Below are 57,671 nucleotides of genomic sequence, written 5' to 3' on the forward strand. Positions count from 1 at the left end.
GAGCAATCGTTGCGCTAGTTGCTGCACGCAAGATAATGGAATGCAGCGATTGGAAGTGATCGTGCGATCACGAATAATTTTTATTATGTCTTCCTGTTAATCAACATATTTGCAGAACATTTTCAAGATCCTGCATTCAATAATACATAGAAAAATCTTTTCGGACGACAAAATAGTGAAATGAAAATTCCTATTTGGATTTCTAAATCTCAAGTTCTACATCCCCGATGGGCTCGGCTTGGCAGGCCAAGATATAGCCCTCCTTTCTTTCGGCGTCGCCTAGAGCGTCTTGCGTTGACATCCGGACCTCTCCGGCCCGGAGCCTCACAATACAGGTGCCGCACGTCCCAGAGCGGCAGGCACTGTCGATGCGGACCTTCGCCTCGCCCGCCACGTCAAGGAGGGTTTCTCGCTCCCGTGCCAGAGCCGTCTTTCCGGAGACTACGAACGCAACCTTGCCGACGGCCTTGCCAGATTTGCCGACTTTCGAGGCCGGATTTCTTAGGTCCGTGCCGAACGCTTCTGTTCTTACCTGACCGGCCGGCACGCCCAAGTCGCGCAAAGCCGCTCTTACTGCATCCATCATCGGCGTCGGCCCACAGACGTGTACCCTGTGGAGCGCGATGTCTGGGACGGCACCTCTGATAAAGCGGGCATCGATGCGGCCGCTGTTCAGCCTCCAACTTGTTTGTCCAGGATCGGTCATCGTGACCGACACTTTCAACCTGGGGTGCCGCTTTTTCAGCGACTCGATCTCATCCTTGAAAATGTAATCCTGCGGCGTCCTGAAGCTCAGGAGGAGGTAGATCGTGCCCGGCCAGTCTGTTTCGGTCAGGTAACGCACGCTGCTCATCATGGGCGTGATCCCGACCCCACCGCCGACAAGTACGATCGTGGGCCACTCCATGCCGGAGAACACGAAGCCGCCATTCGGGGCCTCGACCTTGATGCGGTCCCCGATTTTCATCTCGTCGTGCAGCCAGCAGGAGACCGTGCCGTGCTCCTCGCGCTTGACGGTGATCTCGACTCGGTCGCGCCACGTCGGCGGAGAAGCGATGGTGTATGAGCGGCGGGTCGGGATCCCCTGGCGCAAAGCCTCAAGCGTCAGGTATTGCCCGGCCACATGCTCGAACGGGATCTCAGCTCCCTTCGGCTCGACGAAGCGGAACGTCGTGACGTTGGGAGTGACTTGCACGACCTCTCTCAACTCCAACTCGCCGAACCACCGGACTCTCCCGGTCGTCTGATCGTTCCTCTGGTAGGGTAGTATGGCAGGCCGAAGCAGCGAGTTTTCCGGTAGGATCTCGACCTCCTTGCGCCGAATCTCCGGTGCTGGAAAACATTTCCCGAAGGCGAGGAGAAGCCTCGGATCTCCTACTACGCGTATCTTCCGCCTTGCGAGCGCCCAGACCAAGCTCCGTTCCTTGGCGAGGAACCCAAGCCAAGTCCTGGAGTCGGCTGTCACCCGTAGATTGGGCTTATCGATTAAGCCGTCACGCACGGCGATCTTGCCGTCTCGGACGGTCACGGTCGCCTCGCGCCTCTCGGCGCCGGTGAACGTGAAGTGGTAGACGGCATCGAGGTCCCTTGCCTGAGCCGGCTGGAAGACGATGGGCATGAAGGTCAGGAGACCCGAGATGGTGCGTGGCGTCATGCCGTTGCCGACCGGCTTGACCGTCTTGTTCTTCCACTTGCGCCGGGCGACATCCTCGGCGTCGGTGCCGGCGACGACGTAGACCGGCTCCGATCGATCCTGGAGCGGCTTTAGGACCTCGCGTCGATGCGCGCCCTTGTCCCTCAAGTAAGAGCCGATAACGTCCTCGCCCGCCGGGCAAACCGCTATGCAGTAGGCAGACTTGTAATTCGCCCCGTAGGTCAGGCTTTGCCACATAGAGGCTGTTTCAGGCTCGTTCACCCGTCTGCGGTAGTCAATCGCATCGCGAGATTCGGCGATCTGCTCCACCCAGTCGGTAAATCCTCCCATAAACTCACGGTAGTTGTGGGTGAAGCAGGCCTGAAAATCGAACTCGCCGTCGGTTTTAATGGCGCCTACCGGGCAGGCTGCGACACAAAGCTTGCACTCAAGGCATGGATTGTAGTCGATGGGTTGGTCGGCGACGTCGATGTCCCGATCAACCAGGACGGTGCCGAGAAGGATAAAGTTGCCGAACTTGGGGTGGATGACGTTGCGGTGGATGCCCATCCGCCCGAGGCCAGCCGCGACCGCCACCGGCTTGTGGGCGACGATCCAGATCGCGTTTCCGGGATTCTGGTTCATTTCCATCGGGAACCCCATGGCGGGGTTCACGGCACGGATACCCCGGTCCTGAAGACGGGCCACGATCTTGGCGCAGATCGCGTTGGTGTCATGGCCGGCACGATGGAATTCAAGGTTCGCGACGGAACGAGGCGTCCCGCGCACGGGAGCTATCGCCATCTTGACGACGATGCTGACTAGAGAGCGCGTCCAGGGGTAATGACGAAGGATCTCGTCCCGCTGCGGTTCAAGCTCATCGCGGCCGATCTCGACGAAACCCACGTCGTCGGCCCCACATCCGAGGGCTAAGCTCCTCAGCTCCTCGGCGCTGAACGGACTTACCGCATCCGCCGTCTCGCCCAGAAGGCCGGCCTCTCGGATGCGCCTTACGGTCGGGTGATCGTCGAGCTTGATCAATGAATGTCTCCATCGCTCGCCGTGCTGGATCTCAGGAGCTTGCCCAAAGGGATCGACCGCGCCCGCCGGAGTGATCCCAAGCGCAAAATAGATTACCATCAAAATCTATAATTGCTGTGATGTCAAACCGTGATCAGGGTACCGGACGGTGCATCCGGCAACTTTGCCTGCACGTGGCGGGGGCCTTTCCCGACAGATGTGGCTGCCGATGGCCGCACATGTGGTCCGCGGCACTAACTCACGGGGCCGAGGCTCTTTCTCGGAGCGGCGGTCATCGCCCCTTGAAGGCAGGCTGCCGCCCTTCGGCCTCGGCCTTCCGGCCTTCGAGGAAATCCTCGGTGCCGTAAAGGGCGCGGTACTGCTGGCCGAGGTTGGAGAATGCTAGGGCCTCCGATTGGCCGACCGCGACGCGGGCCGAGGCAAGCGTCGCCTTGATGCCTAGCGGGCCGCAACGGGCGATCCTGGCCGCCATGTCCAGTGCGAGGTTCAGGGCGGCACGCGGGTCCGGGGCGATCTCCTGCACCAGGCCCATGCGTCGGGCGTCCTCGGCTCCCCAATGATCGCCGGTCAGCATGAAGCGCATCGCGTTGCCCCACCCGGCCTCGCGCGGAAAACGCACGGTTGAGCCTCCGCCGGGAAAGCGACCGTGGGTGTTCTCGTCCTGGGCGAAGCGCGTGTCGGCAGATGCGACGCGGATGTCGGCGACCAGGAAAAGCTCGTGACCCATGTTCCAGGTGTCACCATGCACGACGACGACAAGCGGCTTGCTCAAAAGGCGACCTCGACCCAACGGATCGATCCCATCCGCATCGGGGGCGCGCGCCTTTCCCGTCCGCAGGACCTCCGCGAAGGCGTCGACGTCGATCCCGCGCGAGAAGTTGTCGCCGTGGCCGAAGAGCACCGCCGCGCGAAGTCCGTCGTCGGCATCGTAGGCGGCGTAGGCGCGCGCCAGGGCGCTGAAAGCCTCGGGATCGACCCGGTTGTGGACCCCGGGCCTGTTGAGGCCGATCAGACAGACCTCGCCGCGCCGCTCGACGGTGACCTTGCGGCCGGGGGGCGGAAGGTCCGGGCCATCGGTCCTTCGGTCAGTGGCTTGCGAGCTCTCGACCGGCCTGACCTGGGCGATTAGGCCCGACGTCCCCCCAACCAGGGACGACATGACCACCGCGCGGCGCGACGGCTGGGATTTCAGAACTGACATCGGCAACACCCTGAGCTTCGAGGACCACTGATCGTTCCTGGCCTGCCTGCCCGGTCCGGGATGCGACCCGATTTTCCCCGTTGGCTCCGCTCGGCGCGTGAGAAGACCATTGACGATAGATGACGATCATAATAGATTATGGACGTCATATCAAACCGTCGATGGCCCAAAAAGGGGGGGGGGGAACTGGCGATGGATGCGAGACTGGTCATTGTACTCACCGGCTTGGCCGTCTCGGCCTGTTCGCCGGCCCAGACGGCGGTGACGCCGGAGCCGCCCTTGGTCCAGGTCACCGAGGTCGCGCCCGCCGTGGGGTCCGTCGCGCGCTACACCGGGGTGATCCGGGCGCGCACCGAGAGCAATCTCGGCTTCCGGGTCGGCGGCAAGATATTCGAGCGCCTCGTCGACCCGGGCGACCACGTGCGCCTCGGCCAGCCCTTGATGCGGCTCGACCGGACCGACTTCACCCTGGCGCTCAACGCGGCCCGCGCCTCTGTCGAGGCGGCCCGCGCGCAGATGATCAAGGCCAGGGCCGACGAGGAGCGCAGCCGCAAGCTCGTCGGAGACGGCTGGACCTCGAAGCAGACCTACGACCAGAACAAGGCGGCCGCCGACGCCGCCATCGCCCAGTTCGCCAACGCCGAGGCGCAGGCGAGCCAGATCGCCAACCAGGCCGGCTATTCCGAGCTCCAGGCCGATGCCGACGGGGTCGTGATGGAGGTGCCGACCGAGCCGGGCCAGGTCGTCGCCGCCGGGCAGACGGTGGTGAAGCTCGCCCGCGACGGGGCGCGCGAGGCGGAGGTGTTCCTGCCGGAGGGGAACCGGCAGCTGGCGAAGGGGGCGGCGTCCGCGACCCTCTACGCCGAGGGCGAGACGACCTACCCGGCCAAGCTCCGGGAATTGTCGGCCACGGCCGACCCGGCGACCCGCACCTACCGCGCCCGCTACATCCTGTCGGGCGGGGGCGAGGCCGCGCCCCTCGGTGCCACCGTCACCCTACAGTTGAAGCCTTTGCAGGCCCAGGCGACGGCTTCCGTGTCGGTACCGCTGGGGGCCCTGTTCGACCAGGGCAGCGGCTCGGCCGTCTGGCGCTATGATGCGGACACGCAGACCGTCGCGGCGCAGCCCGTCACCGTGTCGCGCCTGTCGGAGGAGAGCGCCGAGATCGCCGCCGGCCTGAACCCCGGCGACCGCATCGTCTCCCTCGGCGCCCATCTGCTCAAGGCCGGCGAGAAGGTCCGCCAAGCGAGCGCGAGCGTCGCGGAGGCCGGTCGATGAACGCCTCCGGCTTCAACCTCTCGGCCCTGGCGGTGCGCGAGCGCGCCGTCACGCTGTTCCTCCTGATCGCGCTCGTCGGCGCCGGTTTCTTCGCCTTCGAGAAGCTCGGGCGCGCCGAGGACCCGACCTTCGCGGTGAAGACGATGACCGTGTCGGCCGCGTGGCCCGGCGCGACCACCGACGAGATGCAGCGGCAGGTCGCAGACCCGCTGGAGAAGCGGCTGCAGGAGCTCGTCTACTACGACCGCGTCGAGACGACCGTCCGTCCCGGCATCATGCTGATGAAGGTCTTCTTCAAGGACTCGATGCCGCCGGCCAAGCTCCCGTCGGAGTTCTACCAGACCCGGAAGAAGCTCTCCGACCAGGCCGCCAGCCTGCCGCGGGGCGTGCTCGGGCCGCTGTTCAACGATGAGTTCTCGGACGTCTACTTCGCCCTCTACGCGCTCCAGGCGCAGGGTCTGCCGCACCGGGCGCTCGTGCTGCGCGCCGAGGAGCTGCGCCAGCGGCTGCTGCGCGTGCCCGGCGTCGAGAAGATCAACATCCTCGGCGAGCAGGCGCAGAAGATCTTCGTCGAGGTCTCCTACCAGCGCCTCGCGACCCTGGGCATCACCGGCCAGCAGCTCCTGGCGGCGCTCGCCAACCAGAACGACGTGACGCCGGCCGGCTTCGTCGAGGCCGACGGCCCGCGGGTGTACCTGCGCCTCGACGGCGCCATCGACAGCCTCGACGCGATCCGCGACCTCCCGGTGGCGGCCGGCGACCGCAGCCTCAAGCTCGGCGACATCGCCGAGGTGAAGCGCGGCTACGAGGATCCGAAGACCTTCGCGATCCGCAACGACGGCGCGCCGGCCCTGGTGCTGGGCCTCGTGATGAAGCCGGGCTTCAACGGACTCAGCCTGGGCGAGGCGCTGAACGCCGAGGAGGTGGCGATCCACCACGAGCTCCCGACCGGCATCACCTTCACGAAGATCACCGACCAGGCGAAGGTGATCGACGACGCCATCCACGAGTTCATGGTGAAGTTCTTCACCGCGCTCTCGGTGGTGATCTTCGTCAGCCTCGTGGCGCTCGGCTTCCGGGTCGGCATCGTGGTGGCGCTGGCGGTGCCGCTCACCCTCTCGGCCGTGTTCGTGGTGATGATGATCACCGGCCGCGACTTCGACCGCATCACGCTCGGCGCCCTGATCATCTCGCTCGGCCTCCTCGTCGACGACGCCATCATCGCCATCGAGATGATGGTGGTGCGCATGGAAGAGGGCTACGACCGGGTGGAGGCGGCGACCTATGCCTGGAGCTCCACCGCCGCGCCGATGCTGACCGGCACCATCGTCACCATCGCAGGCTTCCTGCCGGTGGGCTTCGCCGCCTCCACGGCGGGCGAGTACGCGGGCAACATCTTCTGGGTGGTGGCCTTCTCGCTGATCGTCTCGTGGATCGTGGCCGTGACCTTCACGCCCTACCTCGGCGTCAAGCTCCTGCCGAACATCGAGACGGTCGAGGGCGGGCACGCCGCGATCTACGCCACGCGGAACTACCAGCGCCTGCGCCGGGTCGTGCGCCTATCCGTCGATCACAAGTGGATGGCCGCCGGCATCACCGTGGTGCTGTTTGCGGCGGCCGTGGTCGGCATGGGCAAGGTCGAGAAGCAGTTCTTCCCGAACTCGGAGCGGCCCGAACTCATCGTCGAGGTGACGCTGCCGACCGGGTCCGCCTTCGCGGCCACCGAGGCCAGCGTGAAGAAGATCGAGGCGGCCGTGCGCGCGCTGCCCGAGGCGGGCGAGATAACGAGCTATATCGGCCAGGGCATGCCGCGCTTCGTGCTCTCGTTCGACCCGGAGCTGCCGGACCCCGCCTTCGCGCAGATCGTCGTCCAGACCGCCGATTCCCACGCCCGCGACGCGCTTCGGGTCAAGGTGCGCAAGCTCGTCGACGAGGGCCGCTTCCCCGAAGCGCGGGTGCGGGTGCTGCAGATCGTGTTCGGACCGCCGGTGCGCTTCCCCGTCGCCTTCCGGGTGGTCGGGCCCGATCTCAACGTCATCCGCGGCATCGCCGCGGAGGTGCGCGACGTCATGATGGCCAACCCCAACATGCGCCTCGTCCATCTCGACTGGGGCAACAAGACCCCGACCCTCCACCTCGCCCTCGACCAGGAGCGTCTGCGCCTGATCGGCCTGACACCGAAGGAGGCCGGCCAGCAGTTGCAGAGCTACCTCAACGGCACCCCGGCGACCCAGGTGCGCGAGAACCTGCGCTCCGTCGATGTCGTCCTCCGCAGCCCCGGCCCGGAGCGCCGCTCGCTCGGCGACATCGGCGACCTGACGCTGACCACCCATGACGGGCGGCAGGTCCCGGTCTCGCAGGTGGCGCATCTGGAGAGCCGCAACGAGGACGCGGTGCTCAAGCGCTACAACCGCGAGAGCTATATCCGCGTGCAGGGCGACGTGCTCGACGGCCTTCAGCCGCCGGACGTCCATGCGCAGATCTTTCCGCTGCTCGACGCGATCAAGGCGAAGCTGCCCCCGGGCTACCGGATCGACACGGCCGGCTCGGTGGAGGAGAGCGCGAAGGCGATGAGCGCGCTCGTGAAGGTGTTCCCGATCATGCTGATCGTGACGCTGACGGTCATCATGCTGCAGGTCCGCTCGTTCACCACGATGTTCATGGTGTTCGCGACCGCGCCGCTCGGCCTCGTCGGGGCGGTCCCGACGCTGCTCGTCTTCCACCAGCCCTTCGGCTTCAACGCGATCCTCGGCCTGATCGCGCTGTCCGGCATCCTGATGCGCAACACACTGATCTTGGTGGACGAAATCCATCACGACCAGGCGGCGGGCCTGAAGGATTACGACGCCATCGTCGAGTCGACGGTGCGACGGGCCCGTCCGGTGATCCTGACGGCGGCCGCCGCGATGCTCGCCTTCATCCCGCTGACCCACTCGGTGTTCTGGGGCGCGCTGGCCTACGTGCTCATCGGTGGCGTGGGCGTGGGGACGCTGATGACCCTGCTGTTCCTGCCGGCGCTCTACGCCCTCTGGTTCCGCGTGGCGCGGGAGCCGCGTGACAGGAAGAGCGCGTCCGGAGCCGCCACCTTGTCGGTGCCGGCCAAGACCTGATGCTTGAATGCCATCGGCGTCCCGTCCGCGGGACGCCCCGAGATCGCGCGCCTCTCATCCGAGCGCGCGGTGCCTCGACCGGCCTGCGATCCGCCCCCTCACGCAGGCCGGTCGACTGCCCAGCCCTAGCGCCGGGGGACGATCGGGACCAGCGCTGCGTCCGGTACCCGAGCAACGCTTATATAAATTATGGTCAGACTTTAAGCTGATCACAGGGACGCGAAGGATCGTAGGATGCCGAAGGTCTCGCAAGAACAAGCCAAGCTCAACCGCCAGCGGGTCGTGGAGGTCGCATCCTCCCTGTTCCGAGAGCGAGGACTCCACGGCGTCGGCGTCGCCGACATCATGGCCGCCGCAAGGCTCACCCACGGTGGGTTCTACGGGCAGTTCGCCAGCAAGGACGCGTTGGCGGTCGAGGCATTCGATGCGGCCCTCGCGGAAGAGCATCGCGGCAAGCTGGACGCCCTCATCGCGAACTACCTTTCCCTCGGGCACATCGACGCTCCGGGGAGGGGCTGCCCGCTGGCCGCCCTCGCCAACGACGTCGCGCGTGAGCCGCCCGGCAGCCCGATTAGAACCCACTTCTCGCAAGGGGTGGAGCGTCTCGTCGAACTCCTCGCCGAATTGATTCCTCGGACGTCCAACGTTCGCCGGAGGCAGAAATCGCTGGCGAACCTCGCGACCCTGGTCGGCGGGGTCGTGCTGGCCAGGGCGGTCGACGATTCTTCCCTTGCTCGCGAATTGATCCAGGCGGCCAGGGCCTCCGTCCAGGTCAAGGGCGTAGGCGCCCACGGATGAGCGCTCGCGGCCCTCGTCGGACGGAGCCGGGGTTTCAGCGCGTGGGCCGAATGAACCCGCGTCTTCCCGGCCTGCACCCTCACAATCGTATGGAGAAGGCCGATGCGTGACCCCATCGTGGTCACCGGGATGGGAGTCGTTTCTCCGCTGGGCTGCAGCGTCGAGGGGATGTGGCAACGCCTCGTCACCTCGCAGTCTGGCCTCGGGCGACTGCCGGAGGACATCGTCCCGGATATCGACGCCAAGGTGGCGGGCATCGTCGCGTCCCGGGAGGAGAGCCCGGACGGGTTCGACACGGATGACCTCATCCCGGTCAAAGACCGCCGGAAGATGGACAGGTTCATCCAGTTCGCGCTCGTCGCCGCGGACCAGGCTCTGAAACAGTCCGGATGGTTGCCTACGGGCGAGGCCGAACGCGACCGGACCGCCACCATCATCGCCTCCGGCATCGGTGGTTTCCAAACGATCATCGACGCCTTGGAAACGGTGCGCATGCGAGGCGCCCCGCGCCTGTCGCCGTTCACCGTGCCGGCCTTTCTCGTCAACCTGGCGGCCGGGCACGTCTCGATCCGATACGGCTTCAAGGGGCCGCTCGGTGCGCCGGTCACGGCCTGCGCCGCGAGCGTGCAGGCCATCGGCGACGGGATGCGCCTCATCCGAAGTGGCGAGGCCGACGTCGTCGTCTGTGGTGGAGCCGAGGCCTGCATCACCCGGGTCGCGCTCGGCGGCTTCGCGGCCGCCCGCAGCCTGTCGACCGGCTTCAACGACACGCCGTCGGCCGCCTCCCGGCCCTTCGACCGACGTCGCGACGGCTTCGTCATGGGAGAGGGCGCGGGAATCCTCGTGCTGGAGACCCTGGCGCACGCCGAGGCCCGCGGCGCGGCCCCGCTCGCGGAGGTCGTCGGATACGGCACCAGCGCCGATGCCTTTCACCTGACCGCGGGTCCTCCGGACGGCGGCGGCGCGCGCCGAGCGATCGTCGCCGCCCTGGCGATGGCGGGGCTCGAGCCCTCGGACATCGGCTACGTGAACGCTCATGCCACCGCGACCACGGTCGGCGATGCCGGCGAACTCGCCGCCCTGAGGTCGGTCTTCGGCGAGAAGGGCCCCGCGGTCTCCTCGACGAAGTCCGCGACCGGGCACCTGCTTGGAGCCGCCGGCGCTCTGGAGGCGATCATCACCATACTGGCGCTTCGCGAGGGCATCCTGCCTCCGACCCTCAATCTCACCGAGCCTGACGAGGCGGCCTTGGGGATGGACCTCATCGGCCCTGAGGCTCGCCGAACCTCCGTCGAGTACGGGTTGTCGAATGGTTTTGGGTTTGGCGGCGTCAACGCCAGCATCGTCCTGAGGCGGGGCCCTTCGAACTGAGCCCGGCGGTACGCCTTCAGGATCGGCGTCCGGAAGTCGGGCGCTTTCGTAGAGGCTGCGGACGATGACATCGTCGGGACGCAAGCCCTTCCAGTTCTCGTTCGACCGGATCTCCCCGTGCCCGAGGGCGGGTTCCCGTAGCCGACGGGCCCGTTCCGTCCGATCCCTGGCCCGTCGGCCTGACTGATCCCCGGCAGTTTGCGAAGCGGAGTGGTTCGATATGACTCGTTCGGTTCCGGGCGCGATGCCCCACTTCGTCATGAAGCGGGGACACCGGGGACGTTACCGGTTCACGTTCATGAGCGGGGACGCGACGCTCTCCGGCGAGGTCCAGACAGATCCGGCCCTGATGGACAGGGCGCAAGCCGATCTGCTGGTCCGCCGAAAGATCCTTGAGATCGCCGGCGTCTTCGCACTGTGGATGGAGAAGGACGTCGCCGGCGAACACGACGACGCGCGTTCCTTCCTGAGACGTGCGGCCGAGACGCTTTGAGCATCGTCGTACTCTTGGAGGGCCACATATTGGTGCGCCGCTCAAACCGTAGGCACATGCCACGTATATGTGGCTTTTATATCCGATCAAGGAAGTGACACGAAATTAGACAATGCTCTCGGCATCCAGTTAGCTATATATCTCACCCGAGCTTTGATCGAAGGTAGCTTCCGTCTCGAATCTCGCCGGATCGAGCAGCAGACGCAATGTCCGACAGAAGCAGTTCTGCTGCGGCCTACGATGCCGTGCGCCGGTTCTATTGGGAAGGAATACAGTGATGTCGAAGAGATGGCTCGCCGCAACCGCGGTGATGATGTCCGTCGGTCTGGCTGCGACCGGCGCCTCCGCGCAGACCACGACCGTTCCGGGCGAGCAGGTCGGCTTGGCCGCCGGCGCACCTCTGCCGGAAGGCATCTATGCGATCAACACCTTCACCTTCCGGCGCACGGACCAACGGTTCTCGCCCGACACGTCGGTCAACGTGCCGCTTCTCGTCTGGTCCACGCCCTGGAAGGTGTTCGACGCCCGGGCCGAATTCCTGCTGGCCGCCCCGACGGTCTTCGCCTTCACGCGCAACCCTGCGGGCCAGGGCAACAAGGACATCTCGATCAACGTCGGCACCTTCATCGCCGGCGTCCTTGCCTGGGATCTGGGCAGCAACTTCGGCGTCAGCCTGCTCGGCGGCGTGTACCTGAACGACCTCAACGGCGACCGCGGATCACTCTACACGGGCGGCTTCGCCCCGAACGCGGCCTCACCTTACGGCATCAGTCCCGTCGGCACGCCAGTCCTGCCCCAGCTCTCCTCCAACACCTATCGCTTCGGCGTAGCCGGCAGCTACACGGGCGACGGCTGGGACATCACGGCCAACCTGACCGCCAACATCTACGATTCGCCCGGCCGCTTCCCCGGCCAGGTGGGCGCCGCCATCGGGCCGCTCCGCCTTTCCGACGCGCTGAACTTCGATCTCACCGCGACGAAAAAGTTCGGCAAGTTCGAGATCGGCCCGGTCGCCTATGGAACCTACAACTTCGATATCAGCCAGTTCAGCGCGGCGGCAGGCAATCGCGGCCGCTTCGCGATCGGCGGCCTGATCGGCTACGACTTCGGGCCATTCATCGCCCAGGTCTACGTCGCGCGCGACGTGGTCACCGGCGCAACCTACACCAACGCCCTGGGCCGTACCCGGGACAACTATTCGACGGACGGCTGGTTCAGGATCATCGCGCCGCTGTACACGGCCGCACCTGCCGCGCCCATCCCGTCACCGCTCGTCCGGAAATACTAGGATCGGACCGCCGATCCCAACGACAAGGGAGGTCGCGCGCCCATCCCGGATGGGCGCGCGGGGCCGCATTCTCTGACGCATCACGCCGAAGTCGAGAGCCATGTCCAACCACGCCACAAACAGGCTCGAAAACTCTGCCCGCACCTGCATCATGATCGACCGCTTTCGGGCGAACGGGATAACCGAACCGGGGAGGCTCGCCGACGCCTTGAACGCGGCGGGACTTAGGACGAACCGCGGTGCACCCTGGTCACCGATCGAAATCCTTCGCTTCCAGGCGAGGCCGCGCCCGGCGAAGCAGATCGAAGCGGTGCTGCAGCTGATGAGGTACAAGCTGATTTGATCCGCCTGAGCCCGGCCCTTCACCGGGAAACCTCTCTGGGCGTCACGTTGGGCGCATAGGGCCCGCGGGGTCGACATCCGTGCGACGTCGCTGATCCCACGTTGAACCCTCGTCGGATCGTCCACTGGTCCCCGGCGTATCCCTTCATATATGATGCTAGGCATATATATTGGGGACTTAGACGTCGAGGAAGCGGGTCATGCCCAGGGTTTCCCAGGAACAAGCCAAGCTCAACCGGGAGCGCGTGGTCGAGGTCGCGTCTTCCCTGTTCCGGGAACGTGGCCTGAACGGGATCGGCGTCGTGGATATCATGGCGGCGGCCGGCCTGACCCATGGCGGCTTCTACGGGCAGTTCGCCAGCAAGGACGCCCTCACGGCCGAGGCGTTCGACGCCGCGATCCGCGACGAATACGAGGCGAACCTCGACGCCTTCGTCGAGAACTACCTGTCCATCGGTCACGTGCGCGCGCCCGGAAGGGGATGCCCCGTGGCGGCACTGGCGAACGACATCGCGCGAGAGCCCGCCGGGAGCGTCCTTCGCTCGCGGTTCACGCACGCCGTGAAGGGGCTCGCCGGCCTCATCGCCGACCGCCTGCCCAAGTCCTCGAAGGAACGGCGCAGACAGAAATCGCTGATCGCCTTGTCGACCATGGTCGGTGCGGTGGTGCTTTCCCGCGGCGTCGACGACGAGGCCTTGGCCGACGAGCTGCTGAAGGCGGCACGCAGCACCATCGCCGGCTGAGACGTTCCGTCATCGTGCCTTTCGTCTAAAATCGTTCGACCGCGGCAGGATTGTCGTTGACCGCATCACCTTGCCTAAATAAATTACAAGCATAATTTTTATTGGCCGATGCCGATTTGGGTTCGACGCTCGAACGACGGGCCATGCACGAGGAGCGGGCCATGGAAACTTCACGTCGCTCACTGCGTGGCGGCAATCGCCTCCACCGCGCGGTGAGGCTTTCGCTGGCAATCGCCACCTTCGGCTTCCCGGCTCTCGCCTCCGACGGGTCGACGAGCGTGCGGCTGCCAGACAGCAGCCGTTTCCCGGAGAGCGTGACGTCGGACGCGAATGGCGCGCTCTTCGTGAGCAGCATCGCGGATGGCGGCGTCCTGAAGGTCGATGGCGACGGGGCCGTCGTGTCCCAGTTCCTGAAGCCCGGTGACCACGGAACTCGGTCGACTTTCGGCCTGCTGGCCGATCCCAAGAGAGGCGTGCTGTGGGTTGCCTCGAACGACGCGACGGCCCTCGGGGTCAAGGGGCCGACCGCCACGGAGGGGACTTGGGTCAAGGCTTTCGACGTCGCGACCGGTGCCATGAAGACCAGCGTCAGGCTGCCGGGCGGCAAGGCGCTCGCGAACGACATGGCTCTCGACGGCGACGGCTCGCTCTACGTCACGAACACCTTCGCCCCTCAGATCCTTCGGCTCAAACCCGGCGCCACGGAGTTCGAGGTCCTCGTCGAGAACGAGGCGCTCGGCAAGGGGCTCGACGGCATCGCCTTCGGCAGCGACGGCAACCTCTACGTCAACACCTTCATGGGCGGCGAGCTGTTCCGGATCGGAATGAATCGAGGTGTCGCCGGTGGGGTAAGCAAACTCGAAACGACGCGCCCCCTGAAGTTTCCGGACGGGCTCAAGGCCTACAAGGACGGGTTCCTGATGGTCGAGGGGAGCGGTGCCCTGAGCCGCGTCACGGTCTCCGGGAACGGTGCGAAGATCGAGCCTATCAGGCAGTTCGCCGGGCCTACCGGCGTGACGGTCGCCGGCGACAGGATCTGGGTCTCCGAGGGCCAGCTAGGACTCCTGTCCAAGCAATCCGAGGCCGGACGAGAGGGCCCGGCCTTCCACTTGCGCTCCGTGGGCATCGAATAGCCGGTCGCCGACGAGGTCACGGACGAGGAAACCCTCATGGACATCAGGACCCGCCGACTTCTCACGGCCCCTCTCGTGCCGACGTTGGCCCGGATGGCCGTGCCCAACATTCTCGTGATGGTGGTCCAGACCTCCATCGGCCTGATCGAGACCTACTTCGTCGCCGAACTTGGCACCGACGCCCTCGCCGGGATGGCGCTCGTCTTCCCGCTGGTCATGCTCGTCCAGATGCTGTCCGCGGGCGGCATGGGCGGCGGCATCCAGTCCGCGGTGTCGCGCACGCTCGGAGCCGGTCGACAGGACGCAGCGGGTCTCCTCGCGTGGCACGCTGCCGCCATCGGCCTCGGCCTCGGCATCGTGACCAGCCTACTCGCCTTGCCCTTGGGACCGCGCCTCTACGCCGCGATGGGCGGTACGGGGGCCTCGCTTCAGGCCGCGATGGCCTACGCGACCGTCGTGTTCGGTGCAGCCATCCTGATCTGGCTGTTCAACGCGCTGGCGGCGGTGATCCGCGGGACAGGCAACATGGCGCTCCCGGCCGGCGTCACCTGCGCCGGGGCCGTCGTGTTGATCCCGCTCTCGCCCGCGCTGATCTTCGGCTGGGGCCCGTTTCCCCGTCTCGGTGTCGTGGGCGGAGGCGTCGCCTTCGCGGCCTACTACGCCGTCGGCACCGCGGTCTTCGCCTTCTACATCTGGTCCGGCCGGGGTGTCCTGCGCCCGAGCCGGCGTCCGCCGAGACTGACCTGGGCGCCGTCCCGCGAGATCCTGCGCGTCGGCCTGCTCTCCGGCATCGCCAGCATGACCTCCAACGTCATCGTCATCGCCGCAACCGGCTTCGTCGGGACGGCGGGACCGGCGGCGGTGGCGGGGTACGGCACCGGCGCGAGGCTGGAGTACCTGTTGGTGCCCCTGGTGTTCGGGCTCGGCTCGCCGATCGCCGCCCTCGTCGGGACCGCCCTCGGAGCCGGGATGCATGTGCGCGCCCGCCAGGCTGCGCTGACCGGCGCCCTCGTGGCGGGTGTCCTGACGGAAGCCATCGGCCTCACGGCCGCTCTCCATCCCGCCGCATGGCTCGGCCTGTTCGGCGACGATCCGGCGATGCTCGCCACCGGCTCGACCTACCTGCGCGTGGTCGGACCGTTCTACGGGTTCTTCGGGGCCGGCCTAGCCCTCTACTTCGCGGCCCAGGGGGCCGGCCGCGTCGGCTGGCCGCTCGCCGCGAGCGTCCTTCGGATGGCCGTGGCCCTGGGCGGAGCCTGGATCGCGGCGAGGCTCGGGCTCGGCTTGGCCGGGATGTTCATCGCCCTCTCGGCCGGCTTCGTCGTCATGGGCCTCGTCAATGCGGTCGCCTTCGCGACCGGCCGGATGTTCCTGGCGGGACCCGCACCGAGCACATCACCCGTTCCGCAGAGCCTCACGGCTGCCGCTGGTTCGACACGCTGAGACGAGTTCTGCGACGCGGATATGACCGATCGGGCCTGACGCCTCCGAGGCGAACTGCGTCCGCACCCCTGTCCGAGGAATGCACGGAGGAAAAGCGATGGCGGGCACGATCTTGGTGACCGGTGGCGGCGGCGCGGTCGGCTCTGCCGTCTGCGAGCTCTTGGCGGATCGGGGATGCAAGGTCAGGGCGATGGTCCGCCAGGAAGATGACCGGTCCGACAGGCTCGCGGACCGGGGCGTAGAGATCGCGGTCGGCGACCTGTGCGACCTTCATGCCGCGCAACGCGCGATGGAAGGCTGCGACCGCGTCTACTTCGGAATGAGCGTGTCGCCCGCCTATCTTGAGGCGACGATCAACACGGCCGCCGTCGCCAAACAGCATCAAGTCAAGGCATTCGTGAACATTTCACAGATGACCGTGTCGCAGATGGGAATAATTTCGACGACGGACAGCCCACAACAGAAGCTGCATTGGCTTGCGGAGCAGGCCCTGGATTGGTCCGGGTTACCGGTCGTGACCGTCCGTCCGACCGCTTTTCTCAATACGTTCTTTCTTCGACTGTCGATGCAATCGATCCGTCAGCATCGACAGATCCGTCTCCCGTTCGGGGGCGGCAAGGTCTCACCGATCGCGAGCGACGATGTCGCGCGGGTCATCGCGACCGTGCTGGAAGCACCCGAGGGGCATGTCGGCGAGATCTATGAGCTGACCGGCCCACGCTCGCAGCCCATGACGGAGATCGCCGGCGAATTTTCCGAGGCCCTGCACCAGGCAATCACCTACGTGGACGTGCCGTTCGAGCCTTGGCGGAAGGCGTTGGCGGATAGCGGTGCGTTTAGCCCGCACGTGCTCTCTCACTTGGCGACGATGGCGCTCCTCATACGCGAGAACCGCTATGACCGGCTGACGTCGGATGTGGAGCGGGTCACCGGCTCTCCAGCTCTCGGCATCGTCGAGTTTGTCAGGCGGCACGCCCAGGCGTACCGCCCGGCATTGTGAGCGTCTCACGCGGCGGCCCTGCCAAGCTCAAGCCGACAGGGCTGCTGCGGCCGCCCGGAAGGCTTCCTGATCGAGGTCGGGGAGTTGCCGGGCCACGTCGTCCTGGACGCGCTGCCACAGCGGATATGCTTCGGAAAGGAGCTCGCGGCCATCCTCGCTGAGCGTGACCCGACGGACGCGCGCATCCGATGCGTCGCTCTGAACGGTCACGAACCCACGTCGCTCCAGCGGCTTTATGTTGGCCGTGATGGTGGTGCGATCCGTGGCCAGATGCTGCGCCAGCGTGCCGATGGTCGGCGGCTCCTCGCGCAGCAGCATCATGAGCAGCGTGAACTGCCAGTTCGAAAGCCCCGTCGGCCGAAGGGCCGCGTCGTAGCGGCGCCCTAGGGTGCGGGCAGCCCTCTGCGCCGCGAAGCTGAGGCACGTCCGTTCCACCGATGCGGCCATCGCGGGTGTAAGGGGGCGGTTTCCAGTCATCGTCAAACCTGCAGGAAGGTTGATACCAACTCTATACGGTAAGCTGGCGATCAGGCCCAGCGGCCCGGCACATCGTCCATGGCGCCGAATGACAGTTGATATCAACTCATGTGCGCCTCCGCACATGACACCCAACGATACGTTGATATCAATGTTTCTAGGCGGACTGAAGTGCCGGCCGAGAAGGATCGGCCGAGCCAACCGCCCCCGTGATGAGGAGAATTGTCATGACCATTCGTTCGATCGTCACCGCCGCCGCGTTCGTCGTCGGCCTCGCTACCCCCGTCGTCGCTCAGGAGGGCCACGCCTTCGAAAGGTCGGGGCGAGCATTCGATGTCCCTTCTGCCCGGTCGCAAGTCTCTTCGCCCGCCGCCTATCGGCAGCGAGTGGTTCGTTCGAACGCCCCTCGGCGTGCGTATGTGTCAGACAACACCGGACGCGCTGCGGGATCTGAGGCCGTCGCGTCGGTCGAGCCCCCCCGGATGATCAACGTTTGGGGCGCGCGCTTGCAGGCGCCTTCCTACTGATCTCGACCAGGATGCGATCCGGGCATCGCCGGAAGCGGGAAGCCGCGAGCGCCCAGTTGGCGGCTTCCTGAGATCCAGCTTGCCATTAAACATTATGATAGTAATTTATTATGAGTCGCGGCGGACGTTGTGCCGCTCGGACGGGAGGGCGACATGAGCAAGGGCAGCATCAAGACCGCAGTGGTCACCGGGGCATCGTCCGGCATCGGGCTTGCGACCGCGAAGGCCCTGCTGGCAGCAGGCTATCGAGTGTTCGGAACCAGCCGGAAGGTTTCGCCGGCCGTGGACGGCGGCATGTCCACCATCGTCTGCGATGTGACCGATGAGAGATCGGTCACTGCGATGGTCGAGACCGTCTTCGGCGAGACGGGGAGGATCGACCTCCTCGTGAACAACGCCGGCTTCGGCATCAACGGCGCGGCCGAGGAATCGTCGGTCTCGCAGGCGCAGGCCATGTTCGACGTGAACCTGTTCGGCGTCATCCGGACGACCCGCGCCGTGCTGCCCCTGATGCGCGCGCAGAAAGGCGGCCGGATCGTCAACGTCAGCTCTGTCCAGGGCCTGATCCCGGCTCCCTACATGGCGCTCTACGGCGCCAGCAAGCACGCCGTCGAAGGCTACTCCGAGTCGCTGGACCACGAGGTTCGTGGGCAAGGGATCCGGATCGTGCTCGTCGAGCCCGCCTTCACCCGGACGGCCTTCGACCGGAACCTCGTGCGCCCCGACGCGCCGCTCGGCATCTACGAGGCGGAGCGCGCCGGTCGGGACCGGTTCCTGAGCGAGGTCATGAAGTCCGCCGACGCGCCCGAGGTCGTGGCGAAGGTCATCGTCGAAGCCGCCACGGCGACGAGCCCGAAGCGCCGTTACACAGCGGGCCCCAAGGCGAGACAGGTCAGCCTGCTGCGCCGCTTCGTGCCGGCCACCGCCTTCGACAAGAGCTTCCGCAAGGAGATGCGCCTCCCGCAGGTCCCGTGATCGACGGACTCGATGGGATCGTCGGCTCGGCGCAGGATGGAGATCGCGGGTCGAGATCCGTCCTGCGCCCCGTTGTCGGTCCTGCCCACCCACGCATCGTTACGCGACGGACGGCATCCGTATCGCCGAGGGGATCTCACTTCCATGTCCATTGACGTCGCCGAGACCGCCGCACCGCTTCGTCGCCGTGTGGTGGAATGGTCCGATCCCGCGCAGGTGGCGGAGGCGGGTCGAGGCCTCGACGGCCTCGCCTACCTGCGGGCGCTCAGGACCGGAATGGTCCCGCCTCCGCCGCTGGTCGCCCTGCTGGGCATCGAGCTCGTCTCAGCCGACCACGGTCGGGTGACGATGCGGATGATGCCGGAGGAGTTCCACTACAATCCCCTCGGGTCCGTCCACGGCGGGGCGATCGCGTCGCTGCTGGACAGCGTGATGGGATGCGCCGCGCATTCCACGCTGCCCAAGGGCAGCGGCTACACCACGCTGGAGATCAAGGTGAACTACCTCCGCGCGGTGACAACCTCGTCCGGGCCCCTCACCGCGGTGGGCGAGATCGTGCATGTCGGGCGGCGGCAGGCCGTGGTCGAGGCGAGGCTCACCGATGGGATGGATCGCCTGTGCGCCATCGCCAGCACGACCTGCCTGCTCCTCGACCCGTCCACTCGGGACGGAGACCGCTCGTCACGCCCTCATCCGATTTTGGAGGCCTGGACAAGTATCGCCTAACCAACTTTTTAGAAGCGTGAATGATCGATGTCCGATTTCCTTGGTCGAACACCGATCTTTCATTGAAACAGATGAGCGCATCTTCACCATAGTGGAGACTGAAAATTCGTCTGCTTTCGGGAAATTAGCGGCCGCGCTTGAGCGACTGCGTTACGTCGCTTTCGGACCCGCCGCTTGGGGTGGATTACCGCCGGTCCGCTTCCGCTTGAAAAGAAGCGGAAGCGGACGTGCGAGGGTTGATGTCAGGCCGCGCGAACGGTGGCGAGGAAGCGTCCGACCTCGGCCGTCAGGTGTTCGGACTGGCGCGAGAGTTCCGACGCTGCCCCAAGCACTTGGCTCGCTGCCGCACCGGTGTCCTCCGCCGCGCTCGCCACGCCGGCGATGTTGCCGGTCACTTCGCCGGTTCCAGCCGCCGCCTGGGCGACGTTGCGCACGATCTCCTGCGTGGCTGCGCCCTGCTGCTCCACCGCCGCGGCGATCGAGGTGGCGGTGGCGCTGATGTCGCGGATCCGCTGCGTGATGCCGCCGATCGCCGACACGGCCTGGTCGGTCGACGCCTGGATCCGCCCGATCTGACCCGAGATCTCCTGGGTCGCCCGAGCCGTCTGGCCAGCCAGTTCCTTCACCTCGGACGCCACGACGGCGAAGCCCTTGCCGGCCTCGCCGGCGCGCGCCGCCTCGATGGTAGCGTTGAGGGCCAGCAGGTTGGTCTGGCCGGCTATCGAGGAGATCAGCCCGACCACGTCGCCGATCCGCTCGACGGCTCCGCTCAGTTCGAGCACCAGGGCACCCGTCTGGTCGGCCTCGGCCACAGCCTGCCGCGCGATGGCCGCCGAGCCGTCCACCTGCCGGCCGATCTCTTGGACGGAGGAACCGAGTTCCTCGGCCGCCGCCGCGACCGTGCCGACATTGCTGGCCGCTTCCTCCGCAGCGGCGGCGACGGCTGTCGACTGTGCGGCCGTCTCGGCCGCAGTGCCGCTCATCGCGCCGGCCGTGGCCTGAAGCTCCGTCGCCGATGACGATACCGTGCCGATGATGCCACCGACCGCGGCCTCGAAGCTGTCTGCCATCTGCCGCATGCCGGCCTTGCGCTGCTCCTCGGCGGCCAAGCGCGCTTGTGCGGTCTCCGCCTCAAGCTGCCGGGTGCGGATCAGGTTGTCCTTGAACACCTGCACGGCCGCCGCCATCGCACCGACCTCGTCGCGGCGCGCGCGGTATGGAACCTCGCCGCCCGTGTCGCCCGCGGCCAGGCCGGTCATCACGCCCGTCATCGCCTGGATCGGACGCGAGACGCGCAGCAGCACGAAAGCGGCCGCGCCGCAGGCCGCGAGCACGCTCAGCGCGATGAAGAGATAGGCCGTCAGGGTCGCGGACTCGGTCGCCGCCATGGCGCTGTCGGCATCCACGTGCGCGCCGCGCTCGTTCAGGGCGACGTCCTGGGCCAGCTTGTCGCGGGCCGCATTGTAGAGATCGATGTTGGCCGGTTCGGCCATGAGCCGGACACCCTCGGCGCTCTGGCCCGCCTCCGCCAAGCGGGCTGCCTCGCGGCCGACGGTCTGGTAGCGCTCCCAGGTGGCGCCGAACGCGGCGTACAGCGCCCGCTCCTCGGCCGAGGAGATCAGCGGCTCGTAGGCCTTCCGGGCGGCGGCGAGCGCCACGACGGCCTCGTCGATCTGCCGCGCATTCTCAATCCGCTGCTCGGGACTGCCGGACAGGGTCAGCGTGCGCAACTGCTTGATGCGCACCTCCGAGGCGGCGGCGCGGATGTTGGTGATCGCCACGACGGAGGGGAGCCAGTTCGTGGCGACGCCCGTGACATCGGCTCGGATGCCTGAGAGCGTGAGGGTCATGAGAACAGCCTGACCGGCGCAGAGAAGCGCGAGGAGGCCAAAGGCGGAGAGGAGCGACGCTTTGACGGTTAGGTGAAGGCGCATGATCTGGTCCCAGGCGGGGCACCCCGCGCGTCCGCCACGGCGCCTGCCGGAGGGCAGGCGGTCAGGCGGCCGCACGGGCACGAAGGGGATGAGCCTGGACCGGCTTCCCGCCCTCACCGGCAGCCCACCAAGCAGCCTACTCTTTGCCAGGAAAGTCTTAATATTTATTTCCAGGCCGACTTTAGATGACCTTGTCTGCGGTCAAATAAAGGTGATTGGCTATTTATTCGAGGCGCTCTAGCCAACAATCGATTTGTTCTTGCGGCTGTCCCTGACTTGCCCTGTCCTGCGCTAGGGGAGGCGTGGCGCTAGAGCAGTGGGAGAAGGGCGAGCGCGCTGGAGGCGCCGACGCAGAGCGCAAGGATGACGTCTACCCAGGATAGAGATGGGGCGGGCTCACCGTCGTTCATGGGCCAGCGAACGCCCTGAGGCCAAGCAGGTTTCCAGCAGAAGCGCCACGTCAACGGCGGTGTTGTAGAACGGCATCATTCATCGGTTTGATAAGTAACTCGGACCGGATTGCTCGTGCCGCTGCTGTCGTCGCGTAACCGGGGCGGTGCTGCGACTAGTGTCTATTTGGTGTCCGCTATTGGGAACGGGAGATGGTCTCTCGCACGTCTCTCGTGGGTCGCTATCAGAAAGTCGGCTTGGGGTGGATTTCTGCCTGTCCGCTGTCGGGCACAGAGCCGGAGAATGCGGAAGTCCGGCAGTTGGCCGAGTTTGGCCGAAAGCGATTCATCTGCTGGCGAGAAGCGTCAGCGGAAGATCAGATCATTCATTTTGCAGCAAGACGGTCGTCCGCCAACTCTACAGATCTGATACGCGACCCATCAGTTTCGTCGCCATGTCACCGCGACAAAACTGAGTAGCGGTCGACCTCACGGTTCGATAAGGCCGAGCCTGACACAGGCAATGGTCGCCTGCATCCGGGTCACGACCCGAAGTTTGCGCATCACCCGATCAACGTGGAAATTTACGGTGCGCTCGCTGATCGCAACGATGCCGGCGATGTCGGCCGACGACTTGCCCCGGGCGATCCAGGTGAAGATCTCTCGCTCGCGCTCTGTGAGCACTGGTGCGGAAGCCTTATCCAGAGCGACCGGGCCACTCCGCTGGAGCACATTGCGCAGAACGGCGACGAGGAGATCGAAGTCGATCGGCTTCGGCACGAAGTCGTCGCAGCCGAGCTGTCTGGCCTCGATCTGGTTCTCCCGGCCGGAGAAGGCGGTCAGCACAACGAAGGGCGTCCGCGAACCGCAGGTACGCAGGGCCCGCAGCAGATCGAGCCCGCTGCAGCCCGGTAGGTCGAGGTCGCAGAGTACGGCATCGTACCCGCCCCCGAAGCGCTCCAGTCCCGCGGGCCCGGTGGCGACCCAGTCGACCCGGAAACCCGCCTCGATCAGTTCCTCCTCGATCAGCTCGGCGATGGCCGCATCGTCCTCGACGCAGAGAATCCGCGGGCTCACGCTGCGGCCCCCGGCAGATGGAGCCGCACCGCCGTCCCGCGTTCAGGTCCGCTGTCGATCTCCAGTTCACCGCCATGCGCCGTGACGTAGCGGTGGACCAGATGCAACCCAAGCCCCGCCCCCGGGATGCCGGCGCTGTTGCGCGCGCGGTAATAGGGCTCCATCACCCGGTCGATCTCCTCTTCGGGAATGCCCGGACCGCAATCGGTCACAGTGATCACCGTGCCATCGATCCGATCCGATCGCGCGACGCTCACCGTCACGAGGGCGGGCGCCGGCGAGTACTTCACCGCGTTGGCGACGAGGTTTGAGACCGCTTGGTAGATGAGGTCACCGTCGGCGTAGAGGGCGGGCTCGGGCACGCGCACGTCGAGCCTGACGCTGGCCATCTCGTAGACGGAGGCGAAGGGCTCTAGCAGCGCCGCGGCATCGACGGCTCCGCGGCTGAGCTCGAGTTCGCCCTGGCCCACTTCCGAGGCGAGGCGAATGCGTCCGACGAAGGCGTCGAGACGGGCGGCCGCATGGCGGATCTTGTCGGTGCGCGCCACAATATCCTGGGGCGTCACCGTCCGGGCGAGCTTGGCGAGGCGGTAGCTCTGGCCATCGATGGATGTCAGCGCCGTCGCGATCTCGTGGGTGAGGATCCGAACGAAGCGCTGGCCGGTCTCGGCCTTACGCGTCTCCTCCTTCAGGTGGGCCTCTGTGACGAGGCGTCCGCGCCGGCGCTGCTCAATGACGTGGGCGACGAGCCATTGCGCGCCGACGGCGATGACCCGGTTGGCGACGAAGCTCGCCTCGATACCTCCCGTCGGCGGGCGGACGAACGATCCGGCGAGGGAGGCCAGGGAGGACAGGGCCGCCAGCCGGTAGGCGCTGCCGGGGCCGGCATAGACGGCGAGCAGGATCGGCAGGGTGTAGGCGAAGCAGATCGAGACGTTGTCGGAGGGCTCGATCAGGTCGGCGACGAACACGGTTCCGATCAGCAGAACGGCGAGGCCTGCGGCCCGCCGGCCACCCAGCCGATGCCGGCTTGGGTTCCGTTCTGATGTCTCCATGGCGAGGCCTGTCCGGCGCGTGGTGCCAGCGTATCGCACCGCAGCCCTCAAGCCTCAACCTGTCAGACCTGACAGTTGGCCCGCCCGCGATGCCCGCTTACCGCGGGCTCGGACATCGCAACTCCGCCGTCGGCGCCCCAGGGCGGTTCGCGCGGGTTCGACCGCGCGATGTCAAGGGGGGCACGACTGGCATGAGGGGTTTGGCGCCGGGCCATCGCGGATGGCCACCTACGAGGATCGCCCCGGCCTGTATGGCGCGGGCGCTCAGGTGGGGCGGCGCGATCGCGGCTTGCCTGCCGCCCCTGCTTCTCGCCGGACCGGCCGAGGCGGAGAACGCCGCCTCTCCCGGTTCCGCCGCGACGATCACCCTCAACGCGCGTCAGGTCGGCGCCATCGAGATCGGAACGGTCGGTACCGCCCGGTTCATCGACGAGGTCCCGGCGGTCGGCAACATCGACTTCAACCAGAACATGCTCGTTCAAGTCTTCACACCCTATCAGGGCCGGATCATCGCGGCTTACCCGAATGTCGGCGACGCCGTGAAGAAAGGGCAGGTGCTGTTCACGATCGACAGCCCGGACCTGCTCACGGCGGAATCCGCCCTCATCGCCGCCGACGGCGTGTTGCGTCTGCAGACCATCACCCTGAAGCGCCAGCAGGCGATGAAGAGCTTCGGCGGTGCCTCGCAGGCGGCCGTGGACCAGTCGACCTCGGATCAGCAGACGGCGGAAGCCGCCCTGAAGGCGGCGCGGGACGCCGTGCGCATCTTCGGCAAGACCGATGCCGAGATCGACAGGATCGTCTCCGACCGCCGGGCCGACCCGGTTCTCATCGTCAGGAGCCCCATCGACGGCTTCGTCACCACGCGCACCGCCTCGCCCGGCCTGCTGGTGCAGCCGGGCAGCGCCCCGCCGGTCTACACCGTGGCGGACCTGTCCACGATGTGGATGTTCGCCAACGTCGTCGAGGACGACGCGCCCAAGATGGCGCTCGGCGAGACGGTCCGCGCCTCGGTGGACGCCTTCCCTGGGAAAGTGTTCACCGGGCGGGTGCTGGTGCTGGGCCAGAGCATCGACCCCAACACCCGCCGCCTCCCGGTGCGCACCGATGTGGAGGACCCCGACCACCAGTTGCGCGCCGGAATGCTCGCCACCCTCACCGTGCAGGTTGGCCCGCCGCGCCGGTCCCCCGCCGTCCCCGCCGACGCGATCGTGCGCGAGGGCGACGGGACTATGACGGCCTGGGTGACCACGGACCGGCTTACCTTCACCCGCCGCACCGTAACGGTGGGCGCAAGCAAGGGGGGCTTCACCGAGATTCGTTCCGGCCTGCGGGAAGGCGAGCAGGTCATCGTCAAGAACGCGGTCTTCGTGAGCAACAAATACGACCTCGCCGCGAACATGACTGACTGACCGCCCCCCTTTGGCCGCCCTCCTTGCCGGGCCGCCCCCTCGCACAGACCCACCGAGACCGGAAGCGAGACTGTGTTGAAGTCCCTCATCGCGTACGGCCTCAGCCGCCGGGCCGTCGTGCTCCTGGGCACGGTGGCGTTCCTGGTGATGGGAGTGTTCGCCTTCACGCGGCTCAACATCGAGGCCTATCCCAACCCGGCCCCGGTCATTCTGGAGATCACGGCGCAGGCCCCGGGCCTCTCCGCCGAGGAGATGGAGAAGTACTACACGATCCCGATGGAGGTCGGACTCTATCCGACGCCCGGTGTCGAGAACATCCGCTCGACGTCCTTCTACGGGCTCAGCTTCGTGCGCGTGACGTTCAAGTACGGGGTGGACTATTACACGGCCGTCCAGCAGGCCAACCTCAACCTGCAGCAGAACACGAACCTGCCGGGCAACCAGACCCCGCAGATCCAGCAGAGTTCGCTCGTCGGTGAGGTCTACCGCTACCAGATCGTCGGGCCGGGCCACACGGGGCTCACCAACCTCCGTACGATCCAGGACTACATCATCGCCCGCCGGCTCTACACCGTGCCGGGCGTCGTGCAGATCAACAGCTGGGGTGGGACGACCAAGCAGTTCAACGTCGAAGTCGATCCCGCCAAGCTGGAAGCGTTCGGCGTCACGATCCCGCAGGTGATCACCGCGCTCGGCAATGCCAACAACAACGTCGGCGGCCGCGAGATCGAGATCGGTCAGCAATCGGTCAACATCCGCGGCATCGGCCTGTTCAACGACGGCGGCAACGACGACCTGCTGAAGGGCGACCGGATCAAGGACATCGAGGATACGGTGATCGGCCAGACCAATGCCGTGCCGACCCGGATCCGGGACGTCGCCAAGGTCACGGTCGGGACCATGCCCCGCCTCGGGATCGCCGGGCGCGACCGGGACGACGACGTCGCCCTTGCCATCGTGGTGATGCACCGGCTTCAGCACACCAACGACGTCGTGCCCCGGATCGAGGCGGAGGTGGCAAGGATCAACGGCGACGGCACCCTGCCGCCGGGAGTGAAGATCGTCCCCTACTACGACCGCCTGTCCCTGGTGGAGGTCACGACCCACACCGTACTGCACAACCTGCTGTTCGGGTGTGCGCTGGTCTTCGTGATCCAGTGGCTGTTCCTCGGCGATCTGCGCTCGGCGATCATCGTCGCGGCCAACATCCCCATGGCCCTGTTCTTCGCCGTGATCGTGCTGGTGCTGCGCGGTGAGGACGCCAACCTCCTCTCGGTGGGCGCGGTGGACTTCGGGATCATCGTCGACTCGGCGGTCATCCTCGTCGAGAACACGTTTCGCAACTTCCAACTGCCCGCGGCCGAGAAGGCATCCCTTCTGGCCCGGCTCGGCCGGGACGAGGGCGGCACCGGCGCCGCCTCGTGGCCCGAGCGGCTGCGGCTGATCTTCGTCAGCGCGGTCCAGGTGGACAAGGCGGTGCTGTTCTCGACCGCAATCACCGTCTCAGCCTTCATCCCACTCTTCACCATGCAGGGGGTGGAGGGGCAGATCTTCAACCCGATGGCTAAGACCTACGGTTACGCGCTGGCCGGCGCTCTGCTGTCGACCTTCACGCTGACCCCGGTGCTCTCCTCGGTGCTGCTGCCGCGGCATGTGGAGGAGGTGGACACGTTCCTCGTCCGCTGGATCCGGGCGGTCTACGCTCCGCTCCTGCGCCGGGCGCTCGATCACAAGGTCGCCTCCATCCTCGTCGGGGCCTTGTTCCTGGCCGGCGTCGGCGTCCTCGCCTCCCGCCTCGGGACGGAGTTCCTCCCGAGCCTGGAGGAAGGCAACTTCTGGATCCGAGCCCAGATGCCGCCGACCATGGGGCTCGATGCCGGCACCGCGGCTACGGCCAAGATGCGCGCGATCCTGCTGCGCCATCCGGAGGTGATCACCGTCGTCTCACAGCACGGCCGGCCCGACAACGGCTCCGACCCGGCCCCGTTCTCGAACGTCGAGCTGTTCGTCCCCCTGAAGCCCTACGACCAGTGGCCCGCCGGCCGGACCAAGGCGAAGCTCACGGCAGAGCTGCAGGCGGACATGGAGAACGAACTGCCGGGTATCGCCTTCAACTTCTCCCAGTATATCCAGGACAACGTCGAAGAGGCCATCTCGGGAGTAAAGGGCGCGAACTCGGTCAAGATCATCGGACCCAACCTCGCGGTGCTCGAAGATCTGGCTGCCCGAATCAAGGGAGAGATGGGGCAAGTCCGCGGCATCGAGGATCTCGGCATCTTCCACGTCCTCGGCCAGCCCAACCTGAACATCGCCATCGACCGGGAGAAGGCCGGGCGTCTCGGGCTCAATACCGGAGACGTCAACACCGTCGTCCAGGCCGCCTTCGCGGGGAGTACGGCGACGACGCTGCTCGAAGGCGACCGGCAATGGGGGGTCGTGGTGCGGCTGCCCCCCGCGGCCCGCAGTTCCGTGGAGGCCGTGGGCAACGTGAAGGTCCCCGGCGGCAACGGCGGCAAGGCCTATGTGCCCCTGCGGGATCTCGCCACCATCAAGCTGGAGACCGGCGCCTCCTACATCTATCGCGAGCAGACACAGCACATGCTGCCGATCAAATTCTCAGTCCGCGGCCGCGACCTCGGGGGAACCGTCGCGGAGGCGCAGGAGCGGGTCCGGCGCACAGTCGAACTCCCGAACGGCTACCGGCTCGTCTGGGCGGGCGAGTTCGACGATCTGGAGAAGGCCAAGAACCGCCTGATGATCGTCGTGCCCGTGTCCCTCGGGCTCATCCTAATGCTGCTCTACAGCCTGCTGAATTCCCTGCGCGACGCGCTGCTGGTGCTGACGGGCATCCCGTTCGCGGTGGCGGGCGGGATCCTGGCGCTGTGGGTCACCGGGCTCAACTTCTCCGTCTCGGCGGCGATCGGCTTCGTGTCGCTGTTCGGCGTGTCGGTGATGGATGGGATCCTGATGCTCACCTACTACAACGAGGTGCATCAGGCCGGTCTGCCGGTGAGGGAGGCGATGTTCCACGCCGCCGAGCAGCGGATGCGCCCGATGCTGATGACGGCCCTCTCGGCCTGCATCGGGCTCTTCCCAGCGGCCATCTCCAACGGGATCGGCTCCCAGGTCCAAAAGCCTTTGGCCACGGTGGTCGTCGGCGGGATGATCGTCGGGCCGGTGATGCTGCTTTTAGTGGTCCCAGCCCTGCGTTTGATCTTCCTGCGTCAGGAAGTGGAGTCGAGATCCGCGGCTTGACGTCGAAGGAGCGCTGACAGAAGCGAGCCACCTCCCTCACCATGAAGGCGATTTCCGCTTCTGAGGCGCTCAGTTTGATCCCGTTATGATCGTGTAGAGGCGCTATCGGAAGGGCGGCTCATGGATTGATCGGGCGAGATGATCAGCACATCTACTGTAGCCGGACGAGCCCCTTGGATGAGATCGGAGGGTTGATTGGGGCCCCCGCAATCAAAATGCAAGCTGATCCTAAGCGGCGAAGTCTGGAGCGAGGAGGCCGCGGTCGGCGAGGCGGCTCCAGACCCGGGCGGCCGCGGCCCGCGCGCGCGGCGCGCGCCCGGTCGCCAGGACCGCCCATCGCGCGCGCATGGTCCGGCTGAACAGGGACGCCGAGCGGTCCTCGATCTCGTTGCGGTCGAGCAGATCGAAGCGCAGCGCCAGGTCGTCGAGTCGGGGACCGCGCGGGCTGCCCGCGCTCGGCAGGCGCATCCGGGCCGAGAACTCGCCCCAGGTCTTGCACTGATAGTGGTTGAGCTGGATGCCGCCGTAGGCGATCCGGTCCGCCATTCCGGTCGTGCCGGCCGCGACATCGGTGAAGTCCGAGAGCGTGCGTCGTCCGGCCGCCAGAACCACCTCGTGCACCTGCACGCCCCGGACATGCTCGGACCGCGCGAGCGTCTTGTAATGGGCCTGGTAGGCCCAGTCGGACGGAGCGCAGCGCTGGAAAGCCTCCGTCACGAACCCGTATCCCGGCGCGGTCACGCCGGATGAGCCGAACGAGCGCCAGTTGACGTGGACGGCCGAGACATCGTCCGGCACCCGGGCGAGATACCGGGGTAGCGCGCCGTCCTGCCAGGGCACGAGGAACTCGTCGATATCGAGGAACGCCACCCACGGCGTGGCCACCAGGGCCATGCCGGCTGTGTAGGCCGCGATCTGCGGTGACGCGCCGTCGAGAGCCGCGACCGCGTGGAGGGAAATGGCCGGATCGGCGGCCGCCGCGCGGGCCACGATCGCGGGCGTGTCATCGGTGCTGCCGTGATCGAAGACGAGGATCCGGCTGAAGCCGACGGCGCGATGGAAGGCCAACCATTCCGCGATGTAGAAGGCCTCGTCGCGGGCGATCGCGATGAGTGTGCAGTCGAAACGACTGGCCGCCATACGCCAATTCGCCATGATCTTCACAATCTAGCACCCGAACCATCTCGGGCCTTTAAGCCTTTTCTCGTCGAATTATGACCGAAATCTGAACATGCGAGCTGATATTTGTAACAAAATGTGTCAAGACACCAGCTTAAAAAACAAATCAAAGAAATATGACAAAGATAGACACGGTCATTTCCTCTCCTCGATCTTATCCGAGAACACCGAAGTTGCCTACTGTCAGGTCTGACAGTAGCTCCGAACGGGGCGGCGTGCTTGGTTCGCGACCGGCACGCCGCTCCGTCCGGCAAACCGGACCCACGATTGCATCGGCCACTCGCGCGACGACGACCCGCCATCCACAGCGGGTCGGCGGTATTCGGCGTTTCCGTAACAGATCACGATCGTCGACCGGACGCTTAGAGAAACAATTAATCCACATTTACGCCGAAACACTTAGAAATAAATATCACAAATCGTCGATATTGGCGGCATATTGTCTGAAATATCAGAAAATTCAGCGTTATTTAACACTGGGAAGCCGAATTTTACATGCCCAAATCCGGGCCGATCATGCCATGAGATGAGCGCCCCATGTCCTCCGGTATCACCCTGTCAGCCGCGACGCGCCAGAACCTGCTCTCGCTGCAGGACACCGCCCAGCTGATGGCGACCACCCAGAACCGGCTCGCGACCGGCAAAACGGTCAATTCCGCCCTCGACAACCCGACTAATTTCTTCACCTCCCAGGCTCTCGACGGCCGCTCCGCGGGGTTGAGTACGCTCCTCGACGGCATCTCCAACGGCATCCAGTCGATCCAGGCCGCCAACCAGGGCATCACCTCGATCCAGAAGCTCGTGGATCAGGCCAAGTCGATCGCAAGCCAGGCGCTCTCGACCCAGCTCTCCACCACCGGCACCGCCGCCAACGCCTTCCCGACCACGAGCAGCACCGCCTCCCAGACAGTGCTCCTGACCATTAACGGCACCTCGGTGTCGGCAAACTTCGCCGCCTCCTCAAGCATCAGTGCGGTCGTCGCGGCGTTGAACACAGCCGTCAGCTCGGCCAGTGCAACCTCGGAAGGCACCTTCGGAGCGGGCGCGATCTTCTCGGTCGACAGCACCGGCACCAAGATCGTCCTGAACGCCCAGGCGGACGTGGAATTCCAGAACTCCGGCAGCCAGACGGCGCTCGGCTTCACCGCCTCGGCCACCACCGCCTCGACCTACGGCACCGCCGCCAGCACCGTCGTCTCCAGCGACCTGTCGATCTCGGGCGTGACCCAGCGCGCCTCGCTGGCCAATCAGTACAACAACCTGCTGAACCAGATCACGCAGCTCGCCGGCGACGCCAGCTACAACGGCGTCAACCTCATTGCCGGCAAGGGCAATGACATGAACATCAAGTTCAACGACACCGGCAGCTCGAACCTGAACGTCGCCTCGGTCGACGCGACCTCCAGCGGCCTGGGCCTGTCGTCGATCACCAACTCCGACAGCTCGGCGAGCTCAAACGGCCTCGGCAACTTCCTCTTGAACTCGGACGTCAACAAGACCCTGGCGACGCTCACGACGGCGGACAGCACATTGAACTCCGCGGCGAGCACGCTGGGCTCGAACCTGTCGGTGGTTCAGAACCGCCAGGACTTCTCCAAGCAGCTGATCAACGTGCTGCAGACGGGCTCGGCCAACCTGACCAACGCCGACCTGAACCAGGAGGCGGCGAACTCGCAGGCGCTGTCGACCCGCCAGTCGATGGGCATCTCGGCCCTGTCGCTGGCCAACTCCGCCCAGCAGGGCGTCCTCCAGCTCCTGCGGTAAGCTTCGGTCTCCGCGTCAACTGAGCGGCCGAAGTCGAACTCCGGCCGCTCGTATAATGTCGGCTATTTAGATCGGCAGCCGGTGTCTTAAGCGTCTTCTGTGGGTCGTTAAGAGGCCGTCTGCTTTTCCAGCACGCCGTCTCCAAAGCAGCCGTTCTGCTTACGGCCAGACTCCGTCACGCCGGAACGCCGTCACCCGCAGAACCGGACGTTCGGCTTCGCGCCCAACCCGGCCATTCGGGGTACACCGCCGTGTTCTCCGAAGCGGACGCTCCGGCAGCGCCACGCGTAAGACGGTGGATCGCGCGCACCTGCTCTCGATTGTCGAGAAGATCCAGGCCAGGAATGCCGCCCCGCTGATCCGCGCTGAGGCCGTCGCGGCGGATGCGTCTTCATTCGGGCCTGCCTGAACAAGGTGGAGAATCAACTCGAACGCGTCCGCGCCGAGGCGTTCTGGGACCGCGTCATGCAGGAAGTCGCCCAACATCGGCTACGGTATCGCCTTCGGGCGCGCGATAGTCGCTCTCCCGAGGAGCGACCTGGCGCAGGTCAGCCCATCGCATTGCGGAGTTCGCCTACGTGGATGTCGTCGAGATCCATCGCTCGCCGTGGCGGACCATCGGCCTCTTCCTGGCCTCCGTCGGTTTCGCGGCCTTCGCCGGCTGGCTGATCTATGCGCACCCGACAATCGGGCGCACGGCCGTAACGCCCGGAAGCTTCGCCGAGTTCGAGGCCTATGCCGGCGTCGCGTTCTTCGGCCTCTGCACGGTGCTGATCTTCCCCAAGCTGTTCCAGTCGAAACCGGTGGTGTCCGTCGGGCCGCGTGGGATCTACGATCGCAGGCTGTCGACCGACTGGATCCCCTGGGAGACGATCCGCAGCGTGACCCCGATGCAAATCCAGCGGCAGCGCATGCTGGTGCTGGAGATCGACCCGACGGCCGACGCGCATCTGTCCTGGACGAAGGGGGCGCGCCGCAGGGCCAAACTGAATCGGGTCTTCGGGCGGTCCGGGTACTGGATGACGGCGGCCGATCTGCGCGGCGGCTTCCCGGCATTGGCCGAGGCGGTGTCCGCGGCCCGGCGCAACGCGTAGCCTGGGGTCCGCCGGCTATTCCATCGCCGCCCGGTCGCTCATCCGGGAACTGACCCGGTGATCGCGGCTCTCCAGCCCGGCTGTCGACGAAATCACGACGTCGGACAGGCCGAGCCACGAGGCCATCAATCGCAACTCCACGAGTATCCGCTCCATCGTAGCCGCCGGCGCACCCGGCTCTTGATGCGCGCGCAGGACGATCAGCGCCTCGGCCCGTCGATCCGCCTTCAGGTCGACCCTGGCGACGAGCGCGCCGTCCATGAGGAACGGCAGCACGTAGTAGCCGTGCTCGCGCTTGTGGGCGGGCGTGTAGATCTCGAGGCGGTACCGGAATCCGAAGAGGCGCTCCGTCCGTGGCCGGTGCCAGACGAGCGGGTCGAACGGCGACAGGAGGGCTGCGCCGCGGTGACGGCGGCCGGGCCGGGCATCCCTGTGCAGGTACGCCTGCTGCTGCCATCCGCGGACGGTCACGGGAACGAGCACGCCCTCCTCGACGAGCTGCTCGATGGGCAGGCGCGCCTCGGTCGGCGAAAGGCGATAGTAGTCGCGCAGGTCGTTCGCGGTCGCCACGCCGAGCGCCTCCGCGGATCGCGCGACGAGTTCGCGCCGGGCGTCCACCGGATCCGGGGTCGGTCGGGCGAGGACGGAGCGGGGCAGCACCCGTTCGGGCAGGTCGTACACGCGCTCGAAGCTGCCCCTCCGATGCGTCGACGCGACTAGGCCCGCCCAGAAGAGCCATTCGAGCGCGTGCTTGGCATCGCTCCAGACCCACATGCCCTTGGACGCCTTCGGGCCCGAGACGTCGGAGGCAGCCAGCGGGCCCTCCTGCCCGATCCGGGCGAGCATGGCGTCCGCCTCCGCGCGCCGCTCGCCCGCGAACGCCTTGAGCTGGTTCCATACGCCGTGGCCCTGGCGGGCGCGGTCCATGCGCCAGCGCAGCAGAGGCTGGAGATCGATCGGCAGGAGGGACGCCTCGTGACCCCAGTACTCGAAGAAGCGCTTTGAGCCAGCGACAGCCAGGGCGTCGAGGGCGCCGCGGTCGTAGGGCCCCAGGCGCGAGAACAGCGGCATGTAGTGGGCGCGGACGAGGACGTTCACGCTGTCGATCTGGAGCAGGCCCAGGCGGCCTATCTGCCGACGCATCCGCGAGACGGCGATCCCGTCCGACAGCGGGCGCATGCCGAGGCCCTGGGCGGTCAGCGCGATGCGGCGCGCTTCGGTAATCGACAGTTCCAGCTTCGATCCAGCCATGGGATGGGCGGGGAGGCGGGCGTCACGATCCTACGGCCGCAGGTGCTGACCTTCGGAGGATACTCTCCACCGTCATCTGCTCAGCGGATCGTGTGGCTGGCTGTCTCGACGGTGGCCGGCCGGGACGGCTTGTTGAACACCGTCTGGCAGCCCGGACTCAGGCGCGCCCTGTTCCGGACCATGCAGGTCGTGATCCGGTCACGGTCCGGGATCTCGCCCAGGCAGAGCCTGAATGCGTCCCCTCGGTAGAGGCGCGCCGCCTCGGCATCGTCGGCCCTGGCGGGCGTGCCGACGAAGGGCGTCGATGCGACGACGACGACGGCGGACAGACAGACGATTGCTTTCATGGTGCCGAGGTGCCCGATCTGGATCCTTCCGGAGGGCGGGCGTCCGATGGGCCAGGTGGCATCTGCGCTCGCCGATCCCACAACAGGATCCGGAACCTCGGGTTCCGCCCGGGGATGCCGCCCCATGCGCCCGGCACAGGCGCAGCATTCGTGGGTAGGGCCGGCGGCCCGGTCTACCGGTCGCCGCGGCCGTCGATCCGGTCCTGAAGACCAGTCGCGACATAGACGAAGGCGCCGAGCAGGGCGACGGCCTCGGGCGTCGCAAACAGGAGCCACGTGTAGTCGTGCGGGCTCATCGCAGCTCCTTCGCATCCAGGGGGAGGGGCGTGCCCGCCCGAGGATGGACCCGAACGGCGGGAAGCGATAGCCGGCCGGGCCTCGGGCTCGGCTTCCCGGCTACCTCGTGGCGCAGCGCTTTAGGGTGAACAGCTCGCCGGCCTTGAAGCCGCGTGCGATCGACGCGATCATTGTGTCGCCGGCGACCGAGAGCGTCCATCGCGCCTTCCTGGCCGAAGGACCGCTGCCGCAGACCTCGTCGAGCTTCCATCTGAAGCTGCCGGCCGTACCGCTCCCAAGAAAAAACGCCCCCGACGTTTTCGACGAGGGCGCGAGGTGCGTTGAGGACGACCCATATGTCAGGCCGTTGGTATAATGCATGCCAGAGCGGGAGGTGCAACTCCCGAGTCCCGGCACCGAGCTTGCGATCCGCGCTGGGACCACAACGGCTGCCTCGATCCAGTTCGCAGTCGGGATGGCGTACAACGCTCGGCCGCCGACACGCGAGAAAGCATGACATCGCTGCTGCAGATCTCATCGACCGACACCGGTCCGATCCTGGCCCTCAACAACGCGCACGCGGCCGAGCTCTCCCTGCTCGACGAGGAAGGTCTCTACGAGCTCGTGGCGGGGAGCTTCTACGCACTCCGGATTGGCCGCAATGACGCTTTCCTGATCGCCCTCGATGAGCGGCATCCGACCTATGCGAGCCCGAACTATCTATGGTTCCGCAGTTGCTACCCGCGCTTCGTGTACGTCGACCGGGTCGTGGTCGCCAAGAGTGCCCGCGGCCTCGGGCATGCGCGGCGGCTCTACGAGGATCTCTTTCGGAAGACCCGCGAGGCCGGTCACGACCTGATCGTGTGCGAGGTAAACTCGATGCCGCCCAACCCGGGCTCGGACGCCTTCCACGCCCGGCTCGGTTTCGAGGAGGTCGGCGCAGCCACCATTCACGGCGGGGCCAAGACCGTCCGCTATCTCGCTCTTCGCCTGCCCGGCCCACGCTGACCGCGCACGAGCCGACGGCATGTCCATTCGGACAGCTCAGGTTCGTCGACGCCCGCGCTTGCCGGCTGCCTCCAGAGGCCGCGCGGCACGCTCGAAGCCGGCCCAGGGATCCTTGCCGAGCGCCGCTAGGCGACTGGGCAGGGTGGCGACGTCGAAACGCGCTCCGGAACCGAGGCACGAGAGTTCGTCCCAGCCGACCGGCACCGAGACCGGCGCTCCCGCGCGGGAGCGGGTCGAGAAGGCCGCGACCGCGGTCGCACCACGCTGGTTGCGCAGGTAATCGATGAAGATGCGGCCGTCCCTGGCCTTCTTCGACACGGTCGCGACGTAGCGGTCGGGCGCGTCCTTGGCCATCTCGGAGGCGAGCTGCTTGGAGAATGCCTTCGCCTCGTCCCACCCGGTCTTCGGTTCGACCGGGACGACGACGTGCAGTCCCTTGCCGCCGGTCGTCTTGACGAAGGCGCCGAACCCCGAGCTCCGCAGACGCTCCCGGACCTCGAGCGCGCCGGTGACGATCTCGTCCCAGGCGACGCCGTCTCCGGGATCCAGATCGAAGACGAGGCGGTCCGGCCGATCCGGGTCCGCGGTCGTCGCGCCCCAGGGATGGATCTCGAGGACGCTCGCCTGGACCAGGGCGCGCAGCCCACCGGCATCACGGATGACCACCGCCTTCTCGGCCCCGGCTCCGAGGACGTGGAGGTAGCGCTCGTCGATCCCGGCCCAGCCGTGCTTCTGGTAGAAGCACGAGCCGAGGCCGTCCGGGCACCGGACGAGCGACAGGGGCCTGTCGATCACGTGCGGCAGGATGCGGTCGGCGATCTCGGCGTAGTACTCGGCCAAGCCCTCCTTCGTCAGGCCGACGTCGGGCCAGAGCACGCGATCCGGATGCGTGAGCGTCACGGTCTCCTCCGCGGTTCTGCGCTTCGGCGCCCGTGGTCGCGCCGGCGCCGCCTCCCGGACGACCTCGTCGGCCGCCACGTCTGTCCGGACGGTCTTGAACGACGCATGCCGCAGTTGACCGTCGGCCGTCCATCCGCGGAACGTCACCTCGCAGACGAGGCGCGGCTGGACCCACCGGGCGTTGCGGCGCGCCAGGGGCGGCAGTTCGGCGTCGAACGGCGGCGCCGGGATCCGCAGGGGCTCCAGCTTCGCCCGGAGCTCGCGCGCGACCGCGTCACCGAACCCCGTGCCCACCCGACCGACGTGAACGAGGGTGCCGTCCTGGTGCGTGCCCAGGATTAACGAGCCGATGGCGCGGGAGGCCGTGCCCGAGGGCATGAAGCCCGCGACGACGAACTCCTGAGAGCCGGTGCATTTCACCTTGCGCCAGAGGTCGCTTCGTCCGGAGCGGTAGGGGGCGTCGGCTCGCTTGGCGACGATGCCCTCCAGCCCGAAACGGCAGGCGTGGCGGGCCATGGCCGCACCGTCGTCGACGAGATGCTCGCTGAACCGGATCCGGCCGACGGACCCCGCATCGTCCAGGCTCTGCAGCAGCAGGGCCTTGCGCTCGGTCAGGGGGAGGGTGCGGATGTCCTTGCCGTCGAGGTAGAGCAGGTCGAAGGCATAGAAGAGCGCCCCGCCCGTGTCGCCGTCGGCGAGGGCCTGCTGGAGCGCCGCGAAGCTCGAGATGCCGCTCCCGTTCTCGACGACGATCTCGCCGTCGATCAGGGCGGAGGGCAGCTTCAGCTCCTCGAGGGCCTTCGCGATCGGCTCGAACTTCGACGTCCAGTCGAGGCCGGATCGCGTCGACAACTTCACGGTGTCGCCGTCGATGCGCGCCTGCATGCGGTAGCCGTCGTGCTTGATCTCGTACAGCCAGCCCTCTCCGGTCGGCGCCGCGTCGACGAGGGTTGCCAAGGCAGGCTCGACGAAGGGCGGCAGCACGCCTTTGCGGGCGCGCGGGGACTTGGCCGAGGCGGGCTTCGTCACGCGCGCCGAGGCGACCTTCGCGCGTGCCGCATGGTCGGGTCTGACCTCGCCGCCGGCGGCGAGGTCGCGATTGGTCCGGCCCGACAGGACCGACGCGTCGTGCTCGCCGAGGATGTCGCCCTCGCGGCGGGCATGCTCGTCCTCGGCCTTCATCAGCAGCCACGGCTGCTTCTTCTCGCCGCCGCGACCCTTCATGCGCACGAGATGCCAACGGCCGCCGAGCCGCTCTCCGTGCAGAACGAACTCGAGGTGACCCTTCTCGAGACCGGCGGCCGCATCGCCGACCGGCTCCCAGGACCCGATGTCCCAGACGATCATGGTCCCGCCGCCGTACTGGCCCTTGGGGATCGCCCCTTCCCAGCGCAGGTAGTCGAGGGGATGGTCCTCGGTCCGTACCGCGAGCCGCTTCTCGGCCGGCGCCAGGCTCGGCCCGCGGGTGACGGCCCAGCTCTTGAGCACTCCGTCCATCTCCAGCCGCAGGTCGTAGTGCAGGCGTCGGGCGTCGTGCTTCTGGACGACGAAGCGCGCCTTGACGGCCTTCCGGCCGCGGCGCCCACGCGGCTCGGGCGAGGCCTCGAAATCCCGCTTCTCGCGGTACGGCTTGAGGAGCTCGGACATGACTTCCGGCAAACCGCCGCGGCCGATCGCCGGTTCCGGCGATGCAGTCCGACCGCGGGAACAGGCAAGAACTCGTCAGTTATCCACAGGACGGGCTGTGTAGGAACGAGTCGAGAGAGACTCTCGTTGAGTCGCCGAATTCGTGATCGGCACCGCATCGACTCATCGCCGGCAACGAATACTTGTGCGAATTCTGGAGGCTGCGGTGGCATCGCGCGCCAATTGGAAAGGTCACCTGCGACTTTCGCTCGTCTCCTGCGCCGTCGGTCTGTATCCGGCGGTCAGCTCGTCGCGGGACCTGAAGTGCCACACGATCAACCGAGAGACCGGCAACCGCGTGAAGCAGCTGCTGGTCGACTCCGTGACCGGCGAGAGCGTCGATCGCGACGACCAGGTCAAAGGTTGCGAGGTCGCCAAAGACGAGCTCGTCCCCGTCGAGGACGAGGAGCTCAGCGAGATCGCGCTGGAAAGCACGCACACGATCAACATCGAGGCGTTCTGCACGCGCGAGGAGGTCGACGAGCGCTACCTCGACAAGCCATACTACCTCGCGGCCGAGGACAAGGTCTCCCGCGAGGCGTTCGCCGTCATCCGGGATGCGATGAAGAAGAAGGGGATGGCGGGCCTCGGGCGGATCGTCATCTACAAGCGGGAGCGCGTCGTCCTGATCGAGCCCTACGGCAAGGGCCTGCTGGCGACCCTGCTGCGGTACCAGGACGAGGTGCGGTCGCCCACCGCCTACTTCGAGGACATGCCGGACGGGAATCCGACCGACGAGATGCGGTCCCTGGCCGAGGAGCTGATCGCCCGTTCGACGAGGAAGTTCGATCCGTCGAAGTTCGAGGACCGCTACGAGGAGGCGCTGATCGCGCTGGTCAAGGGCAAGGCGAAGAAGCCCGAGAAGGGCAAAGGTCGATCGAAGGCGGCGGCACCGAGTTCCGGCAACGTCGTGAACCTGATGGAAGCCCTCAGGCGAAGCATCGACTCCGAGAAGGGGGGATCCTCCGCTCAGCCGGCCGCTGCCCGGAAGAAGGCGGGTTCGAAGCGGCCACGGCCGAACTCGACCCGCGGTGGGGGCAAGGCGACGTCCTCGAAGCAGCGGAAGGCCGCGTGATGGCCGCTCGTCCGCTCCGGCCTCCGGCCCTGGTTCACTCCCGTAGCGGCCGCCGGCGGCGACGGGCGTGCCGCATGCTCGAGAGCCTCGGCTACGACCCGCTCGGGTTCTCCTCCAACAAGGATGCGGAGGCGTGGCTGGAGGAGGACACGCCGGAAGCCGCGATCGTGGACGATCCCTGCGATCGCGAACTGGAAGGCTTGTTCGGCCTCCTCAGGGCGCGGAACGTCGACCTGATCACCCTGGATGGCACGCCGCCGCAGCCTGCCAGGGCGTGAGGCCGGAAATTCCGGTCACGACATGGCGACATGACCGAGCCGGGTCTTGGCGAACTGAGGCTGACCGAAGCGGGCCTTCGGTATCAGGTAGTTGACGAGAGCGGCGCCGAGGTCGCCGGGGACGAGCTCCTTGTGTTTCTCGAGTATGAATTCGGCATAGTTTGCGTTGCCGGACACGCCGCAGGCGAGGCAATATCGAACCACGGCTTCGGTCGAGCGTCCGTGAAGCGATAGGTACGTGTCGATATTCTTTACGAACACGGTATCCGCAAACACCGTCCGACCTCTGGCCATGTGATCCCTGTGCCGGGTCGCGTATCGCCAATTCTCATTGGTCAGATGCAACACCTCGAAATCCTGTCCGCGCATGTATGCGACGGTCTCGTCGAAGTACGGCTCCCCCTCGTAGGCCGGCATGAAACGGAGCTCGGCCTGGACGACGGCGGCCCCGGCGATGTGCTGCCGGGCGTCGCGCAGGACCAACCCGTCTATGCCCTCCAGATCGCTCTTGAAATAGTCGAGACCTGAGACCCCGACTTCATCGAGGGCATCCGACATGCGCTTGGCTTTGACCTTGTGGACCGCTTTGACCCTTGCCAGTTCCTGAAGGCCGAATGCATCGAGGATCTCCTGCTTGGCCTCCAGCAGTGAGGACGCGTAGATGAAGTGCTTCTCGCGGAATTCATAATCTCCCGCGGCAGGGGCGATGACGCAGTTGATGGGGGTGTACCGACCGAATTTCGATCTGTTGGCGCCTACAGACAGAGCGTCGAGCGATATGAAATGGATCGCGCTCGCGATCTCGGATGGGACGCGGACGATCGCCTCGCCCGAGGATCCGAAATCTGCCATGTTGAGGAAACCGTCGAGGCACGCCCGGATTGTCCGCGCATCCTTCTTGGCGTCATCCCTTATCGCCTCGACACGAGCAGCGAATTCCTCGACGGAAAAGCTCCGCAGAAGGGCCGAGCACGTGCCGAGGAGGTCGCTGTCGAATGGATTATCCAGAACTATTCCCGAAATATAGTTGACCGCGTTCGGCAGGTCGCCTTGCTGGAAGCTGACGACCGAAAGTCCGATCAACGCTCGCGGGTTTCTGTCTTCTACCTTGAGTACCGCCTCCAGAAGATTTCTGGCTTCTTGGTGCCGTCCCGCTTGGATATCGGCGTTGGCTCGATCGAGAGCTTCATCGACGGACATCTCAGCCATATCATTGCGCTCAAGCTGTAGATTGCAGGTGGCTTATGCGAGCGCGCGAAGGGTCCTTGGCGCAGCCTGGCAAGACACCGCGACAGTGACCTGAGGTATGGTCCGCCACATCTGTCTTAAGGGTTAACGCTTGTTTGATGCTGGTTGGCCGCTCGAGCCGCCGGAATGGAACCGGAGGCTTCCGGTCAAGGCCGGGACGTCTGCTTATGAGTGACGCGTTTCGCTCCGTTCCTTTCCGATCCGGATCGATTGAAGGCCGTCCGCATCTCTGGTCGGCCTTCTCCGAAGCGGTTTTCCGCTTTCGGCCAGATTTCGCCTCAACAGATAACTGCCACTCGCAAAATCGGGCATTCGGCTTCGCGCCCATTGCTGCCGAACAGTAGTCCGTGGTCGCGTCCCAAGAGTGGACGTTACTCAACATTGAGCCGACACGCGCAACAGACGCATCTGCGCGGCGTTATCAGGGAGCTTTACGCCGTTGGCAGTGTTTGGACCAAAGGGGCGGCTTTGCCTGAACCGAAATGGATCCGCGTCACGCGTTCAAGGGCATTCAGCCAGCACTCGTAGTAGTCCCAACCCGGGTCGTCGCGAGAATGGCATGATTCCCACGCCGCGATCTCCGCGATCAATGCCTGCCGGAAGTCCTCCCACTCGAAGTGGCCGTCCCGGGCAAGGGCCACCGCCAAACCGAACGCCTGCCGCTCCCAAGGTTGATGGAAGCAGAGGCTGCCGTTGGCGCGGGGCGGCGTGTCGGGCTGTCCCATCATGCTGGCGACAGCGAAGTGCTCGAAGCTCGTCTGCACGACGGATGCCTCAAGCCGCCTTCGGCAGGGCGACGGCCACACCCATCATCGCCTCGGGCGTGACCAGCTTCGCGAGGTCGTCCTCGTTCATGTCCTGGGTGCCATTCGGCCGCTCGGGAACGACGAACCAGCGGATCTGGGCCGAGCTGTCCCAGGTGCGGATCTCCTTCGCCGGGTCGACGTCCAGGCCGAACTCCTTGAGCACCGCACGCGGCTCCCGGGCCGCGCGGGCTCGGAAGGATGGGTCCTTGTACCAGTAGGGCGGCAGCCCAAGCACCGGCCAGGGATAGCAGGAGCACAGAGTGCAGATGATGAGGTTATGGACCTGCGGCGTATTCGCGACGGCGCGCATGTGCTCGCCTTCCGCGCCAGCTGCCCCCGTAGGAAGGCCCAGCTGGGCGACAGCCGCCATCGTATCGGTCACGAGCAGCGCCTTGAACGCGTCGTCGGTCCAGGCCCTCGCCACGAGCTTGGCGCCGTTGAACGGGCCCATCTCGGTGGCGAAGGTCTGCATCACCTTGTCGACGGTCTGGTCGGTGATGACGCCCTTCTCGATCAGCAGGGCTTCGAGCGCCCGCACGCGCGCGGCGTTGCGCTCCTCACGGTCATGGGGATAGGCGAAGCGGTCGGTCATCGGTGATCCCTCACGCGGCCGCCCGGTCCTCGACCGGGCGCACGTAGACGTCGAACAGGTCGGCGTAGAGGAAGAAGCCGGGCTCGGCATTGCCGGGCCAGAGGTGCTGCGGGTCGAACTTCACGCAGTAGACTGGCATGGCCGGGCCGATGCCGTCCGGCCCGGTCGAGCACAGATAGCTGAACGCGTCGTCGTAGACGGTCTCGACGACCCCGAGCTTGTTGCGCAGGTATCCCGGCAGGCGGGTGTGCTCCACTGTCGGCGGGTCGGCGACCAGCACCGTGTCGCCCACGGCGAAGCGCGGCCTGTCAGCCCACTGGTGCCGGGGGGAGTCGCCGTCCATCAGGTACTTGTGGATGCGGTCGTCGATCTCCGGTGTTCCGCCCGACGGCAGCGGCTTGACCCGATCGGCGAGGTACTCGTCCGTGCGCGCGTCAAGCTCAGCCTGGGTGATGTACCCGTTGGCGACGAAGTAGCCTGAGATCCCGCCGAGCCATTTCTCGTAGTAGCGGTACTTGAAGTAGTCGAAGGGGTTCATGGCCTCGGCGCCCTTGCGCAGGTCGGCCCAGGTCCAGACCGTGCGGAAGGTGCTCGACGTCTGTGGCAGGTTGAGCTGCGGGCTGAGCGCCATCATGGCGGTGTGGATGCCGAAGATCCGCTCCTCCCAGGGCTCGACGAAGACGCGGAGCTCGGGCTGGACGGGGTCGAGGCCTTCCAGGCCGCCGAGGGTGTGCTGGAGCTTCATGAGGCCTCCGTTCAGCTTTGCGCAGTCGCTCAGGCCGCCCGCGCCGCCCGACACTGCGCCAGGCCTGCCGCGATCTCCTCGGCATCGAGGTTGCGGCCGATGAACACCAACTCGCCGCGCCGCGGCTCGCCGGGACGCCATGGTTTGCCGGGGCGACCGTCGAGGGTCATGTGCACGCCGTGGAAGACGTAGCGCCGCGCCTCGCCGACGAGCGCAACGATGCCCTTGATGCGGAGGATGTCGATCCCCTTCGCCTGCACGAAGCGGTTCAGCCACCCGAAGAACGCCGTTGAATCGAGGTCTCCCTCGGGGCGCAGCGAAACGCTCGCGATGGCGTCGTCGTGCGCGTGCTCAGCGTCCGACAAAAGATCCGGCTCGATGGCCAGCGCGTTCTTCAGGTCAAAAGCGTGGATGCCGAGCACCTCCGCGGCCGGGACGGCTCCGTCCCGCATGCGCCGGATGCGAGCGAGCGGATTGATGCGGCGGAGTTCTGTCTCGCAGGCTTCCAGGGCAGCTTCGTCCACGAGGTCAATCTTGTTGAGGAGAAGGAGGTCGGCGAAGGCGATCTGCTCCCGTGCGACGTTCTCCCGGCCCGCGGCCTCGGCCTCCTCGCCCATGGACAGCCAGAGCGGGTTGTAGCGGGCATCGACTACGGTCACGAGCGCGTCGAGTTCGGTTCGGGCCCGGAGATTTTCGTCGAGCATGAAGCTCTGGATGACGGGGGCCGGGTCGGCGAGGCCCGTGGTCTCGATCAGGATGCGTCGCACTGGTTGCGGCCGTGCGAGCAGGCGCCCGATGGTTGTGACGAGGTCGGTGCGGACCGTGCAGCAGATGCAGCCGTTGTTGAGCTCGATCACATTCTCGTCGACGCCCACGACGAGTTGGCCGTCGATGCCGACCTCGCCGAATTCGTTGACGATGACGGCCGTCTTCTCGGCCTCGCCCTGCGCGAGCAACTGGTTGAGAAGGGTGGTCTTTCCCGATCCCAGGAAGCCCGTGAGCACCGTGACAGGCACTTTTTCCGCCGTCGCCGCCATGCGTCACCTCGACCTTGTTCCGCTTCGGTGCCGCGAAGATTAGGCGGTCGCATGTGCCGACGTAGAGTTTGTCGTCACGACAGATCCTGCCAGATCAAACGCGATCTCGGACACGCTTGAGTGGGATGGGCACCGATGGACATCCGATGCCACGATCCCTGCAGGCTGCGTGCCATGCGGGCTGCCGGCCGATCTGGGCGAACGGCCAGCGATCCTCAATCATGCCCGCCACATCCGCAGCCCGGAGCATGCGTCCCGCCGGGCCAGCGGGATGTGCGGATCACGCTGCAGAAATTCCCCCTGCGGAAGCCGGGCTCCTTGTCGGCGATGACGTCGGCCTTCACGTTGCCGAAGGTGGTGTCCGGCTTGTGCTTGATGCCGTCGTAGAAGGCCTGGATGATGTCTTCCTTGAAGTCCGGCGTGCGGGGGAAGGCCGAGACCACCGCCTCGCGCTCCGCGTCGGAATACTGCGCGTAGGTCAGGCCCAGCACGTCCATCTCGACGCCGGCCGTGACCAGGGCGACCACCGGATGCATGTGGACGGGGATGCCCGGTGTGGTGTGGAGCGCGATGGCTGTCCAGACGGTGTAAACGTCCGCCTCCGGCACGCCGTGCGCCTTGAGGAAGTCGCGGGCGGCGTTGGCTCCGTCTACCTCGAAGCGCTCCGCCGTGCTGCTGTGATCTGGCATCAGGCCAACGTCATGGAACATGGCGCCTGCGTAGAGCAGCTCGCGGTCGAAGGTCAGGCCGCGATGGACCCCGGCGAGGGCACCGAACTGATAGACCCGGCTCGAATGGTTGAAGAGCAGCTCAGTTTCGGTGTCGCGGACGAACTCGGTGATTGCCCGGGCGAGGGCGCTGTCGGGGATGGTGGCTTCGGACGGAATGCTCATGGACGAGGCTCCTTTGCGTTGCATGTCCTCTCGAGCTAGGAGGAACCACGTCTGGCATCAATTGTCGTGATGCGATGATTTCTGCCAACGTGCCTACACCCTCGGACACCGGATCTTCATGCCGTCCCGGTCAGTCGCCCTTCTCGCCTTGCCCGACGTCCAACTCCTCGACGTGGCAGGACCTCTCGACGTCTTCGCCGAGGCGAATGTCCAGTGCGGTCGGGAAATCTACAGCCTCGCCCTCGTCGGGACCGCACCGGGCCCGATCACGACCTCATCGGGACGGCGGTTGCTGCCGGACCTCATCGCTCCCATTGATGCGGACCCGGCCTTCGACACGCTCCTGGTCGCCGGCGCGCCGCGGATGCACGAGGCGGCGCTCGGGGCCGGGCTTCTCGCGTGGCTCCGCGCTGCCACCGCCCGCTGTCGTCGCTACGGCTCCGTCTGCAGCGGGGCCTTCCTGCTCGGGCAGGCCGGCCTTCTGGATGGTCGCCGCGTGACGACGCACTGGGCCGTGGCGGAGGTGCTGGCCGAGCGCTTCCCTGAAGCGCAGATCGAGGCAGATGCGATCTGCCTGTTTGACGGGCCGCTTCGGACCGCCGCCGGGGTCACGGCGGGGCTCGACCTCGGGCTGGCACTCGTGGAGGAGGACCTCGGGGCTGAGGTCGCCCGGCGGGTGGCGGCTCAGCTCGTCATGTTCTTCAAGCGCGGCGGCGGCCAGATGCAGTTCAGCCGGCGCGGGGTCAGCGCACCATCTGGGCGCTCGGCACTTCAGGAGGTCCAGCGCTGGGTAGCCGCGCACCCGGCCGAGGATCATGGCGTCGACAGGCTGGCCGCCCGGACCGGCATGAGCCCTCGCCACTTCGCGCGGGTATTCCGGGCTGAGACCGGCCTGACCCCGGCCGCCTACGTCGAGACCGTCCGGATCGAGGCTGCCCGCCGCCTCCTGGAGACGGGCGAGGTGGCCCTCAAGCAGGTCGCTGGAGCCTGTGGGTTCCGGGACGCCGACACGCTCCGGCGCGCCTTTGTCCGGCGGGTCGGCACCACGCCCGCCGAGTACCGGCGACTGCATGCCCCCGGGTGACACTCGAACAAGACGGCCACAGAAGCTCGTTCGCCACCGGGATGACGATGAACCAACAGCTCGGATCGAGCACCCCAGCGGGCCCGATTAGCCATTCCAAGTCCGTATGCTGGGCCGAATAGCTCGTCGGATAGAGCACGACATTGTCCCGGGCGGTGGACAGCGTCCCATGCGTCTTCCAGCGCAGCTGCGCTCTCGGCAGCACCGCGCCCGACTGTAGCGTCAGGTCGCCGAGTTCGAAGGTTCCGGTAGCCATCGCCCACCTGCTCACGGGCGCGACGTCCGAACGGATCCGACATGCCAGTGGGCGTAGTCTCGCTGGCGCACGTCGAGGCGCAACGCCGCCCGGGCGTCTGGCGGGCGGTAGAACAGGATCAACGGGTGGAGGCGATGCTCGACGTGGAAGGGCATGTTCCACATGAGGAGCCGCATGAGGCCATTGGTCAAGGCCGTGCGCATGCTGGTCAGGCCATTGTGTCGATCGTGCAGAGCGTGTGCTCGGTGAGGAGGCAGAGCCGCAGGAAAAGCTACCCGAAGATCCGCGGCCCGATCCCAATTCCAGGAGGCCGAGCGCCAGATCAGCCAGCCGGCCCCAGCCAGTATCAGGACATGCGCGTCGAGGTGGACGGCACCGCACCTGCCCCAGGTGAGCGACAGCGCCGTCACCTCTGAGCCAGTGAGAACCCGTGCGCGCGTGGAAGCCGCTCATTCCCTGAACCGTGTGACCGCCTCGAGGACGCGCGAACACGGCATCATCCCTGACGATCCCTCCGATCGTATACCGGACACTCCCGCATGCCGGCTCAACCGCGATCGCCAGCCGACGCGCGCGATCAGCTTGGTATTCGGCTTGCCTCTGCGGCCCTGGCAAAGGGTGAATGCGAAATGAGACGATCCTGGTTTTCCGGCCTATTCGCGGCCGTGGCTCTGCTCGCGCCGGGCTCCGCCGGCGCGGAAACGACGCTGAAAGCGGTGCTGGAAGCCGAGATCGTTACCCTCGATCCCTACTTCACCACGGCATACATCACGCGAACCTTCGGCTACATGGTCTACGACACGCTGTTCGCGCCCGACGCGACGGGCGTGTTCCGGCCGCAGATGGTCGACACATGGTCGGTGTCGGATGACCGACTCACCTGGCGCTTCACCTTGCGCGACGGGCTGCGCTTCCACGACGGCTCGTCGGTCCGGGCCGCCGACTGCGTCGCCTCGCTGCGGCGCTGGGCGGCTCGCAGTGCTCTGGGCGGCCGGCTCATGGACGTGACGGCCGCCCTCGACGCGGTGGACGACCAGACCTTCGTGCTGACGCTGCGGGAGCCCTACGGCCTCGTCCTCGACACACTCGGTACGACGTCGAGCCCCACGCCGTTCATCATGCCGGCGCGGCTCGCCGCGACGCCCCCCACGACGCAGCTCTCTGAGGTCGTGGGATCCGGCCCATTCATCTACGACCGCGCGGCGCACGTCCCCGGCGACCACATGCTTCTGCGCCGGAACCCCGACTATCGACCGCGTCCCGAGCCGGACGACTTCCTGGCGGGCGGTAAGGTCGTGAAGGTCGACGCCCTCGACATCCGCGTCATCCCCGACGGGGCGACGGCGACGGGCGCACTCGGCGTGGGCGAGATCGACTACATGCAGTATGCGCCCTTCGACCTGATCGGTCAGATGGAGTCCAAGAAGAGCTTGGCAGTGATGAACTTCACCGGCCCGCACAGGTTCACGGGCCACTATCGCATTAACACGGCGTCCAAGCCCTTCGACGACCCGGCCATTCGGCGCGTGCTGCTGCGGCTCGTCGATCAGCGTGAGGTCTTGGACGGGTTCGGCCTCGACCCGCGCTTCTCGCAAACCTGCGACGCTTTCTTCATCTGCGGCTCGCCCTACGAAACGCATGTCGGAACGGGCCTCTTGCACGACCCTTCGGTGGCGGCGGCACGGTCCGCTCTGAAGGAGACCGCCTACAAGGGCGAGCCGGTGATCGTGATGGTGGCCAACGATCTCGAGGCGGCGCGCGTGTCCTCGACCATCTTAGCCGATCGGCTGAAGGCGGCCGGCTTCACCGTTGACCTGCAGGTGATGGATTGGGCAGCCCTGCTCGCCAAACGCACCAAGAAGGCCGGCTGGGGCCTCTTCGGCATCCATGCGCTGGGGCTTGATCTCAGCTCGCCTCTGACCAACTCCGCGATCAACCTCAACTGCAAGGACGCTGCGAGTTCCGGGTTCATGTGCGACCCGCGCATGGCTGGCTTGTTCGACCGTTTCGCCCGCGAGCCTGATCTGGACAAGCGGCGCACCATCGCGGGGGAGATCCAGACCATCGTCTACGACGAGGGCTTGGTCGTCCCGTTCGGCCAGTTCGCGCAGCCCGCAGCTTACCGGACCTCGCTCACCGGTCTGATCCCCTCCGCTATCCCGCTCTTCTGGAACGTCGCGAAGCCATGAGCGCAGCCCCGTACGATATCGTCGTGGTCGGTGCCGGCTCCGCCGGGGCGACTTTGGCAGCCCGCCTCTCGGAGGATCCGCGACGCCGGGTGCTCCTGCTGGAAGCTGGACGCGACTGGCGCTCCACCGATGCGCCGCCGGCGCTGCGCTCGGCCAACATCATCCCGTTCATGTATGACCCGGCCCATCAGGCGGACTGGCAATGGCCGGGACTGATGAGCCGGCGGACCCGTGCGCAGGAGCCCCGCTTCTACTGGCGCGGTCGCGCGCTCGGCGGCAGTTCGACGGTGAACGCGCAGATCGCGATCCGCGGCGTTCCCGCGGCCTTCGATGCCTGGGCGGATCAGGGATGCACCGGCTGGTCTGCCGCGGATGTGCTGCCTCTCTTCGACCGGATCGAGGACGATGCCGATTTCGGCCTAGAGGACAGCTGCCGTCGCGGAGGTCCGCTCCCCGTGTATCGCGCGAAGCCGGATGCCTGGGGCGCGGTGGATCTGGGGCTCCGCGCGGCCGCCCTCGCAGCCGGCCATCCCTGGAAGGCGGATCTCAACGCGCCGACGGGCGAGGGCGTCTCCTGCAACCCAATCAACAGCCGCAACGGTCATCGGGTCACCACCAATGACGGCTACCTGGAACCGGCGCGCGACCGTCCGAACCTCGAGATCCGCTGCGAGGCCCTGGTCGACTGCGTCCTGTTCGAGGACCACCGGGCGGTCGGCCTGCGCGTCCGCTTCGGTGCGGACCCCTGGACCGAGATCCATGGCCGCGAGATCGTGCTGTGCGCCGGCGCCGTCCACAGCCCGGCGATCCTGATGCGCTCCGGGATCGGCCCGGCCGAGCCGCTTCGCGCCCTCGGCATTCCCGTCCGGCAGGCGCAGGAGGCTGTCGGCCGCAACTTCATGGACCATCCGATCCTGCGGGCGACGCTGGATTTGAAGCCGGAACACCGGGCGGTCGACACGGATGCGCGCCACACCAACTGCTGCGTCACGTACTCGAGTGGCCTCGCGGGCGGCGGGGAGCGCGACATGATCTTCGTCGCCTACAATCATCGGACCCTGACCGGGCCGGAACCGACGCCGCAGGGCGCCGTCGGCGTCGGGCTCTACGACGCGTTCTCGCGCGGGACGCTGCACCTCACCTCGGCCGATCCGGAAGCCAACCCGGCCATCGAAGAGAACATGCTCGATGACCCACGCGATCGCCTGCGCATGCGCGACGCGGTGCGCCGTCTCGCAGGTCTGACCGAGCATCCGGCCCTGGCCGGTCTCGCGACGGCGATCCGGTTCGGCGAGAGCCCGCTCGCGATCGGCGACGCCGCGCGCCTCCCAGACGACAAGCTCGATGCCCTGATGCTCGCCGAGGCCGGCGACATCCAGCACGCCGCCGGCACGTGCCGCATGAGCGGCTGGGTAGACGCATCCGGTGTCGTAGATCCCGATCTCAAGGTCCGTGGCATGGACGGGTTGCGGGTTTGCGACGCCTCCATCATGCCGAGCGATTGTCGGGCCAACCTGCATTTCACCTGCGTGATGATCGGCGAAAATCTTGCTCGACGGATGTCGAAGAGCGATTTGTAGTCAGACCCGGATCACATTGCGCAGCACTGTCGGCATTCGATCGACGAGTCTTTGCGCCTTCCGCCGTGCGGCCGATCGTTGACGAGCGATCGCCGTTGAAGCGTAGCAGTTGATCGGCTCTGTTGGTCCGTTGCGGCGGCATCGATCAGACTTTCTCGCTGCTTCCCGAGCTTGCCGACCGGATTCCATATCGAATGGTGCGCTATTCCCGCGAACGAGGGTGTGGTTTGGCAGCCAATTTGCTTGAGCGAATGCCCGACGGCAGCGGCCGCACAATACGGTGCTTCGACAGTCGCCCTTTCTCGGCACGCGCCTGACTACCTCATCGACTCCCGCGGAGCTCGTATGCCTCAGCCCTGGTCGCCCCTGCTCCATCGGCGCTCGATCCTGAAAGGAATGACTGGCCTAGCGGTCGGCGCGGCATGGGCGCCGACCGCCACGCGCGCCGCAGGACTCAAGACCGTCCGCTTCAGCGAGGCCGTCCACAACCTCGGCTACATCAATCTCTACGTCGGGATGCACGACGGCATCTTCGAGAAGAACGGCCTCGCCATGCAGGTGAGCGCCGCCGGAGGCGACACCCAGACCTTCGCGGCCGTGCTCGGGGGCTCGGCGGATTTCGCAATCGGTGACCCCACGATGGTGGTGATCTCGCGCGAGAACGGCGGGCCCGGGATGGTGGTCGGCACCGTTGTTCAGCGGGCCCACTACTTCGCGGTCTCGAAGTCGGTCGATCCCTTCACCGACCCGAAGGGCTTCAAGGGTAAGCGGATCGCCACCTCGCCGGAACCCAACACCAACTTCAGCGTGACCAAGCGCCTCGTCGAGAGCAATGGGATGAAGCTCGGCGTCGACGCGACGATCGTGCCGGTAAGTCCCGGAACCGAAATCGCCGCCATGCTCGCCGGCGCGGCCGACATCGCGGTCGCCTACCAGCCCGGCGTCGCTCAGGCGGTGGCGCAGGGTGCAAAAATCGTGTTCGATTTCTCGAACTACGTCGGGCCCTTCTGCAACACCGGGATCATGGTGCTGCCCGGAACGATCCAGAAGGATCCCTCGACCGTGCAGGCCTTGGTGACAGCCTTCGAGGAGGCCGGGCGGAGAACCTACAGCGATCCCGATTACGCCAAGAAGGTCGCACGGCTGGAATTTCCGGACCTCCCGGGCGACGTCGTGGACGCTGCCATCGATGCCGAGCTGAAGTATAAGATCCCGGCCTCCAGCGTCGTGACCGAGAAGGACGCTTGGGAAAGCCTGATGGGCATGCAAAAATATCTAGGGAATATCAAAGGCACGCTCGCCTTCGATCAGGTCGTCGACAATACGTTCGCCGACAAGGCCGCGAAGCGCGCCGGCTGACCGGCCCCCGTGTCCGAACGTACCCTGCAAGCGGAGGCCCGCCCCGGGTCTTCCGTGCCTCCGCTCTCCGTCGAGCATCTCGCCAAGGCGTATCGGACGGGCGGTCGCATTCTGCCTGTCGTCGGCGATCTCACCTTCTCGCTCGCCCGCGGAGAGATCGTCGCGATCGTCGGCCCATCGGGCTGCGGGAAGACCACGCTCCTCAACGCCGTCTGCGGTCTCACACCGGCGGACTCGGGCCGCATCCTCTGGAACGGCATGCCCCTCGACCGGCGCGGCCGCACGCCCAGCGGGATCGGATACATGCTGCAGAAGGACCTTTTGCTGCCCTGGCGCACGGCCCTCGACAACGTGAAGCTCGGCACCGAAATGCGTGGGATGCCGCGCGGTCAGGCCGACGAGCGCGCGCGCGCGCTTCTCGACCAGCTCGGCCTGCACGGTTTCGCTGGGGCCTATCCCGCGACCCTGTCGGGCGGCATGCGCCAGCGGGTGGCGCTTGCCCGCACCCTTATCAACGATCCGGACGTCCTGCTGTTCGACGAGCCCTTCGCGGCGCTCGACTTCCAGACGAAGTTGCTGATCGAAGCCGACACGGTGCGGCTCGTGCGCGACGGCGGCAAGTCCGTGCTCCTGATCACGCACGACATCGAGGAGGCCGTCTCGATTGCCGACCGGGTTCTGGTGCTGAGCGGGCGGCCGACCACCGTCAAGGCCGCCTACACGATCGACCTCGACTGTGCGCCCGACAACATGATCGGGGCCCGGGAGAGCGCCGGCTTCGGCGACTACGTCCGCCAGATCTGGGCCGATCTCGATATCCCACGCACCACGGTCGGCGGCGCCGGTCGTGGCATCAGCCGCGCTGCAGCGAGGTCTTGAGATGTCAGACGCCGCGACCGGACCGGCAACCGTGATCGGGACGAGCCGGGATGCCCCGCCAGCACGGCCGCGCGATAGTGCGCGCCTGCGCTCAGGCGCGCTTGTCCTGCTGGTGCAGATCGCACTCCTCGCATCCCTGCTGGCGGCCTGGGAATGGCAGACCCGCCAAAGCCCGCAATCCGCCTTCCTGTTCGGCTCGCCCTCGGCAATCAGCCGGTTCCTCTGGCAGGGTCTCGCCGACGGTACGCTCCTGCGCGATGCGGGCGTGACGGCCCTCGAGACGGGGCTCGGGTTCCTCATCGGCAACTTCGTGGGCACGCTCGCCGGTCTGTCGCTCTGGTACTCGACCTTCGTCTCGCGGGTCGTCCAGCCCTTCATCGTGGCGATCGGCTCGATCCCGATCATCGCGCTCGCCCCGATCATCATCATCTGGTTCGGCACGGGGCTCGCCTCGAAGGTCGCGATGTCGACGCTCTCGGTCGTCGTGGTCGCCCTCGTGACCTCCTACAAGGGCGCGCTCGGCGTCGACCCGGACCAGATTAACCTCATGCGGACCCTCGGCGCGCGGAAGCCGCAGATCTTCGCCAAGCTCGTCGTGCCGTCGAGCCTCGCCGATATCTTCGCTGGCTTGAAGCTCACCGTCGGCTTCGCGCTGATCGGTGCCATCGTCGGCGAGTTCATGTCGTCGTCCGTGGGCCTGGGCCACGCCATCTTCCAGGCAGGATCCCTCTATGCGATCCCGAAGGTCTTCGCCGCGCTGGTCGGCACGATCGCGCTGGCCCTTATCCTGACCTTCCTGGTCGGCCGGGCCGAGCGGCTGCTCATGCCATGGCGGGATCATCACTGATCCACGCCGCCCCTGGACACCAACGCCATCGCCATCAGGAGCCCCGTGTGACGCAGCGCATCAGCAAGCAGGGAACGATCAAGTACGCCCTCTCTGGCGACGAGCCCTTCGTCGCGACGATCGCACCGGGCGAGGTCGTCACGGTCGAATGCGTGATCAACATCGGTGACGGCGTCATCAGGGAGCTCGGGCAAAACCTGACCGAGGCCGACGTCACCTTCCCGTTCGTGAATGGGGCAACCGGCCCGATCGAGGTCGCGGGCGCGAAGCCGGGCGACATGCTGAAGGTCGAGATCCTCGACATGGAACTCGGCCAGCGCGGTTACAGCTCTCTCTGGCCCGGGCACGGCATGTTCCCGGACTGGGTGCGCCGCAAGGAATGGGGCATCCGAACCAAAGTCGTCGACGTGCGCGACGGCCATGTGATTTGGAGTGACCGGCTCCGGCTGCCGGTGAAGCCGATGGCCGGCGTCATCGGCGTCGCGCCGGTCCACGGCGCGGTCCTGACGGTCGACAACGGCACGCATGGCGGCAACCTCGACGTTCAGGAGGTCACCACCGGCAATACCGTGATGCTGCGGGTCGAAAAGCCCGGCGCACATTTCTTCATCGGCGATTGTCACGCGCTCCAGGGCGACGGCGAAGCCGTCGGTATGGGGGCGATCGAGATCGGTGCGAACGTGACCCTGCGGGTGAGCCTCGCGTCCGCGCCGGCGCGGCTCGGCCACCCGCGGATCGAGACGCCCACGCATCTCTGCACACTCGGTTGCGCCCGCCCGCTCGAGGACGCGATGCGCATCGCTTTCGCCGACATGATCTACTGGCTCGCCGATGAGTGGAACATCCCCGAGCCCGAGGGTTACCTGCTGCTCGCGCAGATCGCCGAGGCGCGCTGCACGCAGATGGTCAATCCGAAATACACGTACATCTGCAAGGTGCCGAAGGCGATCCTCACCGCATTCCAGTGAATGCATGGGCAGATCGGCCATCCGAGGATGGGCCGGACACAGATCGCTGAGCCGCGTAGTCCATCGTGCCCGCTGCACGGCACCGAGGCTGTGCGGCGGGGCATCGGATCTAATTAGAAATGTGCATGATATTCATTCTGCACCCCAGAACCATCAACTGAATCAACATAGAAATTTTTCCATTTCACGACACTATGGCGCCCTCTCGGAAGCATACATGGCATGCGTATTGCAAATTGACGGGACGCTTGAGGAGTCCTCTGGCTTGTCCCGCACGTTCGACGCGACTGATCTGTCGCGCCGCACAATTCTGGCGCTTCCGGCGGGCTGATTTCCTATAAGTTTTTCTTCGAAGCAGCCATTCCGCTTACTGCCAAGTCCGAACAGCCGGTTCGCCATTCTGGCGGCCGGGCAAGTTCGTCTGGGAGTAAGCCAAATGCGGAAGGCGCCCAGGATCAATTTGCAGTTCAGTCCGAAAATTCGAATCCCGTGCCGGAGCACTGCACGCAACCTCGAGCGTGATCGATTTTCCTACGAGTTGCGCTCAAGGCGTCGGCCGCTGTCGGACATCACAGATTGCGTGTGCCGCATATTGCAGAACACTGATCTCAAAACGCCGCGAGACTGTCGTTGTCGCCACGACTGTGTTTAGATGAAGGTGCCGAAACGGATCTGACGCCATAGACCGTTTGAGACCCCCGATAGCAGGCCGAGAATTTGCGCGGATGCAGTTCCATCTCAACGGCTACAAGTCCGGGGATCCAGCGATCGCCGAACCACCAGCGGCAGGAGGAACTCCACACCCAAAGGGCGCATCGCCGGATCTGGTCGATGTCCTAATAATCGGTTGCGGACCGACCGGCCTCACACTCGCCGCGCAACTCGCGGCCTTCCCCAACATCACGACTCGGATCATCGATCGGAAGCGCGGCCGCCTCCTCGTCGGTCAAGCCGATGGGATCGCGTGCCGGACGATGGAGATGTTCGAGGCATTCGGCTTCAGTGAGCGTGTCCTCAAGGAGGCGTACTGGGTTAACGAAACCTGCTTTTGGAACCCCGATCCCAGCCAGTCGAACGTGATTACCCGCACTGGCCGCATCGTGGATACGGAGGAGGGATTGTCCGAGTTCCCGCACGTCATCATGAACCAGGCGCGGGTCCACGACTTCTTCCTCGCAACGATGCAGAACGCGCCCACTCGCCTGGAGCCGAGCTACGGACGCAACTTCCTCGATCTGGCTCTCACGGACGCCGAAACGGGCGACGGCATCGAGCCATCCAGCGAATTCGACTTTCCGGTCAACGTCAGGCTTGAACGGATCGACGATTCGCAGACGTCTGCCGTCGAGACCGTACGCGCGCGCTACATCGTCGGGTGCGATGGGGCCCACAGCGCCGTGCGTGGCGCTGTGGGCCTTACAGTGCACGGTGACTCCGCCAATCAGGCGTGGGGCGTCATGGATGTACTTGCCGTGACTGACTTCCCGGACATCCGCCTGAAGTCCGCCATCCACTCCGCCAAAGAGGGCAGCCTCCTGATCATCCCGCGCGAAGGTGGTTACCTCGTGCGCATGTACATCGAACTCGACAAGCTCGACGCGAATCGGCGCCTGGCAAGGGACGCGGTGACGGTCGATCACCTGATCGCGGCGGCGCGGCGCATCCTGCACCCCTACACGCTGGAGGTGAAGGAAGTCCCATGGTGGTCAGTCTACGAGATTGGGCAGAGGCTCTGCGAAGCCTTCGATGATGGCGGCCCTGCGCACCGTGAACATCGTTCGCCCCGGATCTTCATCGCTGGCGATGCCTGCCACACGCACAGCCCGAAAGCGGGCCAGGGCATGAACGTCTCGATGCAGGACGCCTTCAACCTTGGCTGGAAGCTCGCCGCCGTGGTCCGCGGCCAGTGTACACCGCAGATTCTCCAGACCTACTCGATGGAGCGTCGCGCCGTCGCCGAGGAACTCATCGACTTCGACCGTGCGTTCGCCCGCATGTTCAGCGCCCCGCCCAGGCCATCCGACGTGACGGGCGGCGACGGCGTCGATCCGGCCGAGTTCGAGCGGTACTTCGTCAAGCATGGCCGCTTCACCGCCGGTACCGAGACCTGCTATCCGCCGTCCCTCATCACCGGCCAGTCTACGCATCAGAACCTCGCCGAGGGCTTCAGGATCGGGACACGCTTTCATTCGGCGCCGGTGATCCGGCTGGCCGATGCTAAGCCACTTCAGCTCGGCCACACCGTCAAGGCAGATGGCCGCTGGCGCTTGTTCCTGTTCGCGGATCCGGAGTCGCCCGACGCGCGATCCTCGCGATTGCGCGCCGTGTGCACGTACTTGGCCGAAGCGGACGACGCGCCCATTCGGCGGTTCACACCCGCGGGCGCCGACATCGACTCCGTCATCGACGTGCGGGCGATCCTGCAGCAGGGCCACCGGCAGTTCGTTCTAGGAGCGATGCCACCGCTGCTGCGACCGCCGAAGGGGCGTTATAACCTCGTCGACTGCGAGAAGGTCTTCTGCCCGGACCCGAAGGCCGGCGATATCTTCGCACTGCGCGGCATTTGGCGAGCGGACGGTTGCATCGTCGTCGTGCGGCCGGACCAGCACGTCGCGCATGTGCTGCCCCTGGACGCCCATGCCGAACTCGCGGCCTTCTTCGATCGATTCATGCTGTAGCGGTTGGAAACGCGATGCGCAGCGAGATCGACGCGATCCGGGCCTTCCTACAGGCGCAGCCGCGGCCGGCGGATCTCGTCGCGCGGCGCGCCCGGCTCGACAGCTTCGGCCGCCGCGACGCGCTTCCACCCGGCACCCGCGTCACCCCTGTCGATGCTGGCGGCGTGCCGGGTGAGTGGACCCTCTGCCCTGGTGGCGATCCCGAGCGCGTCCTCATTTTCCTCCACGGCGGCGGGTACATGGCTGGATCCCTCGACAGCCATCGCCACGTCGTTGCGCGCGCGGGGCAGGACGCCGGCATCCGCACCCTCGCACTCGCCTACCGGCTCGCCCCTGAGCACCCTTTCCCCGCCGCCCTCGACGACGCGGTGGCGGGCTATAGGTTCGTGCTGGAGCAGGGGATCTCGCCCGAACGGATCGCCTTGTGCGGCGAGAGCGCGGGCGGTGGCCTCGCCGTATCCGCCGCGCTGCGCCTGCGAGAGGCGGGCGACCCGCTGCCCGGATGTCTCTGGCTCTCTTCACCCTGGATCGACTTGGCCTTGCGCGGCAAAAGCTTCAGGACGAAGGCAGCGGTGGATCCTATGATCCAGCGCCTCTACCTCTCCGAACTTGCGGCGGCCTACCTGAGCGGCGCGGATCCCCAGAACCCTTTGGCCTCGCCCCTCTACGCCGATTTAAGAGGCTTGCCCCCGACGCTGATCCAAGTCGGCTCGGACGAGACGCTCCTCGATGATGCGGTGTGTATGGCCGGCGCGGCCGGCAGCGCGGGCATGAACGTCACGCTTCGGATCTGGCCCGCGATGATCCACGCTTGGCATCTGTTCTTCCCGAACCTTGCGGAGGGGCGCGCAGCTCTCTTGGAGGCCGGCACCTTCGTGGATGGCCACCTCAAGCCGAGAAACATGGAGCCTAATATGCGAACCGAGGCTGCGTCCGTATAGCCAGTCAACC

The 57,671-nt window shown here is 66.3% G+C and carries 47 protein-coding genes and 1 pseudogene; 29 read left to right on the forward strand and 19 right to left on the reverse strand.

Annotated elements, in window-relative coordinates; translation table 11 throughout:
* Positions 1-202 precede the first annotated feature (202 nt).
* Positions 203-2,674: a 2Fe-2S iron-sulfur cluster-binding protein gene (locus ACLBYE_RS02275; protein WP_447692870.1), complete on the reverse strand. Its 2,472-nt coding sequence runs from the start codon at positions 2,672-2,674 to the stop codon at positions 203-205.
* A 271-nt stretch (positions 2,675-2,945) separates the two neighbouring features.
* Positions 2,946-3,875 (reverse strand): crotonase/enoyl-CoA hydratase family protein, encoded by a 930-nt coding sequence (locus ACLBYE_RS02280; RefSeq protein ID WP_447692871.1) that lies wholly within the window; start codon positions 3,873-3,875, stop codon positions 2,946-2,948.
* 192 nt (positions 3,876-4,067) lie between these two features.
* Between ACLBYE_RS02280 and ACLBYE_RS02285 the strand changes: the two genes are divergently transcribed.
* The 11 genes from ACLBYE_RS02285 (at position 4,068) to ACLBYE_RS02335 (ending at position 16,874) form a co-directional block, all read left to right on the forward strand.
* Positions 4,068-5,153 (forward strand): efflux RND transporter periplasmic adaptor subunit, encoded by a 1,086-nt coding sequence (locus tag ACLBYE_RS02285; RefSeq protein ID WP_447692872.1) that lies wholly within the window; start codon positions 4,068-4,070, stop codon positions 5,151-5,153.
* Positions 5,150-8,263, forward strand: coding sequence for an efflux RND transporter permease subunit (locus tag ACLBYE_RS02290; protein ID WP_447692873.1), 3,114 nt, complete (start codon positions 5,150-5,152; stop codon positions 8,261-8,263). Before ACLBYE_RS02285 ends, ACLBYE_RS02290 begins: the two co-directional genes overlap by 4 nt.
* A gap of 234 nt (positions 8,264-8,497) precedes the next feature.
* A complete protein-coding gene (locus ACLBYE_RS02295; RefSeq protein WP_447692874.1) occupies positions 8,498-9,061 on the forward strand; it encodes a TetR/AcrR family transcriptional regulator in 564 nt (187 codons plus the stop codon).
* A 102-nt stretch (positions 9,062-9,163) separates the two neighbouring features.
* Complete coding sequence (gene fabF, locus ACLBYE_RS02300; RefSeq protein WP_447692875.1) at positions 9,164-10,432, forward strand: beta-ketoacyl-ACP synthase II; 1,269 nt, start codon at positions 9,164-9,166, stop codon at positions 10,430-10,432.
* Positions 10,433-10,676: 244 nt separating this feature from the next.
* Positions 10,677-10,925: a hypothetical protein gene (locus tag ACLBYE_RS02305; protein ID WP_447692876.1), complete on the forward strand. Its 249-nt coding sequence runs from the start codon at positions 10,677-10,679 to the stop codon at positions 10,923-10,925.
* Positions 10,926-11,202: 277 nt separating this feature from the next.
* Positions 11,203-12,213 (forward strand): transporter, encoded by a 1,011-nt coding sequence (locus ACLBYE_RS02310; RefSeq protein WP_447692877.1) that lies wholly within the window; start codon positions 11,203-11,205, stop codon positions 12,211-12,213.
* A gap of 100 nt (positions 12,214-12,313) precedes the next feature.
* A complete protein-coding gene (locus ACLBYE_RS02315) occupies positions 12,314-12,556 on the forward strand; it encodes a hypothetical protein (RefSeq protein ID WP_447692878.1) in 243 nt (80 codons plus the stop codon).
* Between the two features lie 199 nt (positions 12,557-12,755).
* Positions 12,756-13,298, forward strand: coding sequence for a TetR/AcrR family transcriptional regulator (locus tag ACLBYE_RS02320; protein ID WP_447692879.1), 543 nt, complete (start codon positions 12,756-12,758; stop codon positions 13,296-13,298).
* A gap of 101 nt (positions 13,299-13,399) precedes the next feature.
* The gene (locus ACLBYE_RS02325) at positions 13,400-14,431 is read left to right on the forward strand and encodes a Vgb family protein (protein ID WP_447692880.1); all 1,032 of its coding nucleotides are present in this window, start codon (positions 13,400-13,402) and stop codon (positions 14,429-14,431) included.
* A gap of 36 nt (positions 14,432-14,467) precedes the next feature.
* Entirely contained in the window at positions 14,468-15,874 is a 1,407-nt protein-coding gene (locus tag ACLBYE_RS02330) for an MATE family efflux transporter (RefSeq protein ID WP_447692881.1), read from the forward strand.
* Between the two features lie 97 nt (positions 15,875-15,971).
* The gene (locus ACLBYE_RS02335; RefSeq protein ID WP_447692882.1) at positions 15,972-16,874 is read left to right on the forward strand and encodes an NAD(P)H-binding protein; all 903 of its coding nucleotides are present in this window, start codon (positions 15,972-15,974) and stop codon (positions 16,872-16,874) included.
* A 27-nt stretch (positions 16,875-16,901) separates the two neighbouring features.
* Here ACLBYE_RS02335 and ACLBYE_RS02340 read toward each other — a convergent pair whose 3' ends face one another.
* Positions 16,902-17,321 (reverse strand): MarR family winged helix-turn-helix transcriptional regulator, encoded by a 420-nt coding sequence (locus ACLBYE_RS02340; protein WP_447692883.1) that lies wholly within the window; start codon positions 17,319-17,321, stop codon positions 16,902-16,904.
* 710 nt (positions 17,322-18,031) lie between these two features.
* Here ACLBYE_RS02340 and ACLBYE_RS02345 point away from each other — a divergent pair.
* The gene (locus ACLBYE_RS02345; RefSeq protein WP_447692884.1) at positions 18,032-18,853 is read left to right on the forward strand and encodes an oxidoreductase; all 822 of its coding nucleotides are present in this window, start codon (positions 18,032-18,034) and stop codon (positions 18,851-18,853) included.
* Positions 18,854-18,997: 144 nt separating this feature from the next.
* Positions 18,998-19,579 (forward strand): PaaI family thioesterase, encoded by a 582-nt coding sequence (locus tag ACLBYE_RS02350; RefSeq protein WP_447692885.1) that lies wholly within the window; start codon positions 18,998-19,000, stop codon positions 19,577-19,579.
* 242 nt (positions 19,580-19,821) lie between these two features.
* Here ACLBYE_RS02350 and ACLBYE_RS02355 read toward each other — a convergent pair whose 3' ends face one another.
* From ACLBYE_RS02355 to ACLBYE_RS02365, 3 genes are all read right to left on the reverse strand, one after another.
* Positions 19,822-21,513: a methyl-accepting chemotaxis protein gene (locus ACLBYE_RS02355; RefSeq protein ID WP_447692917.1), complete on the reverse strand. Its 1,692-nt coding sequence runs from the start codon at positions 21,511-21,513 to the stop codon at positions 19,822-19,824.
* Positions 21,514-22,391: 878 nt separating this feature from the next.
* Positions 22,392-22,979 carry a response regulator transcription factor gene (locus ACLBYE_RS02360; RefSeq protein WP_447692886.1) on the reverse strand — a complete coding sequence of 196 codons (588 nt, stop codon included), beginning with the start codon at positions 22,977-22,979 and terminating at the stop codon, positions 22,392-22,394.
* Positions 22,976-23,950: a sensor histidine kinase gene (locus ACLBYE_RS02365; RefSeq protein WP_447692887.1), complete on the reverse strand. Its 975-nt coding sequence runs from the start codon at positions 23,948-23,950 to the stop codon at positions 22,976-22,978. The genes ACLBYE_RS02360 and ACLBYE_RS02365 overlap by 4 nt, the downstream gene beginning before the upstream one ends.
* Before the next feature lie 335 nt (positions 23,951-24,285).
* Between ACLBYE_RS02365 and ACLBYE_RS02370 the strand changes: the two genes are divergently transcribed.
* Together ACLBYE_RS02370 and ACLBYE_RS02375 are read left to right on the forward strand one after the other, a co-directional pair.
* Positions 24,286-25,446, forward strand: a complete 1,161-nt coding sequence (locus ACLBYE_RS02370; protein WP_447692888.1) for an efflux RND transporter periplasmic adaptor subunit — start codon at positions 24,286-24,288, stop codon at positions 25,444-25,446.
* Between the two features lie 72 nt (positions 25,447-25,518).
* Positions 25,519-28,701 carry an efflux RND transporter permease subunit gene (locus tag ACLBYE_RS02375; RefSeq protein WP_447692889.1) on the forward strand — a complete coding sequence of 1,061 codons (3,183 nt, stop codon included), beginning with the start codon at positions 25,519-25,521 and terminating at the stop codon, positions 28,699-28,701.
* Positions 28,702-28,929: 228 nt separating this feature from the next.
* Here the strand turns inward: ACLBYE_RS02375 and ACLBYE_RS02380 are convergent, their stop codons facing one another.
* Entirely contained in the window at positions 28,930-29,841 is a 912-nt protein-coding gene (locus ACLBYE_RS02380; protein WP_447692890.1) for a glycosyltransferase family 2 protein, read from the reverse strand.
* Between the two features lie 576 nt (positions 29,842-30,417).
* Here ACLBYE_RS02380 and ACLBYE_RS02385 point away from each other — a divergent pair.
* Together ACLBYE_RS02385 and ACLBYE_RS02390 are read left to right on the forward strand one after the other, a co-directional pair.
* Entirely contained in the window at positions 30,418-31,644 is a 1,227-nt protein-coding gene (locus ACLBYE_RS02385) for a flagellin N-terminal helical domain-containing protein (RefSeq protein WP_447692891.1), read from the forward strand.
* 578 nt (positions 31,645-32,222) lie between these two features.
* Positions 32,223-32,738 (forward strand): STM3941 family protein, encoded by a 516-nt coding sequence (locus ACLBYE_RS02390; RefSeq protein WP_020096260.1) that lies wholly within the window; start codon positions 32,223-32,225, stop codon positions 32,736-32,738.
* A gap of 15 nt (positions 32,739-32,753) precedes the next feature.
* Here the strand turns inward: ACLBYE_RS02390 and ACLBYE_RS02395 are convergent, their stop codons facing one another.
* From ACLBYE_RS02395 to ACLBYE_RS02405, 3 genes are all read right to left on the reverse strand, one after another.
* Positions 32,754-33,989, reverse strand: coding sequence for a winged helix-turn-helix domain-containing protein (locus ACLBYE_RS02395; protein WP_447692892.1), 1,236 nt, complete (start codon positions 33,987-33,989; stop codon positions 32,754-32,756).
* 80 nt (positions 33,990-34,069) lie between these two features.
* On the reverse strand, positions 34,070-34,417 hold the full coding sequence (locus ACLBYE_RS02400; RefSeq protein WP_447692893.1) for a hypothetical protein: 348 nt from the start codon (positions 34,415-34,417) through the stop codon (positions 34,070-34,072).
* A gap of 92 nt (positions 34,418-34,509) precedes the next feature.
* Positions 34,510-34,632, reverse strand: a complete 123-nt coding sequence (locus ACLBYE_RS02405) for a hypothetical protein (protein WP_447692894.1) — start codon at positions 34,630-34,632, stop codon at positions 34,510-34,512.
* Positions 34,633-35,125: 493 nt separating this feature from the next.
* On the opposite strand from ACLBYE_RS02405, the gene ACLBYE_RS02410 reads away from it, so the two are divergent.
* Positions 35,126-35,620, forward strand: coding sequence for a GNAT family N-acetyltransferase (locus tag ACLBYE_RS02410; RefSeq protein ID WP_447692895.1), 495 nt, complete (start codon positions 35,126-35,128; stop codon positions 35,618-35,620).
* Positions 35,621-35,656: 36 nt separating this feature from the next.
* Here the strand turns inward: ACLBYE_RS02410 and ligD are convergent, their stop codons facing one another.
* Positions 35,657-38,167, reverse strand: a complete 2,511-nt coding sequence (gene ligD, locus ACLBYE_RS02415; protein ID WP_447692896.1) for a DNA ligase D — start codon at positions 38,165-38,167, stop codon at positions 35,657-35,659.
* A gap of 142 nt (positions 38,168-38,309) precedes the next feature.
* Here ligD and ku point away from each other — a divergent pair, with 142 nt between their 5' ends.
* Positions 38,310-39,281, forward strand: a complete 972-nt coding sequence (gene ku / locus ACLBYE_RS02420; protein WP_447692897.1) for a non-homologous end joining protein Ku — start codon at positions 38,310-38,312, stop codon at positions 39,279-39,281.
* A 74-nt stretch (positions 39,282-39,355) separates the two neighbouring features.
* On the forward strand, positions 39,356-39,559 hold the full coding sequence (locus ACLBYE_RS02425; RefSeq protein ID WP_447692898.1) for a hypothetical protein: 204 nt from the start codon (positions 39,356-39,358) through the stop codon (positions 39,557-39,559).
* A gap of 15 nt (positions 39,560-39,574) precedes the next feature.
* Here the strand turns inward: ACLBYE_RS02425 and ACLBYE_RS02430 are convergent, their stop codons facing one another.
* The 6 genes from ACLBYE_RS02430 to ACLBYE_RS02455 all read right to left on the reverse strand — a co-directional run bounded on the left by ACLBYE_RS02430 (position 39,575) and on the right by ACLBYE_RS02455 (position 44,880).
* Positions 39,575-40,759, reverse strand: coding sequence for a tetratricopeptide repeat protein (locus tag ACLBYE_RS02430; RefSeq protein WP_447692899.1), 1,185 nt, complete (start codon positions 40,757-40,759; stop codon positions 39,575-39,577).
* Between the two features lie 479 nt (positions 40,760-41,238).
* Positions 41,239-41,571, reverse strand: a complete 333-nt coding sequence (locus ACLBYE_RS02435) for a nitrile hydratase accessory protein (protein ID WP_447692900.1) — start codon at positions 41,569-41,571, stop codon at positions 41,239-41,241.
* Positions 41,572-41,581: 10 nt separating this feature from the next.
* Positions 41,582-42,205, reverse strand: a complete 624-nt coding sequence (gene nthA / locus ACLBYE_RS02440) for a nitrile hydratase subunit alpha (protein ID WP_447692901.1) — start codon at positions 42,203-42,205, stop codon at positions 41,582-41,584.
* Positions 42,206-42,215: 10 nt separating this feature from the next.
* Positions 42,216-42,950, reverse strand: coding sequence for a nitrile hydratase subunit beta (gene nthB / locus ACLBYE_RS02445; protein WP_447692902.1), 735 nt, complete (start codon positions 42,948-42,950; stop codon positions 42,216-42,218).
* Between the two features lie 29 nt (positions 42,951-42,979).
* Positions 42,980-43,987 (reverse strand): CobW family GTP-binding protein, encoded by a 1,008-nt coding sequence (locus ACLBYE_RS02450; protein ID WP_447692903.1) that lies wholly within the window; start codon positions 43,985-43,987, stop codon positions 42,980-42,982.
* Positions 43,988-44,202: 215 nt separating this feature from the next.
* Complete coding sequence (locus ACLBYE_RS02455) at positions 44,203-44,880, reverse strand: HD domain-containing protein (RefSeq protein WP_447692904.1); 678 nt, start codon at positions 44,878-44,880, stop codon at positions 44,203-44,205.
* 118 nt (positions 44,881-44,998) lie between these two features.
* Between ACLBYE_RS02455 and ACLBYE_RS02460 the strand changes: the two genes are divergently transcribed.
* Positions 44,999-45,964, forward strand: coding sequence for a GlxA family transcriptional regulator (locus tag ACLBYE_RS02460; protein WP_447692905.1), 966 nt, complete (start codon positions 44,999-45,001; stop codon positions 45,962-45,964).
* A 37-nt stretch (positions 45,965-46,001) separates the two neighbouring features.
* Here the strand turns inward: ACLBYE_RS02460 and ACLBYE_RS02465 are convergent.
* A pseudogene (locus tag ACLBYE_RS02465) lies at positions 46,002-46,220 on the reverse strand (alpha/beta fold hydrolase); the annotation flags it as partial.
* Positions 46,221-46,231: 11 nt separating this feature from the next.
* On the reverse strand, positions 46,232-46,423 hold the full coding sequence (locus tag ACLBYE_RS02470; RefSeq protein WP_447692906.1) for a hypothetical protein: 192 nt from the start codon (positions 46,421-46,423) through the stop codon (positions 46,232-46,234).
* Positions 46,424-46,849: 426 nt separating this feature from the next.
* On the opposite strand from ACLBYE_RS02470, the gene ACLBYE_RS02475 reads away from it, so the two are divergent.
* The 8 genes from ACLBYE_RS02475 to ACLBYE_RS02510 all read left to right on the forward strand — a co-directional run bounded on the left by ACLBYE_RS02475 (position 46,850) and on the right by ACLBYE_RS02510 (position 57,661).
* A complete protein-coding gene (locus ACLBYE_RS02475; RefSeq protein WP_447692907.1) occupies positions 46,850-48,409 on the forward strand; it encodes an ABC transporter substrate-binding protein in 1,560 nt (519 codons plus the stop codon).
* Positions 48,406-49,989, forward strand: coding sequence for a GMC family oxidoreductase (locus tag ACLBYE_RS02480; RefSeq protein WP_447692908.1), 1,584 nt, complete (start codon positions 48,406-48,408; stop codon positions 49,987-49,989). The genes ACLBYE_RS02475 and ACLBYE_RS02480 overlap by 4 nt, the downstream gene beginning before the upstream one ends.
* Before the next feature lie 345 nt (positions 49,990-50,334).
* A complete protein-coding gene (locus ACLBYE_RS02485) occupies positions 50,335-51,348 on the forward strand; it encodes an ABC transporter substrate-binding protein (RefSeq protein ID WP_447692909.1) in 1,014 nt (337 codons plus the stop codon).
* Positions 51,349-51,357: 9 nt separating this feature from the next.
* Positions 51,358-52,227 carry an ABC transporter ATP-binding protein gene (locus ACLBYE_RS02490; protein ID WP_447692910.1) on the forward strand — a complete coding sequence of 290 codons (870 nt, stop codon included), beginning with the start codon at positions 51,358-51,360 and terminating at the stop codon, positions 52,225-52,227.
* A gap of 1 nt (position 52,228) precedes the next feature.
* Positions 52,229-53,074 (forward strand): ABC transporter permease, encoded by an 846-nt coding sequence (locus ACLBYE_RS02495; protein WP_447692911.1) that lies wholly within the window; start codon positions 52,229-52,231, stop codon positions 53,072-53,074.
* A gap of 47 nt (positions 53,075-53,121) precedes the next feature.
* Entirely contained in the window at positions 53,122-54,042 is a 921-nt protein-coding gene (locus ACLBYE_RS02500) for an acetamidase/formamidase family protein (RefSeq protein WP_447692912.1), read from the forward strand.
* Positions 54,043-54,767: 725 nt separating this feature from the next.
* Complete coding sequence (locus tag ACLBYE_RS02505) at positions 54,768-56,720, forward strand: FAD-binding monooxygenase (RefSeq protein ID WP_447692913.1); 1,953 nt, start codon at positions 54,768-54,770, stop codon at positions 56,718-56,720.
* A 14-nt stretch (positions 56,721-56,734) separates the two neighbouring features.
* The gene (locus tag ACLBYE_RS02510) at positions 56,735-57,661 is read left to right on the forward strand and encodes an alpha/beta hydrolase (RefSeq protein ID WP_447692914.1); all 927 of its coding nucleotides are present in this window, start codon (positions 56,735-56,737) and stop codon (positions 57,659-57,661) included.
* Positions 57,662-57,671 lie beyond the last annotated feature (10 nt).

It is taken from the genome of Methylobacterium sp. A52T, from assembly GCF_053346095.1.

Coding starts and splice junctions, on each gene's coding strand:
- ACLBYE_RS02330 (WP_447692881.1), top strand. CDS start 14,468: ATGGACATCAGGACCCGCCGACTTCTCACGGCCCCTCTCGTGCCGACG.
- ACLBYE_RS02425 (WP_447692898.1), top strand. CDS start 39,356: ATGCTCGAGAGCCTCGGCTACGACCCGCTCGGGTTCTCCTCCAACAAG.
- ACLBYE_RS02370 (WP_447692888.1), top strand. CDS start 24,286: ATGGCGCGGGCGCTCAGGTGGGGCGGCGCGATCGCGGCTTGCCTGCCG.
- ACLBYE_RS02505 (WP_447692913.1), top strand. CDS start 54,768: ATGCAGTTCCATCTCAACGGCTACAAGTCCGGGGATCCAGCGATCGCC.
- ACLBYE_RS02410 (WP_447692895.1), top strand. CDS start 35,126: ATGACATCGCTGCTGCAGATCTCATCGACCGACACCGGTCCGATCCTG.
- ACLBYE_RS02315 (WP_447692878.1), top strand. CDS start 12,314: ATGTCCAACCACGCCACAAACAGGCTCGAAAACTCTGCCCGCACCTGC.
- ACLBYE_RS02280 (WP_447692871.1), bottom strand. CDS start 3,875: ATGTCAGTTCTGAAATCCCAGCCGTCGCGCCGCGCGGTGGTCATGTCG.
- ACLBYE_RS02430 (WP_447692899.1), bottom strand. CDS start 40,759: ATGTCCGTCGATGAAGCTCTCGATCGAGCCAACGCCGATATCCAAGCG.
- ACLBYE_RS02510 (WP_447692914.1), top strand. CDS start 56,735: ATGCGCAGCGAGATCGACGCGATCCGGGCCTTCCTACAGGCGCAGCCG.
- ACLBYE_RS02495 (WP_447692911.1), top strand. CDS start 52,229: ATGTCAGACGCCGCGACCGGACCGGCAACCGTGATCGGGACGAGCCGG.
- ACLBYE_RS02405 (WP_447692894.1), bottom strand. CDS start 34,632: ATGAGCCCGCACGACTACACGTGGCTCCTGTTTGCGACGCCCGAGGCC.
- ACLBYE_RS02285 (WP_447692872.1), top strand. CDS start 4,068: ATGGATGCGAGACTGGTCATTGTACTCACCGGCTTGGCCGTCTCGGCC.
- ACLBYE_RS02380 (WP_447692890.1), bottom strand. CDS start 29,841: ATGGCGGCCAGTCGTTTCGACTGCACACTCATCGCGATCGCCCGCGAC.
- ACLBYE_RS02345 (WP_447692884.1), top strand. CDS start 18,032: ATGAGCAAGGGCAGCATCAAGACCGCAGTGGTCACCGGGGCATCGTCC.
- ACLBYE_RS02295 (WP_447692874.1), top strand. CDS start 8,498: ATGCCGAAGGTCTCGCAAGAACAAGCCAAGCTCAACCGCCAGCGGGTC.
- ACLBYE_RS02385 (WP_447692891.1), top strand. CDS start 30,418: ATGTCCTCCGGTATCACCCTGTCAGCCGCGACGCGCCAGAACCTGCTC.
- ACLBYE_RS02320 (WP_447692879.1), top strand. CDS start 12,756: ATGCCCAGGGTTTCCCAGGAACAAGCCAAGCTCAACCGGGAGCGCGTG.
- ACLBYE_RS02450 (WP_447692903.1), bottom strand. CDS start 43,987: ATGGCGGCGACGGCGGAAAAAGTGCCTGTCACGGTGCTCACGGGCTTC.
- ACLBYE_RS02470 (WP_447692906.1), bottom strand. CDS start 46,423: ATGCGCACGGCCTTGACCAATGGCCTCATGCGGCTCCTCATGTGGAAC.
- ACLBYE_RS02305 (WP_447692876.1), top strand. CDS start 10,677: ATGCCCCACTTCGTCATGAAGCGGGGACACCGGGGACGTTACCGGTTC.
- ACLBYE_RS02350 (WP_447692885.1), top strand. CDS start 18,998: ATGTCCATTGACGTCGCCGAGACCGCCGCACCGCTTCGTCGCCGTGTG.
- ACLBYE_RS02340 (WP_447692883.1), bottom strand. CDS start 17,321: ATGGCCGCATCGGTGGAACGGACGTGCCTCAGCTTCGCGGCGCAGAGG.
- fabF (WP_447692875.1), top strand. CDS start 9,164: ATGCGTGACCCCATCGTGGTCACCGGGATGGGAGTCGTTTCTCCGCTG.
- ACLBYE_RS02455 (WP_447692904.1), bottom strand. CDS start 44,880: ATGAGCATTCCGTCCGAAGCCACCATCCCCGACAGCGCCCTCGCCCGG.
- ACLBYE_RS02480 (WP_447692908.1), top strand. CDS start 48,406: ATGAGCGCAGCCCCGTACGATATCGTCGTGGTCGGTGCCGGCTCCGCC.
- ACLBYE_RS02290 (WP_447692873.1), top strand. CDS start 5,150: ATGAACGCCTCCGGCTTCAACCTCTCGGCCCTGGCGGTGCGCGAGCGC.
- ACLBYE_RS02460 (WP_447692905.1), top strand. CDS start 44,999: ATGCCGTCCCGGTCAGTCGCCCTTCTCGCCTTGCCCGACGTCCAACTC.
- ACLBYE_RS02310 (WP_447692877.1), top strand. CDS start 11,203: ATGTCGAAGAGATGGCTCGCCGCAACCGCGGTGATGATGTCCGTCGGT.
- ACLBYE_RS02475 (WP_447692907.1), top strand. CDS start 46,850: ATGAGACGATCCTGGTTTTCCGGCCTATTCGCGGCCGTGGCTCTGCTC.
- ligD (WP_447692896.1), bottom strand. CDS start 38,167: ATGTCCGAGCTCCTCAAGCCGTACCGCGAGAAGCGGGATTTCGAGGCC.
- nthB (WP_447692902.1), bottom strand. CDS start 42,950: ATGAAGCTCCAGCACACCCTCGGCGGCCTGGAAGGCCTCGACCCCGTC.
- nthA (WP_447692901.1), bottom strand. CDS start 42,205: ATGACCGACCGCTTCGCCTATCCCCATGACCGTGAGGAGCGCAACGCC.
- ACLBYE_RS02395 (WP_447692892.1), bottom strand. CDS start 33,989: ATGGCTGGATCGAAGCTGGAACTGTCGATTACCGAAGCGCGCCGCATC.
- ACLBYE_RS02355 (WP_447692917.1), bottom strand. CDS start 21,513: ATGCGCCTTCACCTAACCGTCAAAGCGTCGCTCCTCTCCGCCTTTGGC.
- ACLBYE_RS02335 (WP_447692882.1), top strand. CDS start 15,972: ATGGCGGGCACGATCTTGGTGACCGGTGGCGGCGGCGCGGTCGGCTCT.
- ACLBYE_RS02485 (WP_447692909.1), top strand. CDS start 50,335: ATGCCTCAGCCCTGGTCGCCCCTGCTCCATCGGCGCTCGATCCTGAAA.